Source organism: Yoonia sp. F2084L (assembly GCF_023015625.1).
In the GTDB taxonomy this organism is placed as follows: Bacteria; Pseudomonadota; Alphaproteobacteria; order Rhodobacterales; family Rhodobacteraceae; genus Yoonia.
The window spans coordinates 282,560-337,873 of sequence record NZ_JALKAH010000002.1; the positions used below are offsets into that span (position 1 = coordinate 282,560).

At 56.3% G+C, this 55,314-nt stretch carries 61 protein-coding genes (2 of these 61 only partly in view); 29 read left to right on the top strand and 32 right to left on the bottom strand.

Going from position 1 to position 55,314, the window contains the following annotated elements; all coding sequences use genetic code 11:
- Nucleotides 1-1,208, top strand: partial view of a bifunctional sulfate adenylyltransferase/adenylylsulfate kinase gene (locus tag MWU60_RS06910; protein WP_247226510.1) — the 3' portion only. The gene continues 502 nt to the left of window position 1, outside the view; the window shows 1,208 of its 1,710 coding nt (coding positions 503-1,710); its start codon lies off the left edge, out of view; the stop codon is at nt 1,206-1,208.
- Between the two features lie 39 nt (nt 1,209-1,247).
- Here MWU60_RS06910 and MWU60_RS06915 read toward each other — a convergent pair whose 3' ends face one another.
- Complete coding sequence (locus MWU60_RS06915; RefSeq protein WP_247226511.1) at nt 1,248-1,472, bottom strand: DUF1150 family protein; 225 nt, start codon at nt 1,470-1,472, stop codon at nt 1,248-1,250.
- 3 nt (nt 1,473-1,475) lie between these two features.
- On the bottom strand, nt 1,476-1,889 hold the full coding sequence (locus MWU60_RS06920) for an Hsp20 family protein (protein ID WP_247226513.1): 414 nt from the start codon (nt 1,887-1,889) through the stop codon (nt 1,476-1,478).
- 165 nt (nt 1,890-2,054) lie between these two features.
- Here MWU60_RS06920 and MWU60_RS06925 point away from each other — a divergent pair, with 165 nt between their 5' ends.
- The 3 genes from MWU60_RS06925 (at nt 2,055) to MWU60_RS06935 (ending at nt 3,884) form a co-directional block, all read left to right on the top strand.
- Entirely contained in the window at nt 2,055-2,273 is a 219-nt protein-coding gene (locus MWU60_RS06925; protein ID WP_247226514.1) for a DUF465 domain-containing protein, read from the top strand.
- 62 nt (nt 2,274-2,335) lie between these two features.
- Entirely contained in the window at nt 2,336-2,824 is a 489-nt protein-coding gene (purE, locus tag MWU60_RS06930) for a 5-(carboxyamino)imidazole ribonucleotide mutase (RefSeq protein ID WP_247226517.1), read from the top strand.
- Nucleotides 2,817-3,884: a 5-(carboxyamino)imidazole ribonucleotide synthase gene (locus MWU60_RS06935; protein WP_247226519.1), complete on the top strand. Its 1,068-nt coding sequence runs from the start codon at nt 2,817-2,819 to the stop codon at nt 3,882-3,884. Before purE ends, MWU60_RS06935 begins: the two co-directional genes overlap by 8 nt.
- 25 nt (nt 3,885-3,909) lie before the next feature.
- Here the strand turns inward: MWU60_RS06935 and MWU60_RS06940 are convergent, their stop codons facing one another.
- From MWU60_RS06940 to MWU60_RS06970, 7 genes are all read right to left on the bottom strand, one after another.
- On the bottom strand, nt 3,910-4,635 hold the full coding sequence (locus tag MWU60_RS06940; RefSeq protein ID WP_247226520.1) for an alpha/beta fold hydrolase: 726 nt from the start codon (nt 4,633-4,635) through the stop codon (nt 3,910-3,912).
- Nucleotides 4,636-4,687: 52 nt separating this feature from the next.
- Nucleotides 4,688-5,524: a DMT family transporter gene (locus MWU60_RS06945; RefSeq protein WP_247226521.1), complete on the bottom strand. Its 837-nt coding sequence runs from the start codon at nt 5,522-5,524 to the stop codon at nt 4,688-4,690.
- A gap of 3 nt (nt 5,525-5,527) precedes the next feature.
- Nucleotides 5,528-6,373, bottom strand: a complete 846-nt coding sequence (locus MWU60_RS06950) for an NAD(P)-dependent oxidoreductase (protein ID WP_247226522.1) — start codon at nt 6,371-6,373, stop codon at nt 5,528-5,530.
- An 81-nt stretch (nt 6,374-6,454) separates the two neighbouring features.
- Nucleotides 6,455-7,078: a LysE family translocator gene (locus MWU60_RS06955; RefSeq protein WP_247226523.1), complete on the bottom strand. Its 624-nt coding sequence runs from the start codon at nt 7,076-7,078 to the stop codon at nt 6,455-6,457.
- A gap of 168 nt (nt 7,079-7,246) precedes the next feature.
- The gene (gene groL, locus MWU60_RS06960) at nt 7,247-8,890 is read right to left on the bottom strand and encodes a chaperonin GroEL (protein ID WP_247226524.1); all 1,644 of its coding nucleotides are present in this window, start codon (nt 8,888-8,890) and stop codon (nt 7,247-7,249) included.
- A gap of 49 nt (nt 8,891-8,939) precedes the next feature.
- Complete coding sequence (locus MWU60_RS06965; protein WP_247226525.1) at nt 8,940-9,224, bottom strand: co-chaperone GroES; 285 nt, start codon at nt 9,222-9,224, stop codon at nt 8,940-8,942.
- 111 nt (nt 9,225-9,335) lie between these two features.
- Nucleotides 9,336-9,800 (bottom strand): MarR family transcriptional regulator, encoded by a 465-nt coding sequence (locus MWU60_RS06970; RefSeq protein ID WP_247226526.1) that lies wholly within the window; start codon nt 9,798-9,800, stop codon nt 9,336-9,338.
- A gap of 65 nt (nt 9,801-9,865) precedes the next feature.
- On the opposite strand from MWU60_RS06970, the gene hmgA reads away from it, so the two are divergent.
- Together hmgA and MWU60_RS06980 are read left to right on the top strand one after the other, a co-directional pair.
- Nucleotides 9,866-11,221 (top strand): homogentisate 1,2-dioxygenase, encoded by a 1,356-nt coding sequence (gene hmgA, locus MWU60_RS06975; protein WP_247226527.1) that lies wholly within the window; start codon nt 9,866-9,868, stop codon nt 11,219-11,221.
- The gene (locus MWU60_RS06980) at nt 11,218-12,189 is read left to right on the top strand and encodes a fumarylacetoacetate hydrolase family protein (protein ID WP_247226528.1); all 972 of its coding nucleotides are present in this window, start codon (nt 11,218-11,220) and stop codon (nt 12,187-12,189) included. Before hmgA ends, MWU60_RS06980 begins: the two co-directional genes overlap by 4 nt.
- On the opposite strand, the gene ccoS is transcribed toward MWU60_RS06980, so the two are convergent.
- The 4 genes from ccoS to ccoG are packed head-to-tail and all read right to left on the bottom strand — an operon-like array spanning nt 12,186 to nt 16,349.
- Nucleotides 12,186-12,344 (bottom strand): cbb3-type cytochrome oxidase assembly protein CcoS, encoded by a 159-nt coding sequence (gene ccoS / locus MWU60_RS06985; protein WP_247226529.1) that lies wholly within the window; start codon nt 12,342-12,344, stop codon nt 12,186-12,188. The genes MWU60_RS06980 and ccoS overlap by 4 nt on opposite strands.
- Complete coding sequence (locus MWU60_RS06990) at nt 12,341-14,488, bottom strand: heavy metal translocating P-type ATPase (protein WP_247226530.1); 2,148 nt, start codon at nt 14,486-14,488, stop codon at nt 12,341-12,343. The genes ccoS and MWU60_RS06990 overlap by 4 nt, the downstream gene beginning before the upstream one ends.
- A complete protein-coding gene (locus tag MWU60_RS06995) occupies nt 14,485-14,937 on the bottom strand; it encodes a FixH family protein (RefSeq protein ID WP_247226531.1) in 453 nt (150 codons plus the stop codon). The genes MWU60_RS06990 and MWU60_RS06995 overlap by 4 nt, the downstream gene beginning before the upstream one ends.
- Nucleotides 14,937-16,349, bottom strand: a complete 1,413-nt coding sequence (ccoG, locus tag MWU60_RS07000; RefSeq protein WP_247226532.1) for a cytochrome c oxidase accessory protein CcoG — start codon at nt 16,347-16,349, stop codon at nt 14,937-14,939. Before ccoG ends, MWU60_RS06995 begins: the two co-directional genes overlap by 1 nt.
- A gap of 152 nt (nt 16,350-16,501) precedes the next feature.
- Here ccoG and MWU60_RS07005 point away from each other — a divergent pair, with 152 nt between their 5' ends.
- The 6 genes from MWU60_RS07005 (at nt 16,502) to MWU60_RS07030 (ending at nt 20,914) form a co-directional block, all read left to right on the top strand.
- Nucleotides 16,502-16,843, top strand: a complete 342-nt coding sequence (locus MWU60_RS07005) for a RidA family protein (protein ID WP_247226533.1) — start codon at nt 16,502-16,504, stop codon at nt 16,841-16,843.
- Between the two features lie 38 nt (nt 16,844-16,881).
- Nucleotides 16,882-18,111 (top strand): MFS transporter, encoded by a 1,230-nt coding sequence (locus tag MWU60_RS07010; RefSeq protein WP_247226534.1) that lies wholly within the window; start codon nt 16,882-16,884, stop codon nt 18,109-18,111.
- Nucleotides 18,112-18,163: 52 nt separating this feature from the next.
- Entirely contained in the window at nt 18,164-18,814 is a 651-nt protein-coding gene (gene msrA / locus MWU60_RS07015) for a peptide-methionine (S)-S-oxide reductase MsrA (protein ID WP_247226535.1), read from the top strand.
- Between the two features lie 43 nt (nt 18,815-18,857).
- Complete coding sequence (locus tag MWU60_RS07020; RefSeq protein WP_247226536.1) at nt 18,858-19,559, top strand: SGNH/GDSL hydrolase family protein; 702 nt, start codon at nt 18,858-18,860, stop codon at nt 19,557-19,559.
- A 30-nt stretch (nt 19,560-19,589) separates the two neighbouring features.
- The gene (locus MWU60_RS07025; protein WP_247226537.1) at nt 19,590-20,474 is read left to right on the top strand and encodes a 50S ribosomal protein L11 methyltransferase; all 885 of its coding nucleotides are present in this window, start codon (nt 19,590-19,592) and stop codon (nt 20,472-20,474) included.
- Between the two features lie 155 nt (nt 20,475-20,629).
- On the top strand, nt 20,630-20,914 hold the full coding sequence (locus MWU60_RS07030; protein WP_247226538.1) for a hypothetical protein: 285 nt from the start codon (nt 20,630-20,632) through the stop codon (nt 20,912-20,914).
- A 74-nt stretch (nt 20,915-20,988) separates the two neighbouring features.
- Here MWU60_RS07030 and MWU60_RS07035 read toward each other — a convergent pair whose 3' ends face one another.
- A complete protein-coding gene (locus MWU60_RS07035) occupies nt 20,989-21,195 on the bottom strand; it encodes a DUF1127 domain-containing protein (protein ID WP_247226539.1) in 207 nt (68 codons plus the stop codon).
- A gap of 312 nt (nt 21,196-21,507) precedes the next feature.
- On the opposite strand from MWU60_RS07035, the gene ruvC reads away from it, so the two are divergent.
- From ruvC to folD, 16 genes are all read left to right on the top strand, one after another.
- On the top strand, nt 21,508-22,014 hold the full coding sequence (gene ruvC, locus MWU60_RS07040) for a crossover junction endodeoxyribonuclease RuvC (RefSeq protein ID WP_247226540.1): 507 nt from the start codon (nt 21,508-21,510) through the stop codon (nt 22,012-22,014).
- Nucleotides 22,011-22,670 carry a Holliday junction branch migration protein RuvA gene (gene ruvA / locus MWU60_RS07045; RefSeq protein WP_247226541.1) on the top strand — a complete coding sequence of 220 codons (660 nt, stop codon included), beginning with the start codon at nt 22,011-22,013 and terminating at the stop codon, nt 22,668-22,670. The genes ruvC and ruvA overlap by 4 nt, the downstream gene beginning before the upstream one ends.
- 9 nt (nt 22,671-22,679) lie before the next feature.
- On the top strand, nt 22,680-23,699 hold the full coding sequence (gene ruvB / locus MWU60_RS07050) for a Holliday junction branch migration DNA helicase RuvB (protein ID WP_247226542.1): 1,020 nt from the start codon (nt 22,680-22,682) through the stop codon (nt 23,697-23,699).
- 31 nt (nt 23,700-23,730) lie between these two features.
- On the top strand, nt 23,731-24,360 hold the full coding sequence (locus MWU60_RS07055; protein WP_247226543.1) for a hypothetical protein: 630 nt from the start codon (nt 23,731-23,733) through the stop codon (nt 24,358-24,360).
- Nucleotides 24,357-24,743, top strand: coding sequence for a tol-pal system-associated acyl-CoA thioesterase (gene ybgC, locus MWU60_RS07060; protein WP_247226544.1), 387 nt, complete (start codon nt 24,357-24,359; stop codon nt 24,741-24,743). The genes MWU60_RS07055 and ybgC overlap by 4 nt, the downstream gene beginning before the upstream one ends.
- Nucleotides 24,744-24,855: 112 nt before the next feature.
- On the top strand, nt 24,856-25,530 hold the full coding sequence (gene tolQ, locus MWU60_RS07065) for a protein TolQ (protein WP_247226545.1): 675 nt from the start codon (nt 24,856-24,858) through the stop codon (nt 25,528-25,530).
- A 2-nt stretch (nt 25,531-25,532) separates the two neighbouring features.
- Nucleotides 25,533-26,009, top strand: coding sequence for an ExbD/TolR family protein (locus MWU60_RS07070; protein WP_247226546.1), 477 nt, complete (start codon nt 25,533-25,535; stop codon nt 26,007-26,009).
- Nucleotides 26,010-26,012: 3 nt separating this feature from the next.
- Complete coding sequence (locus tag MWU60_RS07075; RefSeq protein WP_247226547.1) at nt 26,013-27,122, top strand: cell envelope integrity protein TolA; 1,110 nt, start codon at nt 26,013-26,015, stop codon at nt 27,120-27,122.
- A 106-nt stretch (nt 27,123-27,228) separates the two neighbouring features.
- Entirely contained in the window at nt 27,229-28,545 is a 1,317-nt protein-coding gene (gene tolB, locus MWU60_RS07080) for a Tol-Pal system beta propeller repeat protein TolB (protein ID WP_247226548.1), read from the top strand.
- Nucleotides 28,546-28,624: 79 nt separating this feature from the next.
- Nucleotides 28,625-29,149 carry a peptidoglycan-associated lipoprotein Pal gene (gene pal, locus MWU60_RS07085; RefSeq protein ID WP_247226549.1) on the top strand — a complete coding sequence of 175 codons (525 nt, stop codon included), beginning with the start codon at nt 28,625-28,627 and terminating at the stop codon, nt 29,147-29,149.
- A 20-nt stretch (nt 29,150-29,169) separates the two neighbouring features.
- The gene (gene ybgF, locus MWU60_RS07090) at nt 29,170-29,985 is read left to right on the top strand and encodes a tol-pal system protein YbgF (protein WP_247226550.1); all 816 of its coding nucleotides are present in this window, start codon (nt 29,170-29,172) and stop codon (nt 29,983-29,985) included.
- Complete coding sequence (gene tilS, locus MWU60_RS07095; RefSeq protein WP_247226551.1) at nt 29,976-31,253, top strand: tRNA lysidine(34) synthetase TilS; 1,278 nt, start codon at nt 29,976-29,978, stop codon at nt 31,251-31,253. The genes ybgF and tilS overlap by 10 nt, the downstream gene beginning before the upstream one ends.
- A 97-nt stretch (nt 31,254-31,350) precedes the next feature.
- Nucleotides 31,351-33,252, top strand: a complete 1,902-nt coding sequence (ftsH, locus tag MWU60_RS07100) for an ATP-dependent zinc metalloprotease FtsH (protein WP_247226866.1) — start codon at nt 31,351-31,353, stop codon at nt 33,250-33,252.
- 128 nt (nt 33,253-33,380) lie between these two features.
- Entirely contained in the window at nt 33,381-33,959 is a 579-nt protein-coding gene (locus tag MWU60_RS07105) for an MOSC domain-containing protein (protein WP_247226552.1), read from the top strand.
- 141 nt (nt 33,960-34,100) lie between these two features.
- Nucleotides 34,101-35,777: a formate--tetrahydrofolate ligase gene (locus tag MWU60_RS07110; protein WP_247226553.1), complete on the top strand. Its 1,677-nt coding sequence runs from the start codon at nt 34,101-34,103 to the stop codon at nt 35,775-35,777.
- 93 nt (nt 35,778-35,870) lie between these two features.
- On the top strand, nt 35,871-36,764 hold the full coding sequence (gene folD, locus MWU60_RS07115; protein ID WP_247226867.1) for a bifunctional methylenetetrahydrofolate dehydrogenase/methenyltetrahydrofolate cyclohydrolase FolD: 894 nt from the start codon (nt 35,871-35,873) through the stop codon (nt 36,762-36,764).
- Here folD and pdeM read toward each other — a convergent pair.
- The 16 genes from pdeM to MWU60_RS07195 form a co-directional block, all read right to left on the bottom strand.
- On the bottom strand, nt 36,761-37,405 hold the full coding sequence (pdeM, locus tag MWU60_RS07120) for a ligase-associated DNA damage response endonuclease PdeM (protein WP_247226554.1): 645 nt from the start codon (nt 37,403-37,405) through the stop codon (nt 36,761-36,763). The two genes, folD and pdeM, sit on opposite strands and share 4 nt — an antisense overlap.
- A 38-nt stretch (nt 37,406-37,443) precedes the next feature.
- On the bottom strand, nt 37,444-39,849 hold the full coding sequence (locus MWU60_RS07125) for a ligase-associated DNA damage response DEXH box helicase (RefSeq protein ID WP_247226555.1): 2,406 nt from the start codon (nt 39,847-39,849) through the stop codon (nt 37,444-37,446).
- Nucleotides 39,850-39,879: 30 nt separating this feature from the next.
- The gene (locus MWU60_RS07130) at nt 39,880-40,677 is read right to left on the bottom strand and encodes an NAD(P)-binding domain-containing protein (protein ID WP_247226556.1); all 798 of its coding nucleotides are present in this window, start codon (nt 40,675-40,677) and stop codon (nt 39,880-39,882) included.
- A gap of 71 nt (nt 40,678-40,748) precedes the next feature.
- Entirely contained in the window at nt 40,749-42,059 is a 1,311-nt protein-coding gene (locus tag MWU60_RS07135; protein ID WP_247226557.1) for an ATPase, read from the bottom strand.
- A 128-nt stretch (nt 42,060-42,187) separates the two neighbouring features.
- Nucleotides 42,188-42,709, bottom strand: a complete 522-nt coding sequence (locus MWU60_RS07140) for a prepilin peptidase (protein ID WP_247226558.1) — start codon at nt 42,707-42,709, stop codon at nt 42,188-42,190.
- 11 nt (nt 42,710-42,720) lie between these two features.
- Nucleotides 42,721-43,578 (bottom strand): tetratricopeptide repeat protein, encoded by an 858-nt coding sequence (locus MWU60_RS07145; protein WP_247226559.1) that lies wholly within the window; start codon nt 43,576-43,578, stop codon nt 42,721-42,723.
- Between the two features lie 27 nt (nt 43,579-43,605).
- A complete protein-coding gene (locus tag MWU60_RS07150) occupies nt 43,606-44,169 on the bottom strand; it encodes a tetratricopeptide repeat protein (protein ID WP_247226560.1) in 564 nt (187 codons plus the stop codon).
- 5 nt (nt 44,170-44,174) lie between these two features.
- Entirely contained in the window at nt 44,175-45,143 is a 969-nt protein-coding gene (locus MWU60_RS07155) for a type II secretion system F family protein (RefSeq protein ID WP_247226561.1), read from the bottom strand.
- An 11-nt stretch (nt 45,144-45,154) separates the two neighbouring features.
- A complete protein-coding gene (locus tag MWU60_RS07160) occupies nt 45,155-46,120 on the bottom strand; it encodes a type II secretion system F family protein (RefSeq protein WP_247226562.1) in 966 nt (321 codons plus the stop codon).
- A 5-nt stretch (nt 46,121-46,125) separates the two neighbouring features.
- A complete protein-coding gene (locus tag MWU60_RS07165; protein ID WP_247226563.1) occupies nt 46,126-47,589 on the bottom strand; it encodes a CpaF family protein in 1,464 nt (487 codons plus the stop codon).
- A gap of 11 nt (nt 47,590-47,600) precedes the next feature.
- Nucleotides 47,601-48,845 (bottom strand): AAA family ATPase, encoded by a 1,245-nt coding sequence (locus MWU60_RS07170; RefSeq protein WP_247226564.1) that lies wholly within the window; start codon nt 48,843-48,845, stop codon nt 47,601-47,603.
- A gap of 248 nt (nt 48,846-49,093) precedes the next feature.
- Nucleotides 49,094-49,750, bottom strand: a complete 657-nt coding sequence (locus tag MWU60_RS07175) for an OmpA family protein (protein WP_247226565.1) — start codon at nt 49,748-49,750, stop codon at nt 49,094-49,096.
- A gap of 15 nt (nt 49,751-49,765) precedes the next feature.
- Nucleotides 49,766-51,196 carry a type II and III secretion system protein family protein gene (locus MWU60_RS07180; protein ID WP_247226566.1) on the bottom strand — a complete coding sequence of 477 codons (1,431 nt, stop codon included), beginning with the start codon at nt 51,194-51,196 and terminating at the stop codon, nt 49,766-49,768.
- Between the two features lie 221 nt (nt 51,197-51,417).
- On the bottom strand, nt 51,418-52,248 hold the full coding sequence (cpaB, locus tag MWU60_RS07185; protein ID WP_247226567.1) for a Flp pilus assembly protein CpaB: 831 nt from the start codon (nt 52,246-52,248) through the stop codon (nt 51,418-51,420).
- Between the two features lie 564 nt (nt 52,249-52,812).
- The gene (locus tag MWU60_RS07190) at nt 52,813-53,004 is read right to left on the bottom strand and encodes a hypothetical protein (protein WP_247226568.1); all 192 of its coding nucleotides are present in this window, start codon (nt 53,002-53,004) and stop codon (nt 52,813-52,815) included.
- 201 nt (nt 53,005-53,205) lie between these two features.
- A complete protein-coding gene (locus MWU60_RS07195) occupies nt 53,206-53,397 on the bottom strand; it encodes a hypothetical protein (RefSeq protein WP_247226569.1) in 192 nt (63 codons plus the stop codon).
- Nucleotides 53,398-53,790: 393 nt separating this feature from the next.
- On the opposite strand from MWU60_RS07195, the gene MWU60_RS07200 reads away from it, so the two are divergent.
- Nucleotides 53,791-54,585, top strand: coding sequence for a lytic transglycosylase domain-containing protein (locus MWU60_RS07200; RefSeq protein WP_247226868.1), 795 nt, complete (start codon nt 53,791-53,793; stop codon nt 54,583-54,585).
- Here the strand turns inward: MWU60_RS07200 and MWU60_RS07205 are convergent.
- Nucleotides 54,582-54,872 (bottom strand): GNAT family N-acetyltransferase, encoded by a 291-nt coding sequence (locus MWU60_RS07205; RefSeq protein ID WP_247226570.1) that lies wholly within the window; start codon nt 54,870-54,872, stop codon nt 54,582-54,584. The genes MWU60_RS07200 and MWU60_RS07205 overlap by 4 nt on opposite strands.
- Nucleotides 54,865-55,314, bottom strand: the 3' portion of a protein-coding gene (locus MWU60_RS07210) for a 3-oxoacid CoA-transferase subunit B (protein ID WP_247226571.1). 174 nt of this gene lie beyond the right edge of the window; the window shows 450 of its 624 coding nt (coding positions 175-624); the start codon falls outside the window, past its right edge — the gene reads right to left on this strand; it ends in the stop codon at nt 54,865-54,867. The genes MWU60_RS07205 and MWU60_RS07210 overlap by 8 nt, the downstream gene beginning before the upstream one ends.

Here is a 55,314-nt window from a genome sequence, read left to right on the forward strand (position 1 = left end):
GTCGCCGCGACACACCCAACGAATTGCGTGCCTATTTCCGCAAACTGGGCTGGCGCAAGGTTGTCGCTTTCCAAACGCGCAATCCGTTGCACCGCGCCCATCAGGAACTGACGTTCCGTGCCGCAAAAGAGGCGCAAGCGAACCTCTTGATCCATCCGGTCGTGGGCATGACCAAACCGGGCGACATCGATCACTTTACCCGCGTGCGCTGCTACGAGGCCGTGCTGGATCAGTACCCTTCAGCGACCACGACAATGTCCTTGCTGAACCTCGCCATGCGTATGGCTGGACCGCGCGAGGCTGTCTGGCACGGGCTGATCCGCAAGAACCACGGCTGCACGCATTTCATCGTAGGTCGTGATCATGCGGGGCCGGGTAAGAATTCAGCGGGTGAGGATTTCTACGGGCCCTATGATGCGCAGGACCTGTTCCGCGAACATCAGGGTGAAATGGGCATCGAAATGGTCGATTTTAAGCACATGGTCTATGTGCAGGACCGCGCCCAATATGAACCTGCGGATGAGATTGCGGATAAGGATGACGTGACGATCCTGAACATCTCGGGCACCGAATTGCGTCGTCGTCTGGCCGAAGGTCTGGAAATCCCTGAATGGTTCTCTTTCCCGGCTGTTGTGGAAGAGTTGCGCAAGACGCGGCCACCACGGGCGCAGCAAGGCTTTACCGTATTCTTCACCGGCTTCTCAGGGTCGGGCAAATCCACCGTTGCTAATGCGCTGATGGTCAAACTGATGGAAATGGGCGGGCGCCCAGTGACGTTGCTGGACGGCGATATCGTGCGCAAAAACCTGTCGTCCGAGCTGGGCTTCAGCAAAGAGCATCGCGATCTCAACATTCGCCGCATTGGTTATGTCGCCTCCGAGATCACCAAAAACGGTGGCATCGCGATCTGTGCGCCGATTGCGCCCTATGCGACGACACGGCGCGCGGTTCGCGAAGAGATCGAGCAGTTTGGTGCCTTTGTCGAGGTCCATGTCGCCACGTCGATTGAAGAGTGCGAGCGGCGTGACCGCAAGGGGCTTTATAAGCTGGCGCGTGCAGGCAAGATCAAGGAGTTCACCGGTATCTCGGACCCTTATGACGTGCCAGAGAACCCTGAGATTCGGCTAGAGACTGAAAGCGTGCCGGTCGATAACTGTGCGCATCAGGTGATATTGAAGCTGGAAAGCCTTGGCCTGATCAAAGCGTAAGAGTGTGCGTAAGGTGGATCATGATCCACCTTACGCTTCTTAATGAACCGTCACCGGTTCCATGTTGTTTTCGCGCGCAAGGTGAAACGCCAATTTGCGGTCGGCGACGAGTGCGAGTTGTTCGCCGTCGGCATTGTGCACTGAAAACAGCTCTTCCAGATCGCCGACCTTTTCGCGCATCTCGGTAGGCAGTTCTGCGGCAAGGATAGGTTTGACGTAGACGATGCCTTGTCCGAATTTTTCGAAATCAAATTTCGTGTCCATACCTTATCCTTTTTTGATGTTGATGGTTTGCACGACCCGTTCGGGCACCGCGCGGGTCAGGTCCACGTGCAGCAGGCCATTTTCGATGATCGCCTCGCCAACATCGACACCGTCAGCCAGCACAAATGAGCGTTGAAACTGACGTGCGGCGATCCCGCGATGCAAGAAAACCCTGCCTTCGCTGTCGTCGGCCTGACGTCCCCGGATGACCAGCGCGCTGTCTTCGACAGTGATTGCCAGCTCATCCTCGGCAAAGCCTGCCACGGCAAGCGTGATCCGGTAGGAATTCTCGGAGGTTTGTTCGATATTGTAAGGCGGGTAGCCTTCGTTCCCGCTTTTCGCGGTCCGTTCGACCAGCCGTTCCAGCTGTTCAAATCCCAAAAGGAACGGATGCGTTCCCAAAGCCAATTTTGTCATAAGACATGTCCTTTGCTTAAGCGACTGTCGATGTGGGCCCCGAAACCGGCGACCGTTGTGGAAAATATGGGGGTGCAGGGTGGTTTGATCAAGAGGAAGTATTAGCTTCTTAACACATACCCATTGTAGAATAGGGATGAAGAATAGCGTCTGGATGGCCCCGCAATGAACACATCTGCAAAAATGGAACAGCTTGAGGTCTTGCGGGTCAAGCTTGCGGTGCTGCGCCGCGAACACCGTGATCTGGATGAGGCAATTGAGGCGCTGCATGCCCGTGGATCATCCGACATGCTGACGATCAAACGCTTTAAAAAGCAAAAGCTTGCATTGAAAGATCAGATTGCGCAGCTCGAAGACCGGATTTTGCCCGATATCATCGCCTGATGGCATTGCCGCGCGCCCTACCTTAGCTATAGTGCCGCTTCCTTGTGAAGGTGGAAGACGCGATGACCAAACCCCTTGTCGGTATCATTATGGGCAGCCAGTCGGACTGGCCCACGATGCGTGAAGCCGCCGATGTGCTGGATGAACTGGGCGTGGCCTATGAAACCAAGATTGTATCAGCCCACCGTACACCGGATCGGTTGTGGGATTATGGCAAGACGGCGGTTGATCGTGGGTTGCAGGTGATCATTGCAGGTGCTGGCGGTGCTGCGCATTTGCCCGGTATGATGGCATCCAAGACCCGTGTGCCGGTCGTGGGCATCCCGGTACAGACCAACGCACTGTCTGGTGTCGACAGTCTTTATTCCATCCTGCAAATGCCGCGCGGCTATCCTGTGGCCACGATGGCCATCGGGGCGGCGGGGGCCAAGAACGGCGGGTTGATGGCCGCAGGGATCCTTGCCTTGCAAGACCCTGATTTGGCCGCGCGACTGGATCAATGGCGCAGTGATCTGAGCGCATCAATTGCGGATGAACCTGTCGATGAGTAACCCGCTGCCTGTTGGCGCAACCGTTGGTATTCTTGGCGGCGGTCAGCTGGGCCGTATGCTGGCCGTGGCCGCAGCCCGTCTTGGTCTGAAAACCCACATCTTTGAGCCGGGTGCCAATGCGCCTGCGGGCGATGTGTCCCACCGGGTGACGACCGCAGGCTATCATGATGCGGCCGCATTGACCGCCTTTGGTAAATCCGTCGACGTCATCACCTATGAGTTTGAAAACATCCCCACCAGCGCGCTCGATCTTTTGGAAACGCTGGCCCCCATTCATCCGGGCCGACAAGCGCTGGCGACCAGTCAGGATCGCTTGACGGAAAAGACCTTCTTGCAAGACCTAGGCCTGCAAACGGCGCCTTTCGTGGATGTTGCAAATGCGGACGATCTTGCGGCGGCAATCGCCAGCATTGGCACGCCCGCGATCCTGAAAACCCGCCGTTTGGGTTATGACGGGAAGGGGCAAGCGCGCATCATGCAGCCGGGCGATGCCGCGCAAGCGTTGGATGACATGGCAGGTGCGCCAGCGATCCTTGAGGGTTTCGTCAACTTCAGCCATGAGGTGTCTGTGATTGGCGCGCGCGGGCCTGATGGGGCCGTTGCGTGTTACGATCCGGGCGAAAACGTGCATGAAGCAGGCATCCTGCGCACGACCACGGTGCCTGCAAAACTGACACCCGGCCAACGAACCGATGCTGTACTGATCGCCGCACGCATCCTGAATGCGCTCGACTATGTGGGTGTCATGGGGGTGGAGCTGTTTGTCACGCCTCAAGGCCTGATCGTCAATGAGATCGCCCCGCGGGTCCACAACTCGGGCCATTGGACGCAAAACGGCTGTACGATTTGTCAGTTTGAGCAGCATATCCGCGCGGTCGCAGGGTGGCCTTTGGGCGATGGATCAAGGCACGCGGATGTGGTCATGGAAAATCTGATCGGCGACGATATGGACCGTGTGCCCGCATTGGCCAAAACGGATGTCGCGGTGCATCTCTATGGTAAGGCCGAGGTCAAACCAGGGCGCAAAATGGGTCATGTGAACAAAGTGATGAAGCCTTAACCCGATCGTTCGAGGTTAATCCGGTTCAGTCCGTCCCGAAAATGATATCTGTCAGACTGAGGTTGCGATCAAAGTAGCCGTCGCGCAGAAATGCGCGCACTTCTTCGATGACAAGCGGATTGTTCATCATAAAGGTATGTGTCACGGGCAGGACCATATGGTCGCGCATGCCTTCCAGCCGTGTCGATTCGACCGATACTTTCCCGTCATCCGGTCCGTCGATCAGCGTTGAATAGAACGGGTTCAATGTACGATCGCCAGCAATGATCCCAATCTCGTAAGGCAAAAGATCCAACCTATTTGGCAGGCTGTCCTCTTGTGTCCCAAGCTGAAGCCCCGCTGGTCCATTGACCCACTGAAACGGCTCAAAATCACCAAAAATATCAACGAGTTCGGACCCGCCGTTGGGTGGCCCCAGCATCACAACGCGCCCCATCTGTGCAGGGCGATTGTTGGTCAGCCATGCGCGGACAAGGATACCGCCCATCGAATGGGTCACGAAATTCACACGCCTGTCACCACAGGCTGCGACGTCTTCGGCCAGATGTTCTTCGACCAATGTCTGGATATTGGCGGTCGTGGAGGGATAGCCGCGATTGATCACCAGATAACCGTCGTCCTCCAGGACCAGCTGCAATGGTGTAAATGAAATCTCTGTCCGCGCCAGCCCGTGCAGCATCACAACGCATTCCTGCGCGATTGCCGCACTGGAAGCAAAGATGCCAAAAAGAGACGCCCAAAGATACTTCATTCGTTACAGTTAGCATTAGAAGAGTTTCGCAAAACCCCCCGCCAAAAGAAACCTAACGTCGCGCCGTCAATGATACCGCAATACCGCCCAGCACCAGACCGCCCGCAATCAACAGGCGCAGGGTCAAAGCTTCGCCGAGGAACGCAACACCAGCGGCCACCGCGATCACAGGAACGCTCAGCTGTGCAATCCCCGCGACAGTTGTCGGCAACGCGGGCAGGGCGCGATACCACAGCGCATAGCCAAGCCCCGATGTAATCGCGCCGGCAATGATAGCGGTGATCACGCCGGGTAAGGGCATTTGGCCGATCCCGGCCCAGAGCATTGCAAGGGCCACCAGAGGAAAGCACAACAGAAAGTTGCTTGCGGTGGCCCCCAGCGGGTCCGCCTCGGCCCGTCCAAGTAGGGTATAGATCGCCCAAGCTGCCCCCGCAATTGTCATTGATATCGCACCACCTATCGGCACGAGTGTGGTTCCGCTGGGCCAGAGCAAAACACAAAGGCCCGTCAGTGCGATGGCTGCTCCGAGCCAGCGCAGCAGGGGGATCGTTCCCCCTTCCAGAACGGCCCAGCCGAAGACGACGATTTGCAGCACGCCAAAAAGGATGAGTGCACCAAGCCCCGCATCCAACGTGATGTAGGCCCATGAAAAGCCGACCATATAGACGGCAAGTGCGGTGGCTCCTGCCAATCGTTTGGTGGACATGATTGCGGGGCGCGGTGCTTTGCGCATCGCAACCAAGGCCCACAACATGGCAGCCCCTGCACCGGTGCGCACCGTTGCAAAATCCATCGGATCCATGCCTTGCAAGGCCACGCCGATCCGGTTCAGCACCGAATTGGCCGCAAAGGCGCACATGGTCAGTGCAACAAGGGCAAACAGCCGCATTCCCTAGCCGCGGTTGTAGGCGGCAGAGACAAGGATGGCGGGATCGTTTTCGCCCAGACCTTCGGACAGGGCGATCTTTTGGCGCGCGGATGTGTGATCAAGTGTTGGTGCTTCTAGCCGATAGGCCTTCACGACGCGTCGGAAGACGTCGTTGTCCTTATGCGCCGCTGTAATCGTGAATCCGGTGGTTGGGTCCTCTCCCAGGATTTTCGGGATACGGTCAGCGATCATTGGCATGCCTGCGGGTCCGCCGCACAGGATGCGCAGCGCCGTTTCCAGCGGCAGGCCCGCCCGTTTGGCCAATGGCATCATATCGTCCAGCCCGCTGAAATAGCATTGGATCATGCTGTTATTGATTGTCTTCATCACGATGCCAGTCCCCAACGGGCCGACATGAAAGATGCGTCCGGAAAACGCAGAAATTGTGGATTGCGCGCGGGCAGCAGCAGCATCGCTGCCGCCGATGAACACACCACAGTTGCCAGTCAAGACCAACTCGGGACCACCAGAGATGGGGGCATCCACGGCCGAGGCACCATTCGCTTCGAAGCGATCAATCCGGTCTTGCAGAAGAGTGGGAACGACGGTGCTGGTCTCAATGATTTGCTTGCCTTTCAGATCGAGCGCAAGGCAGGCATCAAGAACATTCGCAACGGCATCATCGTTGAGCAAGCTGAGGATGAGGGTATCACTTCGCGCGACGAGCGCGGCAAGGTCGGGGGCTGCTTCAATCCCATCAACCGCCCGCCCGCTGCGGGTCCACCCAATGACAGGATGCCCCTGCGCTTGCATCCGCCGGGCAATCGCGCTGCCCATGCGCCCCAGTCCGATAACGCCGATGCGTTCCATACCAGTCTCCCTCTCTATTGCGCAGAGTTGATACCGGATGGGTGGAAATGGGAAGGGCTACAAAATCTTTTGAACGGATCGTCAGTCTGACGGAATCGCGCGGTATCCCTTGACGATCATTGCGATCCCAACCCCTGTCAGGCCAAGCCCGCTGAGGATATCGACATTCAGCCAGCGCGATGTGGCGCGCTTGACTGCTGCGCGGGTCAGCAACGCGTAGGCGAGGATCGAAATGGCGTCCAGCACGATGAATACTGCACCATAGACGGCCCCTTGCAACAGGACGTTGTGCTGCGGTGAGATGAAGGCAGGAAATAACGCCACAAAGAAGACGATTGCTTTGGGATTTGTGACGCAAGCAAAGAAACCGGCCCAGAAGGTGCCAGCATCTGATTTCATCGGCGGGTTATCTTTGGGGTGTGTGGCCTGCCGAAAGCTTTGCCATGCCATGAAAAGGATAAAGCAACCGCCAACGATCTGAAGCACCGGCAGAACCTTTTCAGACAGGGCGATCAACACGGTCAAACCACCAACCGCCACAGCGACATGGACCATGGTACCCAAAGCATCACCTGCAACAGCGATATAGGCCGCGCGCGGGCCATTGCGTAAGGCCTGCGCGGTTGCAAAAGCAACAGACGGTCCGGGGACGGCCACAAACATCAGCGTCGTGGTCAAGAAGGCAAGGAATAGAACGACGTCCATGATGTTACCCTTGAAGACAGAATGACCTCCAGAATGTATCTGGTCGTCGCCTGTCTTTCAAACGCGCAGTGCAGGCATGGCCCCATATCAACAAAAAGGGGCGGCCCCTTGCGGAACCGCCCCTGTTATTTGCGATGTGTATCGTTTCTGCCCGCAGGCAAAAGCGTTTTACATCATGCCGCCCATGCCGCCCATGTCGGGCATGCCGCCGCCGCCGCCAGCACCTTCTTTGGCAGGCTTGTCTGCAACCATGGCTTCGGTTGTGATCAGAAGACCTGCAACAGAAGCTGCGTCCTGCAGTGCTGTGCGCACAACTTTGGCTGGGTCGATAACGCCGAACTTGAACATGTCGCCATATTCTTCGGTCTGCGCGTTAAAGCCGAACGCCGCATCGCCGCTTTCACGGATTTTACCAGCAACAACGGACCCGTCGACACCAGAGTTTTCAGCGATCTGACGCAGTGGTGCTTCAAGCGCCTTGCGGATGATCGTGATACCAACGTCTTGGTCAGAGTTTGCACCCTTAAGACCGTCAAGTGTCTTGCCAGCCTGAACCAGTGCCACACCACCACCAACAACGATGCCTTCTTGCACGGCAGCGCGTGTCGCGTTCAGTGCATCGTCAACGCGGTCTTTACGCTCTTTGACTTCCACTTCGGACATGCCGCCGACGCGGATAACAGCAACACCACCAGCCAGCTTGGCCACGCGCTCTTGCAGTTTTTCACGGTCGTAGTCGGATGCTGTTTCGTCGATCTGACCACGGATCTGTGCAACGCGTGCTTCGATCTCAGCCTTGTTGCCAGCGCCATCAACGATTGTTGTTTCGTCTTTGGTGATGGAAACGCGCTTGGCCGAACCCAGCATGTCGATTGTGACGTTCTCAAGCTTCATGCCCAGATCGTCAGAGATGACCTGACCACCTGTCAGGATCGCGATGTCCTGCAACATGGCTTTACGACGGTCGCCGAAACCAGGTGCTTTGACAGCAGCGATTTTGAGGCCGCCACGCAACTTGTTCACGACGAGCGTGGCAAGTGCTTCGCCTTCAACATCTTCAGCGATGATCAAAAGTGGCTTGCCGGACTGGATCACGGACTCGAGCAGTGGGACCATTGGCTGAAGTGACGAAAGCTTTTTCTCGTGCAGCAGGATGATCGCGTCTTCCAGCTCTGTCGTCATCTTGTCAGGGTTCGTGACAAAGTAAGGGGACAGGTAGCCGCGGTCGAACTGCATGCCTTCAACGACGTCAGTTTCTGTCTCAAGACCTTTGTTCTCTTCAACAGTGATGACGCCTTCGTTGCCGACTTTCTGCATCGCGTCAGCAATTTGCTGGCCGATGTCAGCTTCGCCGTTTGCAGAGATCGTACCAACCTGTGCAACTTCGTCGCTGTCAGAAACAGGGCGTGAGGCGGCTTTGATCGATTCAACAACTTTTGTTGTGGCAAGGTCGATGCCGCGCTTGAGGTCCATTGGGTTCATGCCAGCAGCAACAGATTTCATGCCTTCGCGAACGATCGCCTGGGCCAGAACTGTTGCAGTTGTTGTACCGTCACCGGCTTCGTCATTGGTGCGGCTGGCCACTTCTTTGACCATCTGCGCGCCCATGTTTTCGAACTTGTCTTCAAGCTCGATCTCTTTGGCGACAGATACACCGTCTTTGGTGATGCGTGGTGCGCCGAACGACTTGTCCAAAACCACGTTGCGACCCTTCGGGCCCAGAGTAACCTTTACCGCGTTGGCGAGAATGTTGACACCAGCAAGCATACGATTGCGTGCGTCGGTATCGAATTTGACTTCTTTAGCAGCCATTTTCATGTGCTCCTTCAATTAGATAAGATGTGAGGGCGAAGGCTGCGGCTTACATGATGCCGAGCACGTCGCTTTCTTTCATGATCAACAGCTCTTCGCCGTCGATCTTGACCTCTGTGCCGGACCACTTGCCAAATAGCACTTTGTCGCCGGCTTTGACGGACATCGCAATCAGCTCACCGCTGTCTTTGCGTGCACCTTCACCAACGCTGACGATTTCGCCTTCTGCCGGCTTCTCTTTTGCGTTCTCAGGAATGATGAGACCGCCTGCTGTCTTTTCGTCGCTTTCAATGCGACGGACCAGTACACGGTCGTGAAGTGGTTTAAATGCCATTTCAGAACTTCTCCAGTTCGTGTTTCTCCCATGTTAGCACTCAACAGTGTCGAGTGATAACGCAGCGTAAGTAGGGATCAGACCGAAGCGAGTCAACAGGTGCCTTGCCGTTCAGTTGGAGTTTTTTGTTTTTGGTAAATTTCTGGTTTCCAAACCCGCTATCCGGCTTAGGCAGGACTTTAGTGTTGCGACCTCTTGGGGCGTAAACTGTGCCGTGATTTGATCGTCAAAGCGCCGGGCCGCAGCGCAGATATCGGCAAAGGCCGCTTGGCCTGCCTTTGTGAGATGCAGGTTTTCGTGTCTGCGGTCCTGCGTCATCTGTTGCCGTGTAAGGAACCGCTTTTGTTCCAATGCGGCCACCGCCCGGCTGATCTTGGTCTTATGAACCCGCGCCATCTGTCCGATCTCTTTGGCTGTCAGCGCCCCGTAACGGCCAAGATGGAACAAGGCCCGCCATTCTGTGCGCAACATGCCATAGCGTTCCTTATAGTGTTTCTGGAATGCGAGCCCTGATGCTTCAGCCGCTTGGTTCAGCAGGTAGGGCAGGAAATCCTGAAGTTCAAAATCAGTATCCATCTTTGGGTTCCCGCTTGTTAGTTACAAAAACAACTAATATCTGACCTCTAACGGAGGACATCGCGATGAACAAGCAAACCGCACCCGCCCACATGGTTCAGGCCCCATCCTTGCCCGGTCCGCATGCAGGCTACATGCCGGGGTTTGGCAACGACTTTGAGACTGAGGCGTTGCCGGGTGCTTTGCCCCAAGGCATGAACAGCCCGCAGAAGTGCAACTACGGTTTGTATGGCGAACAGTTGAGCGGGACAGCGTTCACCCATGAACGGCCCGAGCGGACGTGGTGCTATCGTATCCGGCCTTCGGTCAAGCACTCGCATCGCTACTCCCGTATTGACGTGCCTTACTGGAAATCCGCGCCTCATGTGGTGGAGGATGTGACCAGCCTTGGCCAATATCGCTGGGACCCGCTGCCTCATGGCGACACGTCGCTGACTTGGCTGTCGGGTATGCGTACAATGACCACGGCAGGGGATGTGAACACCCAGGTCGGCATGGCGAGCCATATTTATGTGGTGACCGAAAGCATGGTCGACGACTACTTTTATTCAGCGGATAGTGAGTTGTTGGTCGTCCCCCAAGAAGGCCGCCTGCGCTTTGCGACCGAGTTGGGGATCATTGATCTGGAACCGCAGGAAATCGCGATTATCCCTCGCGGATTGCTTTACCGGGTCGAGGTGCTGGAAGGCCCTGCGCGCGGCTTTGTCTGCGAAAACTACGGGCAGAAGTTTGAGCTGCCGGGCAGGGGCCCGATTGGGGCCAATTGCATGGCGAACCCGCGCGACTTCAAAGCACCCGTCGCGGCCTTTGAAGATCGCGAAGTGCCCTCAACAGTCACAATCAAGTGGTGTGGACAGTTTCACCGAACCGACATCGGTCACAGCCCGCTGGATGTCGTTGCATGGCACGGGAACTATGCACCGATGAAATACGATCTGAAGACATATTGCCCGGTCGGGGCCATCCTGTTCGATCACCCCGATCCGTCGATCTTTACGGTGCTGACCGCACCCTCTGGTCAGCCGGGGACCGCCAACATCGACTTTGTACTGTTCCGCGAACGCTGGATGGTGGCCGAAGATACGTTCCGCCCACCTTGGTACCACAAGAACATCATGTCCGAACTGATGGGCAACATTTACGGACAATATGATGCCAAGCCCAAAGGGTTCGTCCCCGGCGGCATGTCGCTGCACAATATGATGCTGCCGCATGGGCCGGACAAGAACGCGTTTGAAGGCGCCAGCAATGCTGATTTGAAAGCGGTGAAGCTGGACAATACGATGTCGTTCATGTTCGAGACCCGCTTTCCGCAGCATCTCACGGCGTTTGCAGGGAACGAGGCACCCTTGCAGGATGACTATATTGATTGCTGGACGTCGCTTGAGAAGAAATTCGATGGCACGCCGGGTGTGAAATGAAGGTTGCGAGTGTTTGGATCAGTGGCGAGGCTGAGGTGGATGGTGCCTTGACCGTCGTTAGTGACGATCTTGCGACCTGCCGAAGTGATCTCAGGTGTTGCTCACTGCAAGGCGCATTGGATACCTGTAATTATCATGTTGACGGCCCGCAGGTCGATTTTGATCCGCTGCATTGCCTGTCACCCCTACCACGTGCCTATCAGTTCCTTGATGGTTCTGCCTACGTGAACCATGTCGAACTCGTCCGCAGGGCGCGCGGTGCCACCATGCCGGACAGTTTCTGGACCGATCCGCTGATGTATCAGGGTGGCTCTGATAGCTTCCTGGCGCCGACCGATCGGATTATCGGTGATCCTGCCTGGGGCATTGATTTCGAGGGTGAGGTTGCCGTGATTACTGGCCCTGTGCCGATGGGTGCCGACAGGGCCAAAGCGCTTGATGCGATCCGCTTTGTGATGCTGTGCAACGATGTGTCCTTGCGCAATCTGATACCTGATGAACTGGCGAAGGGTTTTGGCTTTGTGCAGTCGAAACCGGCTTGTGCGTTTTCCCCCGTGGCGGTCAGCCCCGACGCGTTGCCGGGGTGGCGCGACGGTAAACTGCATGGTGTGATGAACGTGGAGTTGAACGGACAGCCCTTTGGGCGGTTGCAAACCGGTGTTGATATGACGTTCGACTTTGGCGACCTGATTTGTCACGCGGCCAAAACCCGCAACCTTGCAGCCGGAACCATCGTCGGGTCGGGTACCGTATCAAACAAACTGGATGGCGGGCCCGGCAAAACCGTGGCTCAGGGTGGCGCAGGCTATGCCTGTATCGCCGAACAACGGATGATCGAGACGATCCAGCAAGGTGCGCCGCAGACCCGTTTCATGCAGCCGGGTGACCGGGTGCAAATCTGGATGGAGGATGAGCGCGGCCAAAGCATCTTTGGCATGATTGATCAGACGGTGCAGGCGCTGGGCTAGGACCCGCGCGGCGCGTCGTCATCCTCGGACAGGATACGCCAAGCGTCACCGTCAAGGTCTTCGTATTGGTCGTTGCGCAGGCTCCATAGGAACGCCGCAAGGCCTAGCCCGCCAAGGACCAGTGATACCGGGATCAGGACGACAAGGACGTTCATAGCTTGCCTTTCAGCCGGAGTGCGTTCAGCAGCACCGTAATCGAAGACGCCGACATTGCGATAGAGGCAATCAGCGGGGTTGCGAATCCAGCCAACGCGATGGGGACGGCGATGACATTATATACTGTCGAGATCGCAAAGTTTTCGCGGATGCGTTTCAGCGCGGCGCGGGCCACCAGCGGCAGTTCGATCAGGGGTGTCAGACTGTCATTTAACAGTACGATATCAGAAGCCGCGCGCGATGCGTCTGCTGCCGTCGCGGGTGAGACTGATGCGTAAGCAGCAGCCAGTGCGCCCGTGTCATTCAGGCCGTCACCGACCATCAGGACCTTTGCGCCCTTGGTGGTCAAATCGTCGATATAGGCGATCTTGTCAGCGGGTTTGGTATCGGCCTGCCAATGGGCGATGCCCAATGCGCTTGCAATCTTGGCGGTCTCATCGGCATGGTCACCCGACACCAGATGCACCTCCAACCCGGCCTCTTGCCAGGCACGCACCAAGGCTTCCGCACCATCGCGAAGTTCTGAGCGCAGGGTGATCTTCTGGGCAGGCTGGTCGCCGATCTGGATGTAAGTGCCGTTTCCGGCGCCGAACCAAGCACCTGATCCAAGCCGCACATGCTGGCCTTGGTATATTGCGCTTAGACCTTTGCCTGCGTGCTCTTGATGATCACTTAAGACGGCGGGGGTCACCCCGTCCAGCGACGCCGCTATCGCTTGTGAAACAGGGTGCGTCGCGTTTTGCGTCAGGGCAAGCGCAACAGACAGCGCCTCAGCGTTCAAGGCGTCGCGCCCGGCGGCAGGCATGGTCAGCGTGCCGGTCTTGTCAAAGACGACCGTATCCACTTCGGCCAAGCGTTCCAGCGCTGTACCATCTTTCACCAGCAGACCCGCTCGAAACAGCCGGCCCGCTGCGGTTGTGGAAACCGCGGGTACGGCAAGGCCCATTGCACATGGGCAGGTGATAATCAGAACCGCCACGGCGATGTTCAGCGACAGCCGGACATCACCAGAATAGAGCATCCAGCCGCCAAATGCCGCCAAGGCCAGCAGGTGCACGATCGGGGCGTATAGCGCTGCCGCCTGGTCTGCTACCGCCGTGTAGCGATTGCGGACCGCCTCTGCCTCATCCACCATCGTGACCATTTTGCGCAGGGTCGTTTCAGCGCCCACCGTTGTGGCCCGGATCGTCAGCGGTCCGGTCATATTGACCTCACCCGCTGTGACGGCGGTGCCGGCGCTGGCATTGCTTAAACGGCTTTCACCGGTCAACAGCGATCGATCGATTTCGCTGCTGCCTTCGATCACTTGCCCGTCCACCGGGATGCGTCCGCCCGGCAAGACCTGCACCAGATCGCCAATCGCGAGGTCGGCAAAGTCGACCATCTGGCGGACGCCATCGCGCAGGCGCATCACGCGCGGCACTTCAAGCGCAGAAAGTTGGGCCGCAGCAGAGGCGGCGGCTTTGCGGCTGCGATGGTCCAGATAGCGGCCAATCAGCAAAAAGAAGGTCAGTGTCACTGCGGCGTCAAAATATGAGTGATGCCCGCCATAGATCGTCTCATATAGCGAGATGCCCGAGGCAAGGATGATCGCCAATGAGATCGGGACGTCCATATTCAGACGCCCTACCTTTAGCGACCGCCAGCCACTGTTGAAAAAGGGCTGTGCGGCATAAAGCAATGTCGGGATCGCGATGATCGCGGTGATCCAGTGGAACAAATGCATTGTCGCGCCAACCGCACCTGACCATACGGCCACCGACAACAGCATGATATTCATGTTCGCAAAGCCGGATACAGCCAGACGGGTCATCAGGCCGCGCCCATAGTCATCGGCCTCGGCCCCAAGCAGACTGGTGTCCAGAACGCGGGCCTCGAACCCGGCCAGTTCAAGCCGGTCGATCAGCTCTTCAGGTGCGATCGGTTGGTTGGTGCCGACCGTGACCCGCTTCATGCTGAGGTTCACGCGTGCGTTGGCGACGCCATCCATCGCGCGCAAGGCCCGCTCAACCCCGTTGATGCAGGCCACGCAGTGAATACCGGGCAAGGACAAGACGATCTGCGATGTGCCATTTGAGGCGGCTTTTTCAAGCTGCCCTTCTGGCAGGCCCACACAGGCCGGACAGATCGTCGTGTCGGTCATTTTGCGGTAATCGGGAAACGGCGACGGAATTTAGTGCCATCAGGGGCGATCAATTCAAGGCGCAGGTTCCAGTAGCCTTCGGTCATTTCAACGGGTGCGGTATAGGCCGTGCCGGTCCATGTGAAGGCGGGCACTGTGTCCATGTTGACGTTTGTGGCTTGTCCCAAAATGGCGTGTGTGACCTCTGCGCGCAGAGGTGCGCCCATGTGATCAAGGATTTCGACGGTCAGAACCCCATCTGCAATGTCAGCGCTGACATCCCAACGCAGGGCGTTTTGCGCAGCGCGGTCGGCCTGAAATGACTGGCTGACCTCATATGAGTTGCGCGCCTCTACCCCCGGGAAAGTCGCGATTGCATTCCATGCCAGCGTCAGATTGACCGCGACGATAATGCCAAAGCCGCCGACCATAAGGCCCAGCATGTGCCATCCTGTGAATTCACGTGTCATTATTGGGCTCTCCCGTTAAAGATTGCGTCTTTGTGCGCGCGTTCGCCTGAGACCAGATCTTCGACCCAGAACCGCAGATCGGTGCGGTCGGTGGATGCGGCCGGATCAATCGGGCGGGCAGAGACATAGACGCGCTGTAAGTAAGTTTCATTGGCAGGCACGATGATGCTGCGCTGGGCTGTGCCTTCCAGCTCAATGCGCAGGATTTCGTCCGAGGTCAGTGACAGGTGGAACTCGCGATCCTCACCATGTTTGTTCAGCAAGCGAATATCATAGATGTTGCGCACGGTGCCATCAGACAGGGTCACAAAGGTCGGATTGCGGATGGCTGCAACAGTCATCTCGATGTCGGCGCGGATGAAAAGAGCAAAGACTAAACCCACGCCGATCGCCGCCCACATGGTTGTATAAAGCACGGTGCGGAAGCGGAAAACATGCTGCCACAGCTTTTTGGCAGGTTTGCCTTTGGCCTCTTCTTCTTGATCCGACAGAGCAAGGTAGTCGATCAAGCCGCGCGGCTTGCCGATCTTGTCCATCACATCGTCACAGGCGTCGATGCAAAGCGCGCAGGTGATGCACTCCATCTGCTGCCCGTCACGGATGTCGATGCCCGCAGGGCAGACGTTCACGCAGGCCATGCAGTCGATGCAGTCGCCTGCACCCTCGATCCGTTTCTTCCCGCGTGGTTCGCCTCGCCATTCGCGGTAGGCGACGGTCAGGGTTTCGGGGTCCATCATCGCAGCCTGAATGCGCGGCCAAGGACACATATAGTTGCATACCTGTTCGCGCATGAAGCCGCCGAAGATAAAGGTCGTGGCGGTCAAAATAGCAATCGTCGCCCAAGCGATAGGCGGCGCGCTAAATGTGGCCAGACTGACAGCCAAAGTTGGCGCGTCGGCAAAGTAAAAGACCCATGCGCCGCCCGTTGCCACTGAAATCAGCAGCCAAACAGTCCATTTTGTGACACGAAGACGGGTTTTGCGGAAAGACCAATCCGCATTCCAAAGGCGCACCCGCGCATTGCGGTCGCCTTCGATCCAACGTTCAACAAGAATGAAAAGATCGGTCCAGACGGTCTGTGGGCAAGTATAGCCGCACCAGACCCGGCCAAGGGCCGAAGTGAAAAGGAAAAGGCCAAGGCCCGCCATGATCAGCAGGCCTGCGACAAAGTAGAATTCATGCGGCCAAATCTCGATCCAGAAGAAATAGAAACGGCGGTGCGCCATGTCGATCAGAACGGCCTGATCGGGCAGGTTCGGGCCACGGTCCCAACGGATCCAAGGTGTCAGGTAGTAAATGCCCAACGTCACAGCCATCACCCACCATTTCAGGTTCCGGTAAAAGCCTTTGACCCGCCTCGGAAAAATCGGTTCGCGCGGCGCGTAAAGCGGTTGGTTTTCGGATGAGGACATAGGTGACCTGCACTGGATAGAGTTCTGTTCGCAAGATTGGTTTTAAGCGGTAGGCGGGGAATATCTTTGATGTGGATCAAGCAAGTCATGCTAAGTGATTGCGTCTGGTCGGATGCTGCGGCCATAAAGCAAGACAAACCAAAGGAATTGGCATGATTGAACGTATTGAAACTGGCGCACGCTCTTCAAAGATCGTCAAACACAACGGGGTGGCATATCTGACCGGCCAGGTTGCCGAGGGCGACACCATTCAGGATCAAGTGCGCATCTGCCTTGAAAAGATCGACACTTTGTTGGTTCAAGCCGGATCGTCACGCGAAAAAATGCTGCGCGTCACGATTTGGCTGGCGGATATGAAAGACTTTGCCGGACTAAACGAGGTATGGAATGCGTGGGTGCCAGCCGGGCACGCACCGGCGCGCGCCTGCGGCGAGGCGAAACTGGCACGACCTGAACTGAAGGTCGAATTCATCGTGGATGCCGCCTACGACTAGCCTCGCATTTAGGCCCAGATAGGCGTAAGCCTATCCCCATGAAGATCGTTCGTCTTGAAGATGCTCACACCCTGCCGCTTTGGCGCAGGCCGACGTCGCTGTTGTTTGTTATGGCAATGGCGATGCCCATTGCCTTTGCGACATGGTCGGCATTGCTGAATAACTTTGTGATTGAGGTTGCAGAGTTTGATGGCTCTGACATCGGCTGGCTGCATACCGTGCGCGAAATTCCGGGCTTCTTTGCGATTGGGGTCATCGCGCTGATCATGTTCATCCGCGAGCAGGTCTTGGGGCTTGTGGCCTTGATCATGCTGGGTGCGGCCACCGCAGTCACGGCGCAATTCCCGCAGATGGGCGGGATTTTGGCGGTCACGATGCTGTCGTCGATTGGCTTTCACTATTACGAGACGGTCAATCAATCTTTGCAATTGCAGTGGATTGATAAAAAGCGCGCTCCGCAAACACTGGGCTGGATCTTGTCGGCGGGCTCTGCTGCGACGCTTGTCGTGTATCTTCTGATCGTGATCAGTTGGGAACGCTTTGGGCTGACTTATAGCATTGTTTACTGGCTGTCCGGCGGGTTCACGGCTGTGGTCGCCGCGATCTGTCTGTTGGCCTATCCACAGTTCGAGACCCCCCATCCGCAGATCAAAAAGATGATCCTGCGCAAACGCTATTGGCTCTACTACGCCCTGCAATTCATGTCCGGTGCCCGGCGACAGATTTTCGTGGTTTTCGCGGGCTTCATGATGGTCGAGAGATTTGGTTTTGCCGTCGATGACATCACCAAGCTTTTCATGGTGACGCTTTTGATCAACATGCTGGTTGCCCCGCTTTTGGGCAGATTGGTGCAAGTGTTCGGAGAGCGGCGCGCGTTGGTCTTTGAGTATGCGGGTCTGTGTCTGGTGTTCTTCGCCTATGGCGGCATCTACTATTTCGGCTGGGGTGTGATGTTGGCGACCGCTCTGTACATCATAAACCACCTCTTTTTCAGCCTCGCCTTGGCGATCAAAACCTACTTTCAAAAGATTGCAGACCCACAAGATATCGCACCTACCGCTGCCGTGGCCTTTACCATCAACCACATCGCGGCCGTCTTCTTGCCTGCGCTTTTGGGTTATGTTTGGCTGCAATCACCGGGTTTGGTCTTTCTGATGGCGGCAGGCATGGCGATTATCTCGCTGTTGCTTTCCTTGCTGATCCCGCGTCATCCCGCCCCCGGTCACGAGACCGTGTTTCAGGGCCGTTTGTTGGCAGCCGCGGAGTAGTAAATCAAATGGTCAGCGCTATATCATAGCGGAACCTGATAGGAGCACGCTTATGTTTTTCATGTCCCGCACAAAATCTGAAATGGTCGCAAAGGATGCAGCCCTCCCCGGACGTGAGGCCGCTATTCCCACGGCTGACACCCATTTCGTGTACGGCACACCACTCACAGGTGAAGTCCCCGCAGGTATGGACGAAGCGATGTTCGGCATGGGTTGTTTCTGGGGCGTTGAGCGGATGTTTTGGAAGCTTGATGGCGTGCAGTCCACGATGGTGGGTTATGCCGGTGGCTACACGCCGAATCCCACCTATGAAGAGGTGTGTTCGGGCAAAACCGGTCACAACGAAGTGGTGCGCGTGATTTTCGATCCTGGGGTGATTTCCTACGATGCGCTGTTGCAAGTCTTCTGGGAAGGGCATGACCCAACCCAAGGGATGCGACAGGGAAATGATGCGGGCACGCAGTATCGTTCCGGCATCTATATCTACTCTGCCGCGCAAAAGGCTGCCGCTGATGCATCAAAAACCGCCTTTGCGCCGCGCCTGTCCGAAGCCGGTTATGGGGCAATCACGACAGAGATCATTGACGCACCCACCTTCTATTTTGCCGAAGATTACCACCAGCAGTATCTGGCGAAAAACCCCAATGGGTATTGCGGTATCGGTGGCACCGGCGTGACCTGTCCCATCGGCGTCGGGGCCTAGACCAACGCGTGATGCGCTTGATATTGCAGCCCGCGCGCTGCTGATGCCTGTCGTGTTGGGGCAGGCCGTTTTCGTGCGCACACGCTACATCGCCTTGCCAGAACCAGAGGGCGTGCGCAGCGGCACCGTTGGCAACGGACCCGCTTTGCGTTTGCTCATCCTCGGGGACAGTTCTGCTGCGGGCGTCGGAGTGACAACACAGGCCGATGCTTTGCTGGGTCAACTGATTGCAGGTCTGGCGGGACATATGACCGTGCACTACGATCTGGTCGCGCAGACAGGTGCTAAGACGGCAGATGTGCTTGAGTGGTTGGAAGACATGGCAGCGACTGATTATGACGTGGTTATCACGGCGCTTGGCGTCAATGACGTGACCAAGGGCGTATCGCTGCGTCGATGGCTCGGCCAGCAAAACGCGCTTTTTGACGGGATTCAAAACCGGTTCCGGGCTCGCCAGATTGTTGTTTCTGGGCTGCCGCCAGTGGGGCAGTTTCCACTGCTGCCGCACCCGTTGCGTTGGGTGCTCGGACGGCAAGCGGCCCGGTTTGACCGTCACTTGCGCAAGCTGGTGGCCACGCGCCCCGGATGCACCGCCGTTGAATTTGATCTCAGGCTGGATGAAAGCAACATGTCCGAAGACGGGTTTCATCCCGGCCCGGTGGTCTATGCGGTCTGGGCTGAGAAGATTATCGATATCGTGCTGTCTGCACCTGAATTGCTTGACGCAGGGCAAGCCGCGCCATAACGGGGCGCTAGGCATCGCAAAGGCAAGATCATGATAACCTATTCGGCTTTGACAACGATCAGGGGTGAAGACGCGGCATATCAACTGGCGGATGCGATAGAAGACCTGACACCCGAACCTACCGGCGTCGGCGTTTTCGAGATTGAAGATGGGTCAGGGCTTTGGGAAGTCGCGGCCTATTTCATGGACCGACCGGATGCCGGCGCGCTTGCTGTTCTGTCCGCATTGCATAAGGCGAAGCCTTTCAACATATCCGACATTCCCGATCAGGATTGGGTTTCCAAGGTCCAGCGTGAATTGGCCCCGGTCGAGGCAGGGCGGTTTTTTGTCTACGGCAGCCATGACGCAGATCGGGTGCCTGCTGATAAGATCCCACTGTTGATTGACGCGGCAATGGCTTTTGGCACCGGCCACCACGGCACCACGAAGGGCTGTCTGGAGGCGTTTGACGCATTGCTGAACGCCGGGTTTTCTGAAGGCAAGGTTCTGGATGTCGGTTGCGGCACGGCAGTTTTGGCCATGGCGGCCGCCAAGGTTCTGCCCAATTCTGTTTTAGCCAGTGACATTGATCCCGTTGCGGTAGATGTGGCGCAAGCCAATGTTGTCGGTAACGGGTTGGAAGGTCGGGTGACCTGTGTCGTGGCAGCTGGATTTGACGCCCAAGCGCTGAAAAATAACGGCCCTTACGACCTTGTATTCGCCAACATTCTGAAGGCGCCGTTGATCGGGTTGGCGCCGGATATTGGCATGCAGACGGCCCAAGGTGGTTATGCGATTCTCTCGGGAATCCTGAATGAGCAGGCAGATGAGGTGATCGCGGTTTATCAACAAAACGGGTTCAATCTACACGAAAAGCGCGTCATTGTTGACTGGACCACACTCACTTTAGGCAAAAAGGCACCGATCGCGGGGTGATTCCACAGGGTTGTTTGAGAATTATCTTGTTCTGACACGCTTTTTTGGTGATCTTGGGTCAATAAATTTGTGAAAGTTTCCTGGAGGGTGCCACGGTGCAAGCCAACGTCCCATTTGATAAAAGATTAAAGCGCATTGTTCGGCGTCACGACAAGATGGCGAACGGCGTTGTGCGTACTGTCACGTCTGACGGCCTGATCGTTGCAAAGCCGCGCCTTTATAAGCCGCGCTTCCCGCTTAAAGGGCTGATCGTTGTTTTGATGCTTGGTTTCCTCTTTAAGGGATTCCTTTTCGCCTATCTTGGCGAAGCTGGCTATGCTGAGCGTGTTGCAACACTGCAAGGTGGCACTGTGCTTGAGCAGGCAGGTGCCTGGGTCATGCAGCCCGACCCGGTGACTACGATTGTTGCTGGTGGGATCGCGACAGTTCTGCCGCAGTAAGATATAACAACCGACAAACGAAAAGGCCGCGTTCATCAAGAACGCGGCCTTTCGCTTTTTGGTGTGCTGTCAATTCAGCGAACGTTGCGTGTCGCAATCTTGTCGATGTCGCCATAGGACAGGCCGATATCGTCCAGCTCACGTGCCGAAAGCTTGGACAGTGAGTTGCGTGTGATACGCGCATCGTTCCACGCTGCGAAAGATGCAATCATGGTTGCGAAGAAAGAAGTCTTGCCAGCGGAGAGGCCAGCAGCGGTGCGGTTGGTGTCAAAAGAGGCCATGGCCGTATTCCTATATATTGTGCTGCGCGTGCAGCGTTGATCTCATGAGGCGCATGTAGGAGGGAAAAGGCACGGTGGCTAGTGCCATTTTGGCAAGGCTCATATGCGTTTTCAGCATGCCTCATTTTTGTGCGGATTTCGCCGCAAACCCTTGATTTACAAAGGGTTAATAAGGTCGATTTCAGGCGCTCGAATGACGTATTTTGATTATGGCTATGCGTTTTGGGCTGCATCACCCCAAAACCAACAGACTTGGTCTTTGTTCGCCTTTTGTGCTAGCGAGGTTAAGAGAACAATAAAAAGAGGCGAGCGATGCGTGTTTTAGGGATTGATCCGGGTCTGCGGAACATGGGTTGGGGCGTGATCGAGGTTTCGGGACCCCGCATTGCCCATGTCGCCAATGGCATTTGCCGGTCCACGGGTGATGATCTGGCCTCACGGCTGTTGTCACTGCACGAACAACTCACCGCTGTTCTGGTCCAATATCAACCACAAGCCGCTGCGGTCGAGCAAACCTTTGTCAACAAAGACGGCGCCGGGACGCTGAAGTTGGGTCAGGCCCGCGGCATCGCGATGCTGGTGCCTGCGCAGGCGGGGCTGGTGGTTGGTGAATACGCGCCCAACGCTGTCAAAAAGGCCGTCGTTGGTGTGGGGCATGCGGACAAGACTCAGGTCGCCCATATGGTCAAAGTACAATTGCCGGGCGTGCAACTTGCCGGACCCGATGCCGCAGATGCGCTTGCCATTGCGATTTGTCATTCCTTCCACGTCCAGTCCGCCGGTAGCCTTGCCGCAGCGTTGGCGAAGGCCACCGCATGATAGGCAAGATTGCAGGGCGGCTGGAGTACCGCAGCACCGATCACGTGCTGATTGATGTGCGCGGTATCGGATACATCGTCTATGTGTCAGATCGCGTCATGGCCGGGCTGCCCCGAAACGGTGAGGCTGTCGCTTTGTTTACTGACCTTTTGGTGCGCGAAGACAATCTGCAACTCTTTGGCTTTACGACGTTGGTCGAAAAGGAGTGGCATCGTTTGCTGATGTCTGTTCAGGGGATCGGGGCAAAAGCTTCAATGGCGATCCTTGGCACGCTTGGGGCTGATGGCGTCAGCCGCGCGATTGCGCTGGGCGACTGGAATGCGCTGGCAAAGGCGAAAGGCGTGGGCCCAAAAACCGCGCAGCGGGTTACGATAGAGTTGAAAGACAAAGCGCCCGGTGTGATGGCGATGGGCGGGTCGGTCGCAGAGGCGCAAGGCGACGCGGTGATTGAGGCAGAGATGCCAGAGCCTGTGCGGCGTGCGCCACCCCCGCAAGCAAATGCAGCATCCGCAGAAGCACTCTCGGCCCTCGGAAACCTCGGCTATGCCCCCGGCGAAGCTGCGAGCGCTGTGGCAGAAGCCGCAGGCGCGGCACCTGACGCGGATACATCCGCGCTGATCCGCGCTGCCTTGAAGTTGCTGGCACCAAAAGGGTAGGGGTGCGTCATGGACCAACCTGACCCCACCTTACGCCCAGACCCACGGCCAGAAGATGAAGACCGCGCGCTGCGGCCGCAGACGCTGGATGCGTTCATCGGTCAGCAGGCGGCCCGCGCCAATCTGTCGGTGTTTATTGAAAGCGCACGGCGGCGCGGTGAAGCGATGGATCATACGCTGTTTCATGGCCCTCCCGGTTTGGGGAAGACCACACTGGCGCAGATCATGGCGCGCGAGTTGGGGGTGAACTTTCGCATGACCTCGGGCCCGGTGCTGGCCAAAGCGGGTGATCTGGCGGCGATCCTGACCAATCTCGAAGCGCGCGATGTGTTGTTCATTGACGAAATTCATCGGCTGAACCCGGCGGTGGAAGAGGTGCTTTATCCCGCGCTGGAAGATTTTGAGCTTGATTTGGTGATCGGTGAAGGTCCCGCGGCGCGGACGGTAAGGATTGAATTGCAGCCCTTTACGCTTGTTGGTGCGACCACCCGGATGGGGTTGCTGACAACGCCCCTGCGTGACCGTTTTGGCATCCCAACCCGGCTGGAATTCTATACCGAGGATGAGCTGCATGAGATCGTCACCCGTGGTGCCCGTCTGATGGGTGCCCCGGCATCACCGGATGGTGCGCGCGAAATTGCCCGCCGCGCCCGTGGCACGCCGCGTATCGCGGGGCGTTTGCTGCGCCGCGTCGTGGATTTTGCGATTGTCGAAGGTGATGGCACGGTCACGCAAGGCATCGCAGATCTGGCGCTTACCCGGCTTGGCGTTGACCATCTTGGGCTTGATAATGCGGACCGTCGCTATCTGCGATTGATTGCCGAAAGCTATGGTGGGGGTCCTGTTGGCGTTGAAACGCTTTCGGCTGCTTTGTCCGAAAGCCGCGATAGCCTGGAAGATGTGATTGAGCCCTATCTGTTGCAGAAGGGCCTGATCCAGCGCACCCCGCGTGGTCGTATGCTGGCGCAGGACGCTTGGGCGCATTTGGGGCTGGATGCACCAAAATCGCGGACAGATTTATTTGGGTGAGAAGACGGGATTGCCTCCGGCGGAAGTTTGAATGGACGAAGAAAGTCAAAAGGTGGTGCAACTCTTTACCCGTGCGGATGGGGCTTATGTCTTTGCGCGTTGGGGGCGGCCGATTGTGCCTGTTGTCTTTGGTGTGGATGACGCATCGCTGGCCGTCTTTAAGGGCGCGATTGAGGCTGTTGTCAGTCTTGCCTCGCATCACATGGCGGAAACTGATCCTGAGTTGGGTGTGAACCTGATGATCTTCTTTTGTGAAGATTGGGATGAATTGCCCGAAGTGCCAAATTTGGATCAATTGGTGCCTGATCTGGTGCCTTTGGTTGCTAAGCTCAAGCAGGCGGATGCTAATCAATACCGCATATTCCGGTTTGACGAGGCGGGGGCCATTCGCGCTGCTTTTGTGTTCTTGCGTATGGACGAACATTTGGCATCGGTGGCCGCCGATACTTTGGCGTTGAGCCAGGCCGTTCAGACAATCTTGCTGTGGTCGGATACAGCATTTCAAGATCAGCCGCCATTGGCTTTGGTCGAGGGCAATGCCGTGTTACGCCCTGAGATCGCGGATGTCATTCGCGCAGCTTATGATCCGGTGATGCCTGTGTCTGCGCAGGACGCGAGTCATGCTCTGCGATTGGCCGCCAGAATAAGGCCAGTTTCATGAGTCACCGTTTTCCCATTCGCGTTTATTATGAAGACACCGATCTGGCGGGCATCGTTTATTATGCCAACTACCTGAAGTTCATTGAGCGTGCGCGCAGTGAATGGGTGCGCGAACTTGGGATTGATCAGGTGCAGATGAAGGCAGATGGACTGGTGTTTGCAGTGCGCCGGGTCGAAGCGGATTATTTGTTGCCCGCAAACTACGATGATGAGCTGAGTGTCGAAACGACGATGGAGCCCGGGTCCGGTGCACGCTTGGTCGTCAAACAAGATGTCATGCGTGGTGATACGCTTTTGTTCTCGGCCATCGTGACCATCATTTGCATGACTACCGAAGGCGCGGTGGCCCGTCTGCCGGCAGTGATCCGCCGCCCTATCCACTAAAAACCCCCGTTTTCGCAGATGTGATGCGGGTTTGGTTGGATTTCTGCGTGGTGATGCGATACGCTTATCTGTAATCAGAGCCCAAAATCGGGCCTACAGGCAGAGCAGGCACATGGAAGCAGCACACGAATTCACAATGTGGGCGTTATTCGCGCGCGCGACAATTACCGTAAAAATCGTCATGATCATGCTGATCGCAGCGTCTATCTGGTGCTGGGCCGTGATCATCGACAAAACCATTCAGTACCGTAAAGCGCGGGCCGAGGCCGATGTTTTTGACCGCTCGTTTTGGTCAGGTGAGCCGCTTGATGCGCTTTTTGATCAGATCGGCGCAGATCCCGAAGGGCAATCAGAAAAGATTTTTGCCGCCGGTATGTTGGAATGGCGCAGGTCACACAGGCAAGACGGCGGATTGATCGCCGGTGCGACTGCCCGGATTGACCGCTCAATGGATGTCGCGATCGCCAAGCAGGCTTCGCACCTGCAAAAGGGGTTGCCCATTCTGGCCACGGTCGGATCGACCGCACCTTTCGTGGGCCTGTTCGGCACTGTCTGGGGCATCATGAACGCGTTTATCGAGATTGCCGAGGCGCAGACAACCAACCTTGCTGTTGTCGCACCCGGCATTGCCGAGGCGCTTTTGGCCACTGGCCTTGGCCTTTTGGCCGCTATTCCAGCCGTGATCTACTATAACAAATTTTCGTCGGATAGCGATCAGATCGTCAGCGGGTATGAAGCCTTTGCCGATGAGTTCGCAACCATCCTCAGCCGCCAGTTGGATAGCTGATCATGGGTGCCGGAGTGATGAATTCAGGCGATGACGGGGGCAGACGCCGCCGCCGTAAATCGCGTCGCGGCAAGCCGATGTCAGAGATCAACGTGACCCCGTTTGTGGATGTCATGATGGTGCTCTTGATCATCTTTATGGTGGCTGCCCCCTTGTCGATTGTGGGTGTGCCCGTAGAGCTGCCCGAAACATCCGCAACTGCTTTGCCCGGCGATGATGAAGAGCCGCTGACCGTGACAATCACCGATGATGGTCGCGTGATGATCCAGGAAACCGACACGACCGAAGCCGAGCTTGTCGCGCGTTTGCAGGCGATTGCCGCCGAACGGACCAGCGACAAGATTTTTCTGCGTGCCGATGGTCGCAATGACTGGAACCGTGTCGCGCAAATCATGGGCTTATTGAATGCCGGTGGGTTTTCGGACATTGGGTTGGTGACCGATATCGCCCCGCCCGCAACAGGCGGCGCTGACGGATAGATTATGGCAACGCCGGGCACCATCATTTCAGGGGTTGGCCATGTCGGGCTGATCGGCTGGCTGATTGTCGGCTGGGGCCTGACCTCTGAGCCGTTGGAAATCCAGACGTTTGATGTCTCGGTGATCTCTGGTGAAGAGTTTGAGCAGATGACGGCGCGCACGACGCCGGAACCGGGTGATGCGGATCCGACCGCACCTGTGCCGCCAGTGATTAATGATGCGCCGCCGCCGCCGCCCGCACAGGAGGAGCCAACGCAGACGGCACCTCCGCCGGAACCGGTTGAGCCACCCGAAAGCGAAGCACCTCCGCCTGCACCACCTCCGGCACCGCCAGAGACCGAGGTGACAGATGTGCCGCCTGTTGAGCCTGCACCGCCTGTCGCCCCGCCGCCCACACCCGATGTGGATGTCAGTGAGACGCCGACACCGCCGCAAGCCCCGACAGTCGCGTCTGAGATCAACGCGCCGCCGCCGCCGGATGCGAACATTGATGACGTGGTGCGCGATGAGGTCGTGCCGGATGACAGTGCCGAGGCAGAAGTTGTTGAAGAGGAACAGGAGCCAACAGCGCCTGAAGAGACGACAACAGAGATCGTGATTGAGGATCTGGCACCGTCAACGTCGGTTCGCCCATCAACACGGCCCAGCCGCCCCGCGCCTCCGGTCGAAACGGCGAGCGCACAAGAAGAGCCTGCACCAGCGCAAGCAGAGCCTGAGGCAAGCGAAGAGGATGTGGCCGCAGCGCTTGAGGCAGCATTGGGTGCCACGCAAGAGGCACCTGCGGTCGCTGCTGGTCCCCCCATGACAGACGGAGAGCGTGACAGTTTTCGCGTTGCAGTGAACCGCTGCTGGAATGTTGATCCCGGTTCCGTGGCGGCGCGCGTAACTGTCGAGGTCGGGTTCAGCCTGGACCGCGAAGGCCGCGTACAGGGTAACGAAGTGCGCCTGCTGTCCTCGGACGGCGATCAAAGTGCGACCAATACAGCGTTCGAGGCCGCGCGCCGCGCGATCTTGCGCTGTCAGTCGGGCGGCTATCAGCTGCCCGCAGATAAATACGACCAGTGGAAGGACATTGTGATTACCTTTGATCCCAGTGGCATGCGTTTGAGATAGGCAAAGACACGCGTAGGTGAGGTGAAATGGTTTTTTCCCCCTGCTATAACGAGAAAAGACAGTGCACGTTTCGGGAAAGAACCCGGACAGGCTTAGTGAGGCAAAGATGATGAAACGAATTTTGGCAGTTCTGGTGACTTTGATGCTGGCCGGGCCGGTGTTTGCGCAAGGCGGGCCGTTGCGCATTACGATTACCGACGGTGTGATCGAACCGATCACCTTCGCGGTCCCCAGTTTTGAGGCCGAAACACCCGCCGCCCAACAGGCCGCCGCCGATATTTCGCGCCTGGTGGTGCAGGATTTGGCCGGAACCGGTCTTTTCCGCGAGGTGCCTGCGACGGCGTTCATCAGCCAGGTCAGCTCATTTGCACAACCTGTCGCCTTTCCCGACTGGCGTGCGATCAATGCGCAGGCATTGATCGTGGGTGCTGTTACCGTGAATGGCGATCAGCTCACTGTGAAATTCCGCCTTTATGATGTGTTTTCGGGCCAAGAGCTGGGGCAGGGTCTGCAATTTGCAGGTACTGTCGCCGGATGGCGGCGGATGGGTCATAAGGTCGCCGATGCTGTTTATAGCCGGATCACCGGCGAGGGTGGTTACTTTGACAGCCGTGTCGTCTTCGTCTCGGAAAGTGGGCCCAAGGACAACCGCCAGAAACGTCTTGCCGTGATGGATTTTGATGGTGCGAACGTGCAGTTCCTGACCGACAGCAGCAACATCGTGCTTGCCCCGCGCTTTTCGCCCAATGGCGACCGCGTACTTTATACCAGCTTTGAGAGTGGTTTCCCCCGCATCAACGTGCTCAACGTGGCCAACGTAGGTCGTCAGCAGTTGCAGACTGCACCAGGTGAGATGGCGTTCAGCCCGCGCTTTTCGCGTGATGGCCGGCAGGTCATCTACAGCCTGTCGAATGGCGGCAACACAGACATTTACCGCACCGATCTTTCAAGCGGGCAGCATGTCCGCCTGACGTCCGCGCCGTCCATCGAAACAGCGCCCAGCCTGTCACCCGATGGCACGCAGATCGTCTTTGAAAGTGACCGGTCCGGGAACCAGCAACTGTACATCATGTCCGCTAACGGGGGTGAGGCGCGCCGGATTTCATTCGGACAAGGCCGCTATGGCACGCCTGTGTGGTCGCCGCGCGGTGATTTGGTGGCGTTCACCAAGCAAAACGCAGGCCGTTTCCATATTGGTGTCATGCGGACGGACGGGTCAGAAGAGCGTTTGCTGACCTCATCCTTCCTTGATGAAGGGCCCACATGGTCACCCAATGGACGTGTCATTATGTTCAGCCGCGAGACCCAAGGCGCCGGTGGTACATCGTCAATGTATTCGGTCGATATCTCTGGCCGGAACCTGAAGGCGGTCCCACTTCAGGGTGGCGCATCCGACCCGTCATGGGGACCGTTGCAACCGTAATGATGTGTGATTCCCTAATCGTAAAAGCCGTGCTAAGGTACAAAGAAAACAGAGCAGTCAATAAACAGGATGAAAACCTATGACACTTACAAAAAAAGCGGCGGTGATGCTTTTGGTACTGGCCACGGCCGCCTGTACGGACCCTGACCGGTTTGGCGGCGGTGCAGGCGCAGATGGCGCTGGTGCAAATGGCGGCCTTGGGGCTGGTGTGGCAGGTTCTGCCAGTGATCCGGCAAGCCCACTTTTCTTTAACCAGACCATCGGTGATCGCGTTCTCTTTGCGGTTGATACCTCGACCATCACACCCGAGGGTCAGACGATCCTTGATGCTCAGGCCCAGTGGCTGCTGACAAACGCCGATTATCGCGCCGTGATCGAAGGTCACGCGGATGAGCAGGGCACGCGTGAATACAACCTCGCCCTTGGTCAGCGCCGGGCGAATGCTGTGCGCGAATATCTTGTGTCGCGCGGTGTGCCTGTGGGTCGTCTGCAAGTCACCAGCTTTGGAAAAGAGCGCCCGATTGCTATCTGTTCCGAGGAAAGCTGTTATGCGCAGAACCGCCGGGCCGTTACGGTTCTTTCATTCTCAGCGATTACAAGCTGATCAAGAGGTAAGGAACGCCCATGTTGCATCGTATCGCCGTTGTTTGTGCCCTTTTGTTGTCGCCTCTTCCTGCCGTAGCGCAGGAAGAAACCTTGGCCGACATCCGACAACAATTAACGGTGCTTTTTGTTGATGTGCAGCGGCTGAAACGTGAACTGTCAACGACTGGCGGGCTGAATGCCGGTATTGTCGGCAACACGCCGTTGGATCGGCTGAACGCGATTGAAGCAGAGTTGCAGCGCCTGACTTCCAAATCCGAAGAACTTGAGTTTCGGGTCAACAGCATCACGGTTGATGCTGGCAACCGCATCGGTGATCTGAACTTCCGTTTGTGCGAGCTGGAAGAAGGCTGTGACATTGGCACGCTGGATGATACGCCGCTTGGTGGTATTGCAGCAGGTCCGGTTGCAGGCAACCCTGCGCCGGTCGCTCCGACTGATGGTCCAGCCCTTGCGATTGGCGAACAAACAGACATTGAGCGGGCGCAGGGGGCGCTCGCTGCCGGTGACTTTCGCAGCGCCGCTGACCAGCTTGCGGCCTTTGTCACGACCTACCCGGGTAGCCCGCTGACGTCTGACGCGAATTACCTCCGCGGTGAAGCGCTTGAGGCTTTGGGCGAAACGACCGATGCCGCACGCGCGTATCTAGAAGCGTTTTCCGGTGATCCAACTGGTCCAAAGGCACCTGACGCGTTGTTTAAGTTAGGCTCGTCCCTTGGCAAGATCGGTCAGACCCAAGATGCCTGCCTGACCTTGGCCGAAGTGAATGTGCGTTTCCCCGGCAACCCGACTGTTCAGGACGCGCAAACCGAAATGCAAGCGTTGGGATGCCAGTAAAGGGCACCTTGGCCGACGTTACCGCACGGTTCCAAAAAGCCGCAAATGCATCTGGGGCAGGCCCCGAGGACCTTATCGGCCTTTCTGTGTCGGGGGGCGGGGACTCCATTGCGTTGATGCAATTGGCGGTACGGTTGCGCAGCCCAAAGCACCTGCGTGTTATCACCATTGATCACGGGCTGCGCCCAGAGGCCAAGGATGAGATTGCATTGGTTGCCGCGCAAGCCGCGAAACTTGGTCTGCATCATACGGTGACGCGCTGGGAGTGGGATGGGCAAGGCAACCTGCAGGCCGCCGCGCGCGCTGGACGATGGGGTGCCATTTACGACTGGGCCATGATGTACAACATGCGCGAGGTCTGGCTGGGCCATACCGAGGACGATCAGGTTGAAACTGTGCTCATGCGTCTGGCCCGCGGCTCTGGCATTGATGGTTTGACTGCGATGTATCCGCTGACCAATCGGAATGGTCTGCGCGTGTTGCGCCCTATGCTGGGCATCGCGCGTGCGGATTTACGTGATTGGCTGCGCGCTGAGCAGATCAACTGGTGCGATGATCCCAGCAACGAAGACCCGCGCTTTGACCGGGTGCGTGCGCGGCAGATGTTTACCCAGCTTGAAACGCTTGGCCTGACCCGTAAACGACTGCTGCAAACGATAGACCACATGCAGGCGGCGCATAAGTCCTTGCAGGCCGCAGCGCATCAGTTTGCCAAAGAACACATCCGGCAAGACGCGGGCGATCTGATTTTTGCGCCCGCCGCCGTTGATCTGAAAAAGGCGGATGCCCCGCGCCGGGTGATGGCCGCTGCTTTTTCATGGGTGGGGGGCAAGGCCTATCGCCCACGTTTTGAACAAATGCTTGAGACGGTTGCAAAGGCGCAAAACGGGGCGACCGTGACCTTAGGAGGCTGTCTTCTATCCTCTGATCAGAATAACATGGTGCGCATGACCCGTGAGGCTGCGGCGACTAATGCGGTCACGCGGCCTGCGGCGCATCGTGTCAATGCCACCGGCGTATTTTGGGATCGTCGTTGGCTTTTGGAAGGCCCGCTTGCGGATCACCTGACGTACAAAGCCCTTGGCGATGGTATCAAAGCCTGCCCTAACTGGCGCGATAGTGGTATGCCGCGCGTATCGCTTTTGGCATCGCCGTCTGTTTGGAATGCCGATACACTTCTGGCGGCCCCATTGGCGGGTTTGCCGGGCGGTTGGTCCGCGCGGATTGTCGCGGATTTTCATTCCTCGGCGTTTGCCATTGAAGATTAAGGTTTAACCTCTATTTTAGCACAAACGCTTGTGATGCGACTCTGTCGCTCCACTTCCCCATTTCAAAGGAGTTTTCCCCTTGGGCAACGCGCGTAACATGGTCTTTTGGGTCGTCCTGTTCCTTATGGTACTGGCGCTTTTCAACCTATTTAGCAGCCCGCCGGGCACAACAAACAGTGAGGCGCGCAGCTACTCTGAATTTGTTGAGGCCGTCGAAGGTGGCCGCGTCACCGATGTGGTGATTGATGGTGAGAATGTACGCTTTGCCGAAGGCGGTCGTACCTATTCAACGATTATGCCACAAGATGCTGAAATCACGCAGCTTTTGATTGATTCAGACGTCCCGGTTGAGGCGCGCAGTCAGGAAACATCGGCGTTCCAGTCGTTCCTGCTTAGCTTGCTGCCCTTCCTGCTTTTGATCGGTGTCTGGATATACTTCATGAACCGGATGCAAGGTGGTGGCAAAGGTGGTGCGATGGGCTTTGGCAAATCGCGCGCGAAATTGCTGACTGAAAAGCACGGGCGCGTCACATTTGATGATGTGGCCGGTATTGATGAAGCAAAGGAAGAGCTGGAAGAGATCGTTGAATTCCTGCGCAACCCGCAGAAATTCTCGCGACTCGGTGGTAAAATTCCGAAAGGCGCGCTGCTTGTGGGTCCTCCGGGTACTGGTAAAACACTGCTTGCGCGGGCAATCGCTGGCGAAGCAGGTGTGCCGTTCTTCACGATTTCGGGTTCTGACTTTGTTGAAATGTTCGTTGGTGTGGGTGCATCCCGTGTCCGCGATATGTTTGAACAAGCCAAAAAGAACGCGCCATGCATCGTCTTTATTGACGAGATTGACGCTGTTGGGCGGTCCCGTGGTGCCGGTTACGGCGGCGGTAATGATGAACGCGAGCAGACGTTGAACCAACTGCTGGTCGAGATGGATGGTTTTGAAGCCAACGAAGGTGTGATTATCGTCGCGGCCACAAACCGTCGTGACGTGCTTGACCCTGCGCTGCTGCGTCCGGGCCGTTTTGACCGTCAGGTGACTGTGCCGAACCCAGATATCAAAGGCCGCGAAAAGATTTTGGGCGTGCATGCGCGCAAAATCCCACTGGGTCCCGATGTTGATCTGCGCATCATTGCACGCGGCTCGCCCGGTTTCTCGGGTGCTGATCTGGCGAACCTTGTGAATGAGGCTGCTTTGATGGCAGCCCGCATTGGCCGTCGCTTTGTCACGATGCTCGACTTTGAAAGCGCCAAGGACAAGGTGATGATGGGGGCCGAGCGTCGGTCAATGGTCATGACCGCCGAGCAAAAGGAAATGACCGCCTATCACGAGGCTGGCCACGCGATTGTGGGCATCAGCCTGCCGAAATGCGACCCGGTTTATAAGGCCACGATCATTCCACGCGGTGGCGCACTTGGCATGGTGATGAGCCTGCCTGAGATGGACCGCCTGAATATGTTCAAAGACGAATGCCACCAGCGCCTTGCTATGACAATGGCGGGTAAAGCGGCTGAGGTCATCAAATACGGTGAAGATCAGGTCAGCAACGGCCCTGCAGGTGATATTCAGCAAGCCAGCCAGTTGGCGCGTGCGATGATCCTGCGTTGGGGTATGTCAGACAAAGTCGGCAACATTGACTATTCGGAGGCGCATGAAGGTTATTCCGGTAACACCGCCGGTCTTTCCGTTTCCGCCAACACCAAAGAGTTGATCGAGGAAGAAGTGCGCAGCTTTATCCAGCAGGGTTATGATCGCGCGCATCAAATCATTACTGAAAAGTATGAAGAGTTCGATCGTTTGGCCCAAGGTCTGCTTGAGTATGAAACGCTGACTGGTGACGAAATCAAACGCGTGATGGCGGGTGAGCCGCCGCATGTGGGCGACGACGCCGATGACACGCCGCCATCCGGTGGTACGCCTTCGGTCACGGCGATCCCAAAGACGAAGCCGAAAAAACCACGCGCCTCGGATGATGGCGGGATGGAACCGGAACCGTCTACGTAAAATGTTTCAAAAACGCCGCCTCTTGAGGCGGCGTTTTTCGTTATGGGTTTGCTGGTTGAAACGATAGTTGCATTGCGGCCGTCCGACTGGCGTTTTAAGCATCCACAAACGCTTTTAGGAGACGCCCCATGCCCGCACTTGTTCCAACCGAAATCACAGGCGAGGTGGTATGGGTCGGCCATGTGCCCGACCGCGATGCATCTTTGCGATCTCGCCCGGCGCAAGAGGCGCAGCTGACCTATGCTGGCATGCCGGGTGAGGCGCATGGCGGATTGACCCGGCTCTCTTGCGCCCGGGTCACCAGTCAGCATGCGCGCAACACGGAAATCCGCAACGTCCGCCAACTCTCTATTGTGTCTTCTGAAGAACTTGCCGAAATCGCGGCGGATTGCGGTTTGGATGCACTGGACCCAACCTTGGTCGGTGCCTCACTGGTCATCAAGGGCATACCGGACTTCACGCATCTACCACCTTCGTCCCGGCTGCAACTGCCCGATGGGGCGACGCTGGTTGTTGATATGGAAAACCACCCTTGCCACCTGCCTGCAAAGCCAATCAACACAGCGCACCCTGGCGCAGGGGATAAGTTCAAAGCGGCCGCCAAAGGCAAACGCGGGGTCACAGCCTGGGTTGAGCGCGAAGGCCATATCCATGTGGGTGATGCCATACGACTGCACATTCCTGACCAACGCGCATGGCAGCCTTAGGTTTCCCATCCGAAACAGTCCTGCCGCAGACCGACGATTCCGACGGCGAAAATGTCGCAATCACGGTGCATGCGATGGTATTCACCCGCTAGAAGCGGTGTTGAACAAGAATGGCAATGCCAACGCTCAGGGAAGTTTTTCATGGAATATAAGTCTGATATCGAGATCGCGCGCGGCGCACAAAAGCGTCCGATCCAAGAAATCGGCGCAAAGCTGGGCATTGAGAGCGATGATCTGCTGCCCTATGGCCATGACAAGGCCAAGGTCAGCCAGCGCCTGATCGACAGCGTGCAAGACCGCACAGATGGCAAGCTGATCCTTGTGACCGCCATCAACCCAACGCCTGCGGGCGAAGGCAAAACAACGACGACCGTCGGTTTGGGCGATGGCCTGAACGCGATTGGCAAAAAGGCTGCGATCTGCATTCGTGAAGCTTCGCTTGGACCATGCTTTGGTATGAAGGGTGGTGCTGCTGGCGGGGGTTATGCCCAGGTCGTGCCGATGGAAGACATGAACCTGCACTTTACGGGTGATTTTCACGCCATCACATCCGCGCACAACCTGTTGTCTGCGATGATTGACAACCATATCTATTGGGGCAACGCGCTTGAGATTGACATCCGCCGCGTCGCGTGGCGCCGCGTGCTGGATATGAACGACCGGGCCTTACGTCAGATCACGGCATCCCTGGGTGGTGTAGCCAACGGTTTCCCGCGCGAAGCCGGGTTTGATATTACGGTGGCGTCCGAAGTCATGGCGATCCTCTGCCTTGCGCGGAACCTCGATGACCTGCAAAAGCGCCTTGGCGATATCATCGTGGCCTACCGTCGTGATCGTAGCCCGGTTTATTGCCGTGATATCAAAGCCGACGGTGCAATGACCGTGCTGCTGAAAGATGCGATGCAGCCAAACCTTGTGCAGACGCTTGAGAACAACCCGGCCTTCGTCCATGGCGGCCCTTTCGCGAACATTGCCCACGGCTGCAACTCTGTCACCGCAACCACGACTGCGCTGAAACTGGCGGACTATGTTGTGACCGAGGCTGGCTTCGGTGCTGATTTGGGTGCCGAGAAGTTCATGAACATCAAATGCCGTAAAGCGGGCCTTGCGCCGTCCTGCGTTGTGGTTGTCGCCACTGTGCGTGCGATGAAAATGAATGGTGGTGTGGCCAAGGCTGATCTAGGTGCTGAGAATGTGGATGCTGTGAACGCCGGGTGCCCGAACCTTGGTCGTCATATCGAGAACGTCAAATCCTTCGGTGTGCCGGTTGTCGTTGCCATTAACCATTTCGTGACAGATACGGATGCCGAAGTGGCGGCTGTGAAGGCCTATGTTGAAACCCAAGGGTCTGAAGCGATCCTGTGCAAGCATTGGGCGCTGGGCTCGGAAGGCACGAAAGAGCTTGCGACACGCGTGGCGGAGATTGCGGATGCGGGTAAAGCTGATTTCGCACCGATCTATCCTGATGACATGAGCCTTTTCGATAAGATCAATACGATTGCCAAGAAGATCTACCGCGCCGATGAAGTCATTGCGGATAGCAAGATCCGCGATCAGCTGAAAACCTGGGAAGAGCAGGGTTATGGCCATCTGCCGGTCTGTATGGCCAAGACGCAATACAGCTTTACGACTGATCCCACGCTGCGCGGTGCACCAACCGGGTTTTCCGTGCCGGTCCGTGAGGTCCGCCTGAGCGCGGGTGCTGGTTTTATCGTTGCGATCTGCGGTGAGATCATGACGATGCCCGGTCTGCCGCGTGTGCCATCAGCCGAGCAGATCATGCTGAATGATGCAGGTGAGATTGAAGGCCTGTTTTAATGGATCGGGCGGGGCGACGCTTGACTGCGTCATCGCCCCGCCCACCCTCCCGATGCCTCCGGCGGAGGTATTTTTGAACATGAGAAGATGACAATGACAGCGACAGTGATTGATGGAAAAGCCTTTGCCGCACGCGTGCGTGGGCTGGTTGGCGAAGGTGTGGCCAAGCTGAAAGAAGAGCAGGGGATCACCCCCGGTCTGGCTGTCGTCTTGGTGGGTGAAGACCCCGCCAGTCAGGTCTATGTCCGCTCCAAAGGCAAGATGACGGTTGAAGTTGGCATGGCCTCTTTCGAGCATAAGCTGGATGTTGACACCTCCGAGGCTGATTTGCTGGCTGTGATTGCGCAGTTGAACAATGACCCTGCAGTGCATGGCATTCTGGTGCAACTGCCGTTGCCGGACCATCTTGATAGCGATCTGGTCATCAACAGCATTGATCCCGCGAAAGATGTGGATGGCTTCCATATCTCCAATGTCGGGCTTTTGGGGACTGGGCAGAAAAGCATGGTCCCTTGCACTCCTTTAGGCAGCCTGATGATGCTGCGTGATCATCACGGGTCTTTGTCAGGCATGAATGCGGTTGTTATTGGCCGCTCCAATATCGTTGGCAAACCGATGGCCCAGCTTTTGCTGGGTGATAGCTGCACGGTCACAATCGCCCATAGCCGCACCAAGGATTTGCCCGATGTTGTGCGCCAGGCCGATATCGTTGTGGCGGCAGTTGGCCGTGCGCAGATGGTGACGGGTGATTGGATCAAGCCCGGTGCGACGGTGATTGATGTGGGCATCAATCGGATCGAAAAGCCCGAAGGTGGCACGCGGTTGGTTGGCGATTGCGACTATGACAGTTGCGCGGCTGTCGCCGGTGCGATCACGCCTGTCCCAGGTGGTGTGGGGCCCATGACCATTGCGTGTTTGCTGGCCAACACCCTGACGGCCTGCTGCCGCGCGAATGGTTTGGCTGAGCCCGAGGGTTTGACCGCCTAGGACACCGGTACTGGGATCGCCTTGTGCCCGGTCAGGATAGCCATGATTGGCCCATTGAACAGCCTGCGGATGTCCTTGGAATGACTGGCAAGGCCCCCGGTATAGGCGCCATAAGCGGGCATAATCATGCGTTCATGGTCCAATAGGAAAGCAGGTTGGCTGCGCCCCGTCACCCGGTGCTTGGGGTGATAGTGGCCTGACACCTCGGCGGTGGCTGCACTGGCGATGTGCCGCAACGTCAGGGTGCCGATGGTGATCTCGCCCAGATGCGTGCCACCCATGTCAATCGGGCCGGGGTCGTGGTTGCCCTCAATCCAAACCCAGCTTTTGCCTGCTTGCAATCGCGCCAACCAAAGCCGCATATCGTCATCAAGGCTTGCTGCGGCATCAAGATCATCAAAGCTGTCCCCAAGGCAGATGATCTGGCTGGGCTTGGTCGCCGCAATATCGGTTTCCAGTTTTTGCAGTGTGTCCTGCACTTCGTAAGGCGGCAGCATCACGCCGCTGCGCCGTGCGATCCGTTCGGATTTGCCCAAATGCAGGTCTGAGACGCATAAGACATCATGTGCGGGCAAATGCAGTGCACCTGACGGCAATGCGATGCATTGGGTTTTGCATAATGAGAATGTGTAGGCGTTCATGCTCTGTTCTTGGGCTAAGCAGTTGCGCAGATCAAGCCTCAAAGTGCGCTGACACCGGCCTCTTGCATCAGGCGCGCTGCTTCTTCCTCCAAGATGCGGTCCTGTCCTGCGCCCGCCACGGCAATCCGGCCTTGTTCAAGAAACATCGGCAGCGAAAGCGGGGTAACACGATCAAGGATCACATGGTCGATGCGGCCTGCCGTGCGCGCCAGCATTTCTTCGATCCGCCCAAAGTCGACCAGCCCACGCATCGCCTCTTCGCGGGTGATCCGCAGCATCAGGTGATCGGGGTCGTATTTGGACAACGTGTCGTACAGGATGTCCGACGAAAACGTGGCTTGTCGCCCGCTTTTGCGGGCTTGCGGCAGGTTCCGCTCGATCAGGCCTGCAATGGTCGCGGCACCGCGGAACGTTTTCTTCATCACCGCATTGCCTGACAGCCAAGTTTCAAAATCAGCGCGCATGTTGTCAGGCTCCAACAATGGGGCAGGGTCGTGGACCGGGTCCAACCCCCAGACAAGCGTTGCATAGTCGGTCGCGACAAAGCCAAGCGGATGCAATCCGAGTTCTTCCATCCGCTGTGTCAGCAACATGCCCAGCGTCTGCATCGCGTTGCGCCCGGCAAAGCCGTAGACGCAGATGTGGTGGCGTCCTTCGTGGGGGAAGCTTTCAACAAGGATGCGGTCGGCCTCGGGCAGTTTTGAAAATTGCCGCTGGAGCCTCAGCCATTCGGCGGTATGCGCGGGCAGGTTTGGCCAGTCGGGTTGGTCGAACATGCGCAATATGCGTTGTGAAAGCTGCGTTGAGTTGGCGAACTTTGTGCCCATGAAGGTCGCGATTTTTGGCTTTTTATCGGCGCGGCGTGATACTTGAACCGTCATTTCCTTCAGGTTTTCATAGCGCACAACCTGCCCACCGATCAGAAAGGTATCGCCGGGAGTGAGTGTCGCGGCAAAGGCCTCTTCGACTTCGCCTAGCGGCTTGAAATTGCCTTTCAGGCGCACCTTCAGCGTGTCGGTGTCTTGGATCGTGCCGATGTTCATACGGATGCGCTGCGCCGCACGCGGGTCGCGTAACTGCCACATGCCATCGGCCGTTTGCAGCAGCCGTTTCCATTTGTCATAGGCGCGCAGGGCATAGCCGCCGGTGGCGCAGAAGTCGAGACAGTCATCGAAAGCGGCGCGCGACAGGGTGCGGTAGGCGCCGACCGCTTTGATTTCGCGGTAGAGCTGATCGGCATCAAATGGCCCCGCACAGGCGGTGATCAGGATATGCTGACACAGAACATCGCGGGGTCCGGGGCCTTTGGGGTCGCCATCCAGATCATGTTCTTTTACCGCTTCCAGCGCGGCGACACATTCGACAACCTCAAAGCGGTTCGCCGGAACAAGCAAGGCCTTGGAGGGCGCGTTGTAGCGATGGTTCGCCCGCCCGATCCGCTGGACCAAGCGCTTGACGTTTTTGGGCGCACCGACTTGCACGACCAGATCAACGTCCCCCCAGTCGATGCCCAGATCAAGCGAGCCTGTGCAGACGATGGCGCGCAGATCACCGGCGACCATCGCTGCCTCGACCTTTTCGCGCTGTTCGCGGGCGAGGCTGCCGTGGTGGATGCCAATGGGCAGGTCATCGGTGTTTGCGAGCCAAAGGTTGTGAAAGAAAATCTCGGCCTGCGCGCGGGTGTTGTGAAAGATCAGCGTGGTGTTGTGTTTCTTGACCTCGTCCAGCACAGCAGGGATCGCATAATTTGCACCGCCGCCTGTCCAGGGCGGCTTTTCCTGTGTGATCAGCATGGAAATGTCCGGGTCCGGCCCGGGGTCTGCGTTGATGATTGCGCAAGGGTCGGGGTGACGGGCAAGTTCTGCTGCGATGGCATCGGGGTCTTCGACCGTGGCCGACAGTCCGACCCGTCGCAGATCGGGGGCGAGCGTTTGCAATCGGCTGACGGCCAGCATCAATTGATCCCCGCGTTTACTTTCGGCGAGCGCGTGGATTTCATCGACGATGATGCGTTGCAGCCCTTTGAAGATGCGCGGCGCGTCTTCATAGCTGGTCAGCAGCGCGAGCGATTCAGGGGTTGTCAGCAAGATATGAGGCGGATCAGCACGTTGACGGCGCTTTTGCGTGTAAGAGGTGTCGCCGGTGCGATCTTCGATGCGGATCGGCAGGTCCATTTCATCAACCGGGGTACGCAGGTTGCGTTTGATGTCAGCGGCAAGCGCCTTGAGAGGTGAGACATAGAGGGTGTGGAGGCCTTTGTGCTGCCCGTCTGCGAGTTCCAGCAGTGAAGGCAGGAAACCCGCCAAGGTTTTACCACCGCCCGTGGGCGCAATCAGCAGCAATGCAGGCGCTGACGTTTGGTCCAGCATCGCCTGCTGATGGGGATGAATCGACCAGCCGCGTTTGGAAAACCAGCTTTCAAAAGTTGGGGGCAGGGGCGTCATTGGGTTAATGTGACCCGTGTGCGAAGGGCGTCAAGACGCAGCTTCTGGTTTGCGCCGTGGTTTAAGGTTTCGGATCGCATCCTGCACGGCAATGGGCAACGCGGTCTGATCACCTGGCGCGATATCAAGGGCTGAGGCCACGTCCTTGAACAATATCCCGATCGTGTTGTCCGCCGTGTAGCCATCACGCGCGAACTCAATCTCATCGAACCCTGAGGCAAGCCAGTTTTGCCCCGATGCCGTGTTGATCAATGCCAGCAGCTTGGCCTCATCCACACCTTCGGCATCGGCCCAGTCCAGCACGAGCCGCGTCATCGCGGTGTTTGAGGCTGCCAGTAGATTGTTCAGCACCTTCGCCGTCATTCCGGCCCCATAGTCACCCATGTGATGCACCGTGTTGCCCATTGCTTGCAGCAAAGGTGTCACCTGATCTGCCGGGCCGCCGGTCATAAAGGTCAACGTACCTGCATCCGCTTTGACTTGCGCACCGGACATAGGCGCATCAATAAGCGCAATATGGTCAGGGATGCGGGCCCGTAAGGCTTTGACATATTTGGGAGAAAGCGTGGAACTGATGATAATACGGCTGAGCGTTCCGGCCTGCGTCACAACCGCTTGGTCATCAAAAAGGAGCGCGTCGGTTTCAGCGGTATCGCGGACAACGGTGATCAGCGTCGTTAGACCATCGACAAACGCATCCACATCCGTACCGACACCATTCATAGGGCGCACATCAAAACCGCGCACATTGAACCTTGCATTTTGAAGGTTTCGCAACATGCCCATGCCCATCCGGCCACAGCCTGCGACGCCGATAATATCTGTCATCCATCCGCTCCAAAGAAAAAGGCTTCCCTCAGGGTAGAGGGAAGCCAAGTTCTTGGGAATGTCGAATGATGTTAGTGAATGATTTCCTCTTCTTTCACGAACATGTTGGCCCACGCACGATCCAGCAATTCAGGTGACATCTGGTAGGGAATACCTTCGAATTCGCAGATCGAAATCATCTGGTCGATCAAGAAGATCGGCTGATAGTTGGCATAAACGTTGTCAATCTCAGGATAGCGCACGTTCAGCAGGTGAACCAGCGTGTCTTCGTCCAGCGGCATTTTGCGCTTGCGGGCGACCATGGCGAAAATCTTGAGGAAGTCCTCTTGGTTCGGACCATCAATCTTGATCTTGTAGAAAATACGACGCAAGGCCGCTTTGTCGAAGATCGCGTTGGGGTGGAAGTTGGTTGAGAAGACGACTAGCGTATCAAAAGGCACTTCGAATTTCTCACCCGATTGCAGGGCAAGAATATCTTTGTTTTCTTCCAGCGGAACAATCCAGCGGTTCACAAGCGTCTGTGGCGGTTCAGCCTGACGGCCAAGGTCGTCCACGATGAAGATGCCGCCTGTGGATTTCAGCTGCAAAGGCGCCTGATAGGTCCGGGCCGTCGGGTTATACACAAGGTCCAGCATTGACAGCGACAATTCACCACCGGTGATCACTGTGGGGCGTTCGCAGCGCACGTAGCGCGTGTCGAAACGGCCTGAGGTGCGGCGCAGGCTGTTAGGATCGTCTATGTCATCCTCGGCGGCACTGTGCACGATCGGATCATAGACTGTGATAACCTGACCAGAGTATTCAATCGCGCGAGGCACATAGATTTTGTCACCCAAAGCATCGCGAATACCGTTCGAGATGGATGATTTACCGTTGCCCGGAGGGCCATACATCAGGATCGAACGGCCGGCACTGATAGCGGGGCCCAGGTTGGACAGCATATCGTCGGGCAGAACAAGGTGACCCATTGCAGTCTGCAACTGGTCACGTGTGATCTGGATGTTGCGGATCGACTGACGTTGGATTTGCTGGCGGTAGATATCCAGCGGGACGGGCATCGCGCCGTAATACTCAGACTGCGATGCGGCATCGAGCGCACGGGCGCGGCCCGCGTCGGTGAGCTGATAGCCCATCTCATTGCCGCTATTGGCGTTCAGGGTACCTGTCGCTTCAAGCAGCAACTGGCCACGGGCCATATCGACGAGCTCTTGTGTCACCGGGATCGGCAAGCAAATCGCTCTGCTAATCTGCGATACCAGATCAAGGTTCATGCGGAACATTGTCTTGATCAGAATATCCCGCATCATCGCCATAGGCAGCTGCATGGCCTCTAAGCTGCGCGGTGCCGGTGGCGCCATTACACTGGATGCTTGCACGTTCATATCGGGTCCCGCCCATCACAATAGAAAAACAATTCTCACCGACCATGCGGCGCTTAATACCTAGTTTACAGCGCTTTGTGGCGAAATAGTGAACAAAGATGACATAGTCCGAGGCATTACAGAATTTCTTAGCGATAAATCGCCACCACCAGCAGGTAGAACAGGAGCGTCATGCTGAGCGGGAAACCTTTGGGAAATGCCAGATCAATGCCCAAAAAGCCTCCGCGCAGGTCGCCGCGGGTCGCATGCCAGCTTTCCCAATCAGGGGCGAGCTTCTTGAGCGGGGTAAACCGAAAGATGCTGTGGATCACCAAGGCGCCCAAAAGACACGCGGCGAACAGTCTAAGGATCAGTTGTAGGTCCGCGGTCATGAAAAACGGGGCCATCGCCGCGATCATCTTGGCGTCGCCCGCACCCATCACGCGCAAGGCCCATAGCGCCATGCAGATGATCAAGACGATGGGAAAGTGGAGCCATTGCCATAGGTAAAGCGGAAAACCAAAAGCGAATGGGCCAAGCAGGGCGAAAGCCAACAGCAGGGCTGCGTTAGACCCGTTTTTGATCTTCATGGTCCGCATATCGGTCCATGAAATGTAGAAAGCTATGGGAATGACAACTGGCAAGAACCAGTAGGCTGCCTGTGCTGTCATTCCCATTGGTGTTAGTTTACCACGTTGTTTTCAAGGGCATCCAGCGCGCGGGCGGCTTCCTCAAAATACTGTGGGTGCGTCGCAATCGCGTCGTTCAACAGCGATTTCCCGATGGTGACGTCGTTCTGCTTGATCGCGGCCAATGCCATTGTGTGCATCAGGCGCGCACGCTCTGTTTGGGTCATAGGCACGACGGGGATCGCATAGTTGCGCTGGGCGCCACGTGCCAGAACAAGGTTATTCTTGGCGGTAAACATGTCCGGGTTGAACCGCAGGGCATCGACAAACAGACGCTCTGCGTCGCCGTAATCGCCACGCGTCAGTTTAGAGTAGCCCCAGTTGTTGTAGACTGTTGCGGGGCGGGTCGTCAGGCCGACGGCGGTTTCATAAAAGCTGTCTGCTTTGTCCCATTGCTGTCGGCTGTCCGCGACCATCGCCTCTAGCCTGTAACGTTTGAACGTCTCATAGGTTGGGGGCACGGTATTGAGCGTCGCCGCCGCCTCGTCCCATTGGTTGCCACGCACATGTGCGTCTGCCAGATCAACCCGGTCGGAATTGGTGGCCTCTTCATGTGCAACAACGTTTTGCCATGCGGCGACCGCTTCGGTGCTGCGGTTCGCGCGGACCAGCGATTTTGCCAGACCGCGTTGTAGATCAATACGGCCCGGATCGTTCGCGTTTGCGCCTGCGAAATAGCGCACGGCCTCATCCGGATCGCCGACCGTCAGCATGACATCGTTGAGGTTACTTTCATCGACAACGTTCAGGTCTTGCAGGGCGCGTTCGACCTCGGCTTCGCCGTCTTGTTGTCCACACGCAGACAGGCCGATGGCCGCCGCGCAAAGCGTCAGAATAATGGGGTGGCGCATGTTTCTGCGTCCTTTTGCTGCTCTTGCCTATAGTGGTTCCGTCATGAGTGCAAAATCGCCTGCACCCCGCCGGATCAGATTAAAGTTCTGATTTTGTTGTAGCGCATTATTGCCCGGATTTTCCAAATTTGCGAGCGCTAAGCGCAAATTGTCACGAATTTCGTCGGAATTTCCGTTGTCTGCGGCAAAAGCACGACGAAAAACCTCGCTTGCTTCGGCGATATCGCCCTTTTCCATCAGGATAACGCCTAGATTGTTCCACGCAGGCGGGAAGGTGGGGTCTTCCTCAACGGCGCGGCGCAGCCAGCGTTCGGCCTGACCAAGGCGGCCCAGATTGAGGTTCGCGGACCCGATCGCCGACATTGTATCGACGTTCAGACCTTGTTGCGCTGCGGCACGGTTGTAGGCACGCAAAGCCAGTTCATGTTCGCCTGCCGCCATCAGCCGGTGCCCGACGACCAGCCCGTCCACGGTGCTGCGCCCGGCAACACCCGGCGCAAAGACACCATCGGACGAACGATTAAGGCCGCCTGAGGAACAGGCGGCCAAGGTGACTATGAAGAGGCCAAGGTATAGTGGCCTGCGTGTCATTAAGATCAGCCTCCGCCGAGGTTTACGGCAATCGCGTAAAGAGATGGTCCGATCAGCATTGCCATCAATGGTGGCACCGTCAACATCATTGTTGCCAATGTCATTTTGGTTGGCAGCTTGTTTGCAGCTTCTTCAGCGCGCATCACGCGCTTGTCGCGCATTTCAGATGCATAGACCCGCAAGGCGTCAGCGATAGACGTACCAAATTGCGCTGACTGTACCAGAACTGTGACGAAGCTAGAGATATCCGCTACGCCACACCGATCCGACATGTCTTTCAATACGGTGTTTTTGTCCTTGCCGGCCTTGACCTCTTGGCTAACAATTTCAAATTCATCGGCCAGATCAGGAAAGCCAGCTTTCAGTTCCCGTGATACGCGAATGATGGATTGGTCAAGCGATTGACCCGCCTCGACGCAGACCAACATCATATCCAGGCTGTCAGGAAAGCCGTTGGTAATCGCCTCCTGGCGCATCTGCTGGCGTCGCGTGACCCAGTATTTGGGCAGATAGTAACCAACGAGCGCTGGTCCCATGATCCAAATTGCCAGATCTTGCGATGATACCTCAACGGATGCCATCTGGATAATGGCGTAAATGCCACCGCAGATCAGGCCGAAGATCCCCAAGGCGAACTGCGCAAAGTGGAAGATCCGAACAGAGTTCTGGCTGCGGTATCCAGCTTGCATCAGCTTCAGCTTAGCGGCGGAATACTCTTCTGCGTTTTGTGGTTCCAAAAAGTTTGAGTACTTCTCAAGCTTGTCTTTGCTGCTCGCACTGCGCAGCTTTTCGCCTTTAGCGCCCTTTTTCCCTTCGGGCTTTCCCGCGGCCTTGAGTTTATCAAGCGGATCAACCTCCTTCTTTAGCAAGACAGGCAGGGTGATCAGGATCAGGAAGGTCCCTAAAAGTCCAACGACCATCAAGGGGCCGTAGGGGCCAAGTAGGTCGGTGATCATGGCTTGGATTTGTTCCATGGTGACGTTCCTTAAACCTTAATGTTAACCAAAGAGCGCATCACGATGAGGTTCAGCACAAGAAAACCTGCCACGACAAGACAAGCGGGAATGAAGAGAGGGCTTTCCATCACTTCATCATAGTAGTCAGGCTTGACAAGGTTAATACCAAGCAAGGCAATGATTGGGAAAGCGGATAGCAGGTTACCTGACCACTTTGCCTCAGCTGTAATTGCCGTGACACGGCGGAAAAGCCGGAAACGTGCACGGATCACTTTTGCCAGGCCATCGAGAATCTCTGCCAAGTTACCACCTGAGGTTTGTTGGATCGTCACAGCGACCGCAAGAAAGCGCATGTCTTGGTTATCAAGGCGTTCTGCCATCGCTTTAAGCGTTTCGCCCATGTCACGACCATAGGCGGCCTCGTCCGAAATCATGCCCATTTCGGTGCCCAACGGATCAGGCACCTCACGGGCCACAATGCTAACAGCCGAGGAAAACGGGTGGCCGACACGCAAGGAGCGCACCATCAATTCCACTGCTTCAGGCAGTTGTTCACCCAGCATTGCCATACGTTTGTTGGCTTTACCGTTCACCCAAACGTAGACACCGCCAACACCCATCAGGGCTGCAACAAGAATGCGAATGGCCGGGCTCACATCTGTCAGGACGGTAAGCATCGCAAACGATGCGACGCCAAGCACGATCATCATCAAGATCAATTGTATAGGCGTGAACGCGATGTTTGCGCGTTGCGCCCTGTCAGCCAGCAAAGAGTAAATCGGAATACTCTGCGACTTCATATGCTGGGTCATTTCCTTGCGGAGTTGATCAAGCACTTGTTCGCGGTTGCCGCCCTTATCCAGCATGTCAAGACGGCGGTTTACCTTGCCATCCATGCTGATCGATTTGCCAAAGATGACAAGATATGCGCCCTGAACCAACGCCAAAACGGCGAGGAAGATCAGCACATAAATGACTGGTTCTGCTGAGATCATGTCGTTTACTCCGCGACCATGGGTTCAAAGATTGCCGGTGGTAGGTCATAACCCCACAGCTTAAAGCGCTCTGAGAAGTGACTGCGCACCCCGGTCGCTGTGAAGTGACCGATGATTTTGTTGTCCGGCGTCAGACCGACGCGCTGATAACGGAAAATTTCCTGCATGGAAATCACATCACCTTCCATACCCGTGATCTCGGTGATTGAAACCATCCGGCGCGAACCATCCTGCAAGCGCGAGGCTTGCACGATCAAGTTCACAGCTGATGAAATCTGGCTCCGCATCGCTTTGATGGGCATTTCAATACCAGCCATCGCGATCATGTTTTCCAGACGTGACACACCATCGCGCGCCGAGTTGGCGTGGATTGTGGTCATGGACCCATCGTGGCCAGTGTTCATGGCTTGAAGCATGTCGATAACTTCTTCGCCACGGGTCTCACCCACGATGATGCGGTCAGGACGCATACGCAGGGCGTTTTTCAGACAATCGCGCTGCGATACACCGCCCTTGCCTTCGACATTTGGTGGACGGCTTTCCATCCGGCCAACGTGTGTCTGTTGCAGTTGAAGTTCCGCTGTATCCTCAATCGTCAGGATACGTTCGGCGTCGTCGATAAAGCCTGACAGGGCGTTCAGCGTCGTCGTTTTACCCGAGCCGGTACCACCTGACACGATCACGTTCAGGCGGGTCGATACAGCGGCTTGCAGATATGCAGCCATTTCCTCGGTGAACGCACCGAACTTGACCAGTTCCTCGACGCCAAGCTTGTCCTTTTTAAACTTACGAATGGAAACCAGCGAACCATCCACCGCAATCGGTGGCACCATCGCATTGAAACGCGAACCATCGGCCAAACGGGCGTCAACATAAGGGTTGGATTCATCAACGCGGCGACCCACAGCGGATACGATCTTGTCGATGATCCGCAGCAGGTGTTTTTCGTCTTTAAACGTAATGTCAGTCAGTTGCAGTTTACCGTCGCGTTCCACAAAGATCTGTTGTGGGCCATTGACGAGAATATCGTTGACGCTTTCGTCCTTCAGCAATGTCTCAAGCGGGCCAAGGCCGGTGACTTCAAAGAACAAATCCTGGCTGAGCGTTTGACGTTCGTCACGGTTGAGAACGATGCCCATATCTTCGAGGGTTTCATTGGCAATCGCGTTGATTTCGGTGCGAAGTTCTTGCTCGGACGCGGTATCAAGCGCGGCGAGGTTCAGGTTATCGAGCAACGCCTTGTGCAATTCGAGTTTGATTTCACCCAAACGTTCCTTGCGGCGCTTGTCCTTGTCCATCGGTGCGACTTCGCCAGCACGTTTGCCCGGCTTTGGCTTCATGAGTGACTGGCGCGCGTCGTCGGGTTTCGCCGCAGCAATCGCGGCAACGTTGACCTTGGAACCGGCGGCGGCACCGTCGGCATTCGCTACACCTTTCGGAGTATCTGGCTTTTTATACTTTGAAAACATGTCGTTACCTCTCAAGCTCTCGCTTCTGCGGCGGTATCCTGATTGACATCATGGACGGATTTCGCAAGTTTTAGGATTTCTTTTCTCAGCGGGTTCTTAGCATTGGACTCAGCCATAGGTGAGCCGTGGTCCGCACTTTGCATCACGGGCTTACCGCCATCAGGCAGCAAGACTTCGATTGAAATGCCAAGACTGTCTGACAGACGTTTCACGCGGCTTTTGCCGTTTAGATCGGTAAAGCCGGGCGCACGGTTCAAGACAAAGCGGATCTTCTCAAACGGCAGATCCTCCGACTGCAATGCGCGCTTTAGGCGCAGTGTGTTCTGCGCACTGCGCATATCAAGCTCAATCATCGCGAAATAGACATGGGCCATTTCCAGAACGGTCTGGGACCATTCGACCATGGTCGAGGGCATGTCGATGACGACATAATCAAAATTCTTGCTGGCCATTTCAATCACACGCGACACGTCCTGAGGTGTAATCATGTCCAACGGGATCATATCGGTGGGTGCTGTGAGAACGTGCAGCTTGTCACCATAAGTCAGCAACGCCTGCATAAACGCTTCGCTATCCATCGCGTCGGTATCAGTCAGCATTTCAAGCACTGCTTCGCGGCGCGGCAAGTCCAGATAGGTCGAGGCCGAGCCAAACTGGAAATCCAGATCAAGCAGACAGACCTTTGGTGGGTCTTCCTTTTCGATGTTTGCCAGTTCCCAAGCCATGTTGACCGCAAACATAGTCGCGCCAGTACCGCCGGCCACGCCGTGAATAGGCATGATGACGCCAGACTTATCGCCAGTTGCCTTGAACGTTTTGCCGCCGTCATCTGGCACGGCCACTTCCTGAACGGTCAAAACGCGCTCGATCGCGCGGGCCAGTTCATTTTCGGGAAGCGGGTAGGGGACAAATTCATCGCCACCTTCACGCAACAATTGGTGCAATGCGCCGGGGCTGACGTCTTCTGCGATCAAGATCACTTTGATTCTTGCAGCTTTGGCGGCCTTAATGACCTCAGATATGGTCGCCAGATTGTCTTCATCTTCTGCGTCCATTGCTATGGTCACGAATTGCAAACCACTGGCATCGGATTGCCCCAGAAAAGCGGGGGCGTCTTCAAAGCTCAGGTCACCCCACGCATCGCCGAGAGCGGACTCCATATCTTCGATCAAAAGATCAAAGTTCTGGACGTCACGACTGATAGTGCAGGCCACAATTGGTGGCGGGTCGCTCTGGACGACCGGGTTCGTACTCATATTGCCAATGTCCCCATCAAGTGATCAACACGTTACCAAGCACCTCACACTGCGCACAACCTACCACAACGGATAGTGTTGCCCACTGCCCAACGGCACCGCACGCCAACTTACACAACTATTCGTGGGAATCTTGTCGAGATTTGGACCAAAAGATCGTAATTGTGCGAATTTTTGCGACGATCAGTGGAAATCTGTAGAAGTGTTGACGCCGGATGCATGATCCGGCGTCAATAACTCGGCGGAAGTTAGCCGCCTTCACCAGTAGAGATCGCGGCTTCTGAGGCCGATGTCGCAGGTGTCGCGCTGCGGACATACTCGCGGAAGATAACCTGCGCATACTTACCGTTCAGCAAGAGCGGGTGACTTTCCACAAAGCCGGATACTTCAGTCACTGTGCGACGGTTACGACGCTCGCGACCTTCAGTGACAACCAGTGGCTGCGTTTCACCGAAAGAGGATACAGCCTGCAAGCGGCTGCGGTCGATTCCCTGCGATGCAAAGAAAGAAACGACAGCCTGTGCACGGCGCAAGCCCAAGCTACGGTTATAACTTTGGCTACCAACCAGGTCGGTGTGGCCATAAACCGTAAAGCGTACTTCCGGGAATTGACGGATCCAATTGGCCTGCTTCATCAAGGTGCTGCGCGCATCTGCGTCCAGCGCCGTTGAGTTGAAGGCAAAGTTGACCGTCGAATTCACATCAGATGCGAAACGCCGCGCAAGGTTGACTGTATAGTCCTGCTGCCCCGACTGGAGCAACCGGTTGTTCATTGTCGCTTCACCAAAATCGCCCGAGTCAATCTGTGATCCTGCTTCGGAATAGAAAGACGAATACGTCGGGTCGTTTGGCGAACACGCTGCGAGTGTGGCTGCAGCAATAGCCGTTGTTATCATATATTTCATCGACTTATGCTCCAATCATTCGTCCAGGACATAGCCATAGGACCCGCTAAAGTCCTGGCGTGCCACTTCGCCTGCGCCACCGCTTGATGGTGCACCGGTCCGGGCCACGCGGCCAAACAAGAACAGGTCCTGTTCGGTCGGTGGGCGTACTCGGTCTGTAGGCAATGCAAGTGCTTCACCACGTGTCGGCGATACCAGATGCGGTGTGACAATGATCACAAGCTCTGTCTGGCGGCGCGCATATTCAGCGCTGCGGAACAGGGCACCCAAAACCGGGATGTCACCAACCCAAGGCACCTGACCACTCAAGTCTGTAAAGTCATCCGACAACAGCCCCGCGATTGCAAAGCTTTCACCATCGCGCATCTCGACAGTTGTCGAGGTTTCGCGGCGGCTGAAGGCATCAATCGAGAAACCATTCGCTTGGAAACTGTTGGATGGGTCAATTGCGGATACTGCAGCAACCAATTCCAGGTTGATGATGTCACCGTCAATAACCCGTGGGATGAAGTTCAGTTCAACACCGAAGGGCTTGTATTCAACAGTGATTCCTCCGTCTTCGTTGCTGATAGGCACCGGATACTCGCCACCGGCAAGGAACGTTGCTTCCTGACCACTGAGTGCTGTCAGATTTGGTTCCGCCAATGAACGTACAACACCGCGTGATTCCAGCGCTTCCAGAAGAATACCAACTTCCAAACCGCCGACACCAAACCCGAACAGGGCCGCGCCGTTGTTTTCGTTAACGCCTGGAACAATGCCCCCAAGTGCGCCATTGATGCCGCCTTGACCAACTGTTGTGTTGGTCCCGGCTGTGGTCCGCAGATCACCATCAAGACCTAGCCCGGACAGGGCCAATGAACTTGAAAGCGCCTTGCTGACCGAACGCTGCATTTCTGCAAAGCGAACTTTCAACATAACCTGCTGAGTGCCACCGACAGTCATCAAGTTCGATACGCGATCTGGTGCATAGCGTTGTGCCAGATCAAGTGCACGATCAAGACGCGCGATTGAGCTGACTGTGCCTGACAATACAATACCGTCATTCGCAGTGCGTACTTCGATATTTTCACCGGGCAAAATCTGCGTCAGACGCTCTTTGAATTCTGCCATGTCAGGAGAAACATGTACTTCCACGTTCGTAATCAGACGACCGTCAGCACCCAAAAGGGTGAGTGTGGTGCGTCCGGGCTCCTTACCAAGAACGTAGATTGTCCGGTCTGACAGCGACGAAATGTCTGCGATCCCGGGGTTTGCAATAGATAGTTCTGTGAAGGGTACGTCGCTCTCCACAACAACGGCCCGGTTCATCGGAACGTTGAGCGCACTGGACGCCGCGCCGCGCAGAACGCGCAACGTTTCGGCCGGTGCAATACTGGGTGCTGCCGCTGTTAGCGACAACGTCAAGCCAGCAATAGCTGCCTTTAAGAATCTGTCATACTTCATAAGTGACCTGCCTCTCCGATCACGCCTCATTTAATGGGTCTTTACGCCCGTTGGATTTTTTGACCATGCGGCAGAACCACATTTATTGCAAGAATCAAGGGATTGGAGTGCAAAGCGTATGTGGATAACTGGCAACACTTTGGGTGACTACGCAAAACGCGCGCATCTTATCATTAAGATGCGCGCGCTTATTTTACTGATTTATGCGGGCAATTCTTGCGTCAGTCAGCGCAGTCAACTTCTACCTCAATGCGTTCAGTGCCGTTGCGTTGTGTGACAAAGCAGCGCTCCGGTGCAACTTCTTCAGGCGCTTCTTCAACAACTTCTTCGACGATGCCAAGCACGTCTCTGATGTTCGTTTCAATGCTCGTGTCGCCGCCATCGGCATCATCACGGGCAACCGGCGTGAGAGATAGATTACCAGCCGCTGATAATACCTGAATGTCAGCGAAGTCTGCCTGGGATACCTGCACAACGACGCCGCGTCCGCCGCGTTCAGCATCTTCGATCGCGATAATCTCAAGACCGCTTTTCACCAATCTTGAAATGCTGGCGCCAAGGCCAATCTGGCCGACCCAATACAAATCAATGCGGTCAGATACCTGAAGGTCACCCGCAAACGCTCGGGTTAGATTACTCGGAAGAGGAAATGCACGCATGCCGGGATCTAGCAACGCAGTAAGTCCGCGCGGAGCACCTGGCTCAGTCACTTTGGCTGCAAGAATCGGTTCGTTGATCTGCATTGGAATGCGAACCACCCGGGGTGTATCCAAACCTTGTGGAAAAAGCTCTTCTTCTGTAGTGAATACGCCTTCCGGCAAGTTCTCTTGTACGTAAGTAACAAGCTGCACATCCTCAGGCAGCAGAAAATCACCGTATGTTATATCGCGGACCGGTACATATATTTCCACGGTTCTAACAACTTGGCGCGCACGTTCGCGCTCACGCTCCAATGCGGTCGCTTGGGTATTGAGCTGTTGGTCAACCATATACACAGCAAAGCCTGCCAGACCCATACCGATCAATAGGACTAGTCCGAAAATTCCGCGCATTCATTCACCTCTAGTTCTCTGGCCATTCTTCAAACGGCTCACTCGGTTGGTCTTTGTTGCCACAACTTCAGCATCAGTGCGACTCTTGTAAAGTACGGTACCAAAGGGGCTCAAGACCACAAGTCAACCAAATCTGCCTTTACTTTGCGTTAAATTAAGGTGCAATGCGTCATTTCGGTTGAGGTGATTGAAACAACTAAATGATGTAGAGAAAGCATATAATGAAGCATGTTCGGTGACGCTGTGGCTGCAGAGCAGGCCTGGCAGTCATTCTTTTTGCGCGTCGCTGCAAATCAGTTGAGCCAGGCTGCGTCTCTGAGTGCCGATCGGGGCTAAATGGCTGATTTGGTCCACCCTATTTCGGACGGTTGAGGTTAGCAGGGTGCCGGATTTTGATTACTAACACAGCTGCAAGAATGCTTGGGTCTATAGGGTTCAGTTGGTTTTGACCAACCGACCGATCAAGCCCGACATATGCCGCTAGTAACGCCAATCATACCGTTAGGAAAAACGCATTGGGCTGTTGAAGAGCTGTTCACAAGATCGCAGCAAGAACTTGCACGCCTAGTCGCACGACCCGCCTGAGCACACGCTCAAAATATCTTGTTCAATGTCGCCAGCGAGCGCCTCGGTGCCGTCGCCGATAGCAACCATAACCAATGCGCCAAGCAAACAGATTGCTGCCGTTAGTCCAACAAAATCAACGGTTACGGCACCGTCGTCATCCGCAAGAAAAGCTGAGAGAAAAAACTTCATGATCACTCCTATCCGTACTTCGAAGCTGCCGTAACATGGCTGAACGTTCACTCTGTTCGGTTGCAGACCCAGTTGATCAGCGAACACACCAAAACCGATGTAAGCGTCTGATTACCGTGGGTCTGTCACCAAAAAAGCAGCGCTACACTAATGAAGCGCTGCTAATTCGATCATACTAAGAAGTCGTTAGAATTCATTAGATTAGTCGCAAGTACCGTCGGAACACTGGTTCAGAACGTCCTGTTCGATGTCGTTTGCAAGTGTGCTTGCACCGTTGCTGACGGCTGTACCAACAGCCAGGCCCAGAACAACGATTGCAGCTGTCAGAACAACGAAGTCTACAGTTACAGCGCCGTCTTCTTCGTTGCGGAAGTTTTTGATAAAGTTAAGCATTTTGTTCCCTCCTCAGGGTATTAGCAGAGTATGTTTCGTTCCTCGCCGGTGTCTTGGGCTAGGTCTCTAGCGCAATCCCCGTCTTGGATGAACATATATAGCCCCTTGAATGGGGCGGGAGTTTGGCAGCAAACGCGTTTTTTTGGACCGCTCCGCGTTTTTGCGCGAAATCAGCGTAACATGTTGTTTTTAAACAAAACAAAAATTCATATTGTATTCATCTTGAGCGTAATGCGTTGCGAAAAAGCCTGCAATCGCGGGTAAATTGGCCCGATTGTTCGCTGAATCTTGGTATGTCGGCGGCTTTCTGCCATGTTTTTATTAACAATAAACGGCGAGCGGGACCGGAAAATGAATCGGAAATTCATCGGCATAGCAGCTTTTGCTGCAATCATGGGGGCTGCCCCTGTGGCGGCAGAGGTTGAAAGGCTTCAACCGGACTTCACTTTCAAACGGGTTCCGTTGCCATCCGCGGCATCGACCAGCCGTATTACGGTACAGATTGATCCCAACGCCCCTCGGCTGGGTCCCGTCTATGCCGATCCAGAGCCCGAAGCTGTTGAAACGCCCGTAGCCGTCGCAATCCCGCCGGCGTCAGGATTGGAGTGGTTCTGGGCTGGTGTTTCGGGCACTTTGGCTGACCGTAGCCCCGCGCGGCTCGAACTGGCAATCAATCAGATCAACAATCCACCTGCGGGTAAGGCTGTTCCCGCTCCACGTCTACAAGCCCTACAGGATATCGCATCGACGCACGGGCTGAACATCTTAAGAGAGACAGTCGGCACGACCGTTTCACCCGCTTTGGTGCTTGCCGTGATTTCTGTTGAAAGTGCGGGGCGTGTTGACGCGGTCAGCTCTGCCGGTGCCCAAGGCCTGATGCAATTGATGCCCGATACCGCCAGCCGGTTTGGTGTGACGAACAGTATGGACCCAGCCCAGAACATCTCGGGCGGTGTCGCCTATCTGGAATGGTTGCTGGGGCATTTTGACAATGATCCTGTCCTTGCGCTTGCAGGGTATAATGCAGGCGAAGGCAATGTGCGCCGCCACGAAGGTGTACCGCCTTTTGCTGAGACGCGGGCCTACGTGCCCAAAGTACTGGCCGCGTGGCAAGTGGCCAAAGGGCTTTGCCAAACCCCGCCAGAGCTGATCACAGATGCCTGCGTGTTCAATGTGAACGGAATCTAAACCGAGAACGCATCCGCCCATTCAGGATGTTTGCGCCGCTGCGCATTCACGAAGGGGCAAAGCGGGACGATCTGAAATCCCTTGCTGCGCGCATCTGCAATGAATTCGCGCAGCATCACCAGACCGACACCTTCACCTTCATGTCCCGGAGCAACCTGCGTGTGGTCCGCGATTCGTATCTTTGCCGACATCACCGAATAGGTCAGCTCACTCTCGCCGGAAGCGTGCACTATATAATAGCGACCTTTTGTGCCGCTTTCTTCGTGCATCACAGAAAGATCAGACAATCGCGGCCTCTGTCGCTGCGCGCAACTCATCCTCGGTCACACCATCGGCGGTCTCAACGATTTTCAACCCACCTTCGACCACATCCAGTACCCCAAGGTTTGTGATGATCCGATCAACCACACCTTTTCCCGTCAGTGGCAGGGTGCATTCCTTCAGCACTTTACTGACGCCATGCTTGTTAGTGTGATCCATCACAACAACGACACGGCCAACGCCCGCCACCAAGTCCATCGCACCCCCCATGCCTTTGACAAGCTTGCCGGGGATCATCCAATTGGCCAGGTCACCATTTTCGGCCACTTCCATCGCACCAAGGATCGCCATTGCAATCTTGCCGCCGCGGATCATCCCAAAGGACTGGGCGCTGTCAAAATACGCTGTCTGGGGCAGTTCTGTAATTGTCTGCTTGCCAGCATTGATCAGGTCAGCATCTTCTTCGCC

Excerpts from the sequence above, each read along its gene's own strand:
- MWU60_RS06915 (WP_247226511.1), bottom strand. The coding sequence starts at position 1,472 with ATGGACACGAAATTTGATTTCGAAAAATTCGGACAAGGCATCGTCTAC.
- MWU60_RS06920 (WP_247226513.1), bottom strand. The coding sequence starts at position 1,889 with ATGACAAAATTGGCTTTGGGAACGCATCCGTTCCTTTTGGGATTTGAA.
- MWU60_RS06925 (WP_247226514.1), top strand. The coding sequence starts at position 2,055 with ATGAACACATCTGCAAAAATGGAACAGCTTGAGGTCTTGCGGGTCAAG.
- purE (WP_247226517.1), top strand. The coding sequence starts at position 2,336 with ATGACCAAACCCCTTGTCGGTATCATTATGGGCAGCCAGTCGGACTGG.
- MWU60_RS06935 (WP_247226519.1), top strand. The coding sequence starts at position 2,817 with ATGAGTAACCCGCTGCCTGTTGGCGCAACCGTTGGTATTCTTGGCGGC.
- MWU60_RS06940 (WP_247226520.1), bottom strand. The coding sequence starts at position 4,635 with ATGAAGTATCTTTGGGCGTCTCTTTTTGGCATCTTTGCTTCCAGTGCG.
- MWU60_RS06945 (WP_247226521.1), bottom strand. The coding sequence starts at position 5,524 with ATGCGGCTGTTTGCCCTTGTTGCACTGACCATGTGCGCCTTTGCGGCC.
- MWU60_RS06950 (WP_247226522.1), bottom strand. The coding sequence starts at position 6,373 with ATGGAACGCATCGGCGTTATCGGACTGGGGCGCATGGGCAGCGCGATT.
- MWU60_RS06955 (WP_247226523.1), bottom strand. The coding sequence starts at position 7,078 with ATGGACGTCGTTCTATTCCTTGCCTTCTTGACCACGACGCTGATGTTT.
- groL (WP_247226524.1), bottom strand. The coding sequence starts at position 8,890 with ATGGCTGCTAAAGAAGTCAAATTCGATACCGACGCACGCAATCGTATG.
- MWU60_RS06965 (WP_247226525.1), bottom strand. The coding sequence starts at position 9,224 with ATGGCATTTAAACCACTTCACGACCGTGTACTGGTCCGTCGCATTGAA.
- MWU60_RS06970 (WP_247226526.1), bottom strand. The coding sequence starts at position 9,800 with ATGGATACTGATTTTGAACTTCAGGATTTCCTGCCCTACCTGCTGAAC.
- hmgA (WP_247226527.1), top strand. The coding sequence starts at position 9,866 with ATGAACAAGCAAACCGCACCCGCCCACATGGTTCAGGCCCCATCCTTG.
- MWU60_RS06980 (WP_247226528.1), top strand. The coding sequence starts at position 11,218 with ATGAAGGTTGCGAGTGTTTGGATCAGTGGCGAGGCTGAGGTGGATGGT.
- ccoS (WP_247226529.1), bottom strand. The coding sequence starts at position 12,344 with ATGAACGTCCTTGTCGTCCTGATCCCGGTATCACTGGTCCTTGGCGGG.
- MWU60_RS06990 (WP_247226530.1), bottom strand. The coding sequence starts at position 14,488 with ATGACCGACACGACGATCTGTCCGGCCTGTGTGGGCCTGCCAGAAGGG.
- MWU60_RS06995 (WP_247226531.1), bottom strand. The coding sequence starts at position 14,937 with ATGACACGTGAATTCACAGGATGGCACATGCTGGGCCTTATGGTCGGC.
- ccoG (WP_247226532.1), bottom strand. The coding sequence starts at position 16,349 with ATGTCCTCATCCGAAAACCAACCGCTTTACGCGCCGCGCGAACCGATT.
- MWU60_RS07005 (WP_247226533.1), top strand. The coding sequence starts at position 16,502 with ATGATTGAACGTATTGAAACTGGCGCACGCTCTTCAAAGATCGTCAAA.
- MWU60_RS07010 (WP_247226534.1), top strand. The coding sequence starts at position 16,882 with ATGAAGATCGTTCGTCTTGAAGATGCTCACACCCTGCCGCTTTGGCGC.
- msrA (WP_247226535.1), top strand. The coding sequence starts at position 18,164 with ATGTTTTTCATGTCCCGCACAAAATCTGAAATGGTCGCAAAGGATGCA.
- MWU60_RS07020 (WP_247226536.1), top strand. The coding sequence starts at position 18,858 with ATGCCTGTCGTGTTGGGGCAGGCCGTTTTCGTGCGCACACGCTACATC.
- MWU60_RS07025 (WP_247226537.1), top strand. The coding sequence starts at position 19,590 with ATGATAACCTATTCGGCTTTGACAACGATCAGGGGTGAAGACGCGGCA.
- MWU60_RS07030 (WP_247226538.1), top strand. The coding sequence starts at position 20,630 with ATGGCGAACGGCGTTGTGCGTACTGTCACGTCTGACGGCCTGATCGTT.
- MWU60_RS07035 (WP_247226539.1), bottom strand. The coding sequence starts at position 21,195 with ATGGCCTCTTTTGACACCAACCGCACCGCTGCTGGCCTCTCCGCTGGC.
- ruvC (WP_247226540.1), top strand. The coding sequence starts at position 21,508 with ATGCGTGTTTTAGGGATTGATCCGGGTCTGCGGAACATGGGTTGGGGC.
- ruvA (WP_247226541.1), top strand. The coding sequence starts at position 22,011 with ATGATAGGCAAGATTGCAGGGCGGCTGGAGTACCGCAGCACCGATCAC.
- ruvB (WP_247226542.1), top strand. The coding sequence starts at position 22,680 with ATGGACCAACCTGACCCCACCTTACGCCCAGACCCACGGCCAGAAGAT.
- MWU60_RS07055 (WP_247226543.1), top strand. The coding sequence starts at position 23,731 with ATGGACGAAGAAAGTCAAAAGGTGGTGCAACTCTTTACCCGTGCGGAT.
- ybgC (WP_247226544.1), top strand. The coding sequence starts at position 24,357 with ATGAGTCACCGTTTTCCCATTCGCGTTTATTATGAAGACACCGATCTG.
- tolQ (WP_247226545.1), top strand. The coding sequence starts at position 24,856 with ATGGAAGCAGCACACGAATTCACAATGTGGGCGTTATTCGCGCGCGCG.
- MWU60_RS07070 (WP_247226546.1), top strand. The coding sequence starts at position 25,533 with ATGGGTGCCGGAGTGATGAATTCAGGCGATGACGGGGGCAGACGCCGC.
- MWU60_RS07075 (WP_247226547.1), top strand. The coding sequence starts at position 26,013 with ATGGCAACGCCGGGCACCATCATTTCAGGGGTTGGCCATGTCGGGCTG.
- tolB (WP_247226548.1), top strand. The coding sequence starts at position 27,229 with ATGATGAAACGAATTTTGGCAGTTCTGGTGACTTTGATGCTGGCCGGG.
- pal (WP_247226549.1), top strand. The coding sequence starts at position 28,625 with ATGACACTTACAAAAAAAGCGGCGGTGATGCTTTTGGTACTGGCCACG.
- ybgF (WP_247226550.1), top strand. The coding sequence starts at position 29,170 with ATGTTGCATCGTATCGCCGTTGTTTGTGCCCTTTTGTTGTCGCCTCTT.
- tilS (WP_247226551.1), top strand. The coding sequence starts at position 29,976 with ATGCCAGTAAAGGGCACCTTGGCCGACGTTACCGCACGGTTCCAAAAA.
- ftsH (WP_247226866.1), top strand. The coding sequence starts at position 31,351 with ATGGTCTTTTGGGTCGTCCTGTTCCTTATGGTACTGGCGCTTTTCAAC.
- MWU60_RS07105 (WP_247226552.1), top strand. The coding sequence starts at position 33,381 with ATGCCCGCACTTGTTCCAACCGAAATCACAGGCGAGGTGGTATGGGTC.
- MWU60_RS07110 (WP_247226553.1), top strand. The coding sequence starts at position 34,101 with ATGGAATATAAGTCTGATATCGAGATCGCGCGCGGCGCACAAAAGCGT.
- folD (WP_247226867.1), top strand. The coding sequence starts at position 35,871 with ATGACAGCGACAGTGATTGATGGAAAAGCCTTTGCCGCACGCGTGCGT.
- pdeM (WP_247226554.1), bottom strand. The coding sequence starts at position 37,405 with ATGAACGCCTACACATTCTCATTATGCAAAACCCAATGCATCGCATTG.
- MWU60_RS07125 (WP_247226555.1), bottom strand. The coding sequence starts at position 39,849 with ATGACGCCCCTGCCCCCAACTTTTGAAAGCTGGTTTTCCAAACGCGGC.
- MWU60_RS07130 (WP_247226556.1), bottom strand. The coding sequence starts at position 40,677 with ATGACAGATATTATCGGCGTCGCAGGCTGTGGCCGGATGGGCATGGGC.
- MWU60_RS07135 (WP_247226557.1), bottom strand. The coding sequence starts at position 42,059 with ATGAACGTGCAAGCATCCAGTGTAATGGCGCCACCGGCACCGCGCAGC.
- MWU60_RS07140 (WP_247226558.1), bottom strand. The coding sequence starts at position 42,709 with ATGACAGCACAGGCAGCCTACTGGTTCTTGCCAGTTGTCATTCCCATA.
- MWU60_RS07145 (WP_247226559.1), bottom strand. The coding sequence starts at position 43,578 with ATGCGCCACCCCATTATTCTGACGCTTTGCGCGGCGGCCATCGGCCTG.
- MWU60_RS07150 (WP_247226560.1), bottom strand. The coding sequence starts at position 44,169 with ATGACACGCAGGCCACTATACCTTGGCCTCTTCATAGTCACCTTGGCC.
- MWU60_RS07155 (WP_247226561.1), bottom strand. The coding sequence starts at position 45,143 with ATGGAACAAATCCAAGCCATGATCACCGACCTACTTGGCCCCTACGGC.
- MWU60_RS07160 (WP_247226562.1), bottom strand. The coding sequence starts at position 46,120 with ATGATCTCAGCAGAACCAGTCATTTATGTGCTGATCTTCCTCGCCGTT.
- MWU60_RS07165 (WP_247226563.1), bottom strand. The coding sequence starts at position 47,589 with ATGTTTTCAAAGTATAAAAAGCCAGATACTCCGAAAGGTGTAGCGAAT.
- MWU60_RS07170 (WP_247226564.1), bottom strand. The coding sequence starts at position 48,845 with ATGAGTACGAACCCGGTCGTCCAGAGCGACCCGCCACCAATTGTGGCC.
- MWU60_RS07175 (WP_247226565.1), bottom strand. The coding sequence starts at position 49,750 with ATGAAATATATGATAACAACGGCTATTGCTGCAGCCACACTCGCAGCG.
- MWU60_RS07180 (WP_247226566.1), bottom strand. The coding sequence starts at position 51,196 with ATGAAGTATGACAGATTCTTAAAGGCAGCTATTGCTGGCTTGACGTTG.
- cpaB (WP_247226567.1), bottom strand. The coding sequence starts at position 52,248 with ATGCGCGGAATTTTCGGACTAGTCCTATTGATCGGTATGGGTCTGGCA.
- MWU60_RS07190 (WP_247226568.1), bottom strand. The coding sequence starts at position 53,004 with ATGAAGTTTTTTCTCTCAGCTTTTCTTGCGGATGACGACGGTGCCGTA.
- MWU60_RS07195 (WP_247226569.1), bottom strand. The coding sequence starts at position 53,397 with ATGCTTAACTTTATCAAAAACTTCCGCAACGAAGAAGACGGCGCTGTA.
- MWU60_RS07200 (WP_247226868.1), top strand. The coding sequence starts at position 53,791 with ATGGGGGCTGCCCCTGTGGCGGCAGAGGTTGAAAGGCTTCAACCGGAC.